Source organism: Campylobacter sputorum subsp. sputorum (assembly GCF_008245005.1).
GTDB classification, from domain to species: domain Bacteria; phylum Campylobacterota; class Campylobacteria; order Campylobacterales; family Campylobacteraceae; genus Campylobacter_F; species Campylobacter_F sputorum.
Genome location: NZ_CP043427.1, coordinates 115,344 through 173,014, shown reverse-complemented (window position 1 = coordinate 173,014; position 57,671 = coordinate 115,344). Strand labels below are relative to the sequence as shown.

Sequence of the window (57,671 nt, the reverse complement as noted above, 5' to 3'; positions counted from 1 at the left end):
CTCAAATTTGATGAAATGACAAAATCTAAAATAAACCAAATGGCAAAAATAGATCCTAAAAAAGATGAAGCAAATTTACCAAAACTTCTTGCAAATTTGGATAATAAAAATCCAAAATCTGAAATTCCTATGGATAAAATTGTTAAATCAAAAAATGAAAATGATTTAAATATAGAAAATAAAATAGATAAACAAACGCCTTTTGAAGAAATTTCCAAAGATAAAAATCTAAAGAACGAACCTAAATTTGACAAATTTCAAGAAATTTCTAAAGATAACAATTTAAATAATGAGTCTAAATTTGATAAAATTGTAAAATCAGATGAAATTATAAATAAAATGTCTCAAAAAATACCAGAAAATACTCACAAAATAGAAATTTCACAAGATAAAAACATAGACAAAAAACCACAAGAAACCAACCAAATAAAACAAAATATACAAAAAGAAGATTTGTTAAAAACAGCATTAAATCCATCTATGCAAACAAACGAAGAGCAAAATAAAAAAGACGATAATCAACAAAGTCAAAATAAAAATAGCAGTGATGAATTAAATCTTATGGTAAAAGATATAGTCAAAAACGCACAAAACCAGATGAAAAGCATAGAAGTTAAAAGAACATTTGAAAGTTTTGCAACTACGCTAAAAGATCAAATTGAAAACTATAAACCGCCTATTATGCGTGTAAATATGGTGTTAAATCCAGAAAAGCTTGGCGAAGTTGAAATCACAATCGTTAATCGCGGAAACAATCTGCATATAAATTTTAACTCAACGCCGCAAACCATGAGCTTATTTTTACAAAATCAAGCAGAATTTAAAGCAAGTCTAGTAAATATGGGTTTTAGCGAATTGCAAATGAATTTTAGTGATCAAAATCAAAACAAAAATCAAGAGCAAAACTCTAAGAAATTTAGATATACAAAAAATGATAATGAACTTCAAGATGAAGAAATGGAACACAATTTGCTAGAAATTGTAGTACCTAGATATATATAAAAAGGATCAAAAATGCCAATAGATACAAGCGGTATGTTCACACAAGATAAAGTTGCAGCCCAAAAAGCAAAAGAAACTTCCGAGAAGGCTGGATTTAGCAATCCAAAAGCAGCACTTGATAAAGATGCATTTATGAAGCTTTTACTTACTGAGCTTAAATATCAAGATCCAACAAGTCCTATGGATACAGCAAAAATGCTTGAGCAAACTAGCCAACTAGCGACACTTGAAACGCAAGAAAATACAAATAAAATGATGAAAGATTTAGCAGCGCAGATGAAAGCTATGATGAGTATGAATTCCTTTGCAGCTTTAGGAACTATGGCACATACTGCATCAGATGCTGTTGTGAAAGATAAAATGGGAAGTGATATTAATTTTTCTATATACTTTCCAGATGTAGCAAAAAGTGGAGTGTATGAAATTTATGATTCAACTGGCTCAAAACTTATCAATTCTATAAGCTTTGGCAATGCTCCAAAAGGAACTCATGAAGTTACTTGGGATGGTAAAGATGATGATGGAAATGAAGCTCCATTAGGCGCATATAGAGTAAAAGCAAAATATATAACTGAATCTGGCGAACAAAAAGAAACAAGTGTTGGAACCTATCCGGTAGAGGCAATTAGATTTAGAGACGGAAAAGCAGAAGTAAAAATAGGCGGAGAATTTATTGATATTTCAAAAATAAGCGAATTTTATAAAGGTTAGAAATGTTAAGATCTCTTTATAATGGGGTAAGTGGCATAAGAACTCATGGAGTTGGCATAGATGTAACAGCTGATAATATATCAAATATAAACAATATTGGATTTAGAGGTTCTCGTCCGGAGTTTAAAAGCATATTTTATCAAACATCCATAGAATCAGGCTATCCGTTTGGATCAAATCAAATTGGGCTTGGCTCAACTATGCAAACAACTGCACTTGATATGTCTCAAGGCAATCTGATTAACACAGAAAGAAGTTTTGATCTTGCCATAGCTGGAAATGGATATTTTGGAATCCAAGGTAGAAATGGAGATATTTTTTATACAAGAAATGGTGCTTTTGATGTAGATAAAGAGGGAAATTTAGTTACAAATAATGGCGAATTTGTAATAGGAACAGTAGCAAATTTCACACAAACAGCACTCAGTGAAACAGCCAAAGAAGCTTTTGGTCAAATTTATAATCAAACTCAAACACCTATTTTAGACGCATACACAGCAGATCAAAAAACAAGCCTAACTTTAGGCACAGAAAACACACAAAAACCTATAAAACTTCCAAAATATATGTATCTTCCACCAGTTGCAACAAGTTATGTAAATTTTAAAGGCACTCTTGATAGCAGAGATAAATTTAAAGATAGCGTAATTACGCTAACAAATAACAATGAAAAACAAAATTTAAATAACGATGGAACCGTAAATTTAAGCGGATTTATAAATGATAATAGAATAAAACCGGGCGATAATATCCAAATAACCATAAAAGATAAAAATTCAAACTCACAAACAATAAATGCATTAGTAAAAAACGATGGCAGTTGGAGTGCGGAAAACTTAGCATTAAATAACAATATAGACAAAACACTTCCGCTTGATATAAGCATAAATGCAACTATAAAAGAGCAAGAGCCAAACATAGTTAAATTTAATACAGATGTGATATCTCCAAATGGCGATAAAAATAAGCTTGAACTGGAATTTACAAAACAATATCCAAATCCAACCGAAGGACACATTTGGCAAGTAAAAGCAAGTCTTTTTTCGCCAAATAATACTCTTTTAAGCTCGTCAAACGGCGAATTAGTCTTTGATGGTAGAGGTATGCTAAAAAGCTCATCTTTAGGAAATTTGGATAATAACGGTGCTTTGCTAAATATAAATTTTGGAATTCCTGGAAATAATGGTGCATCAAATCCAATCTTTGGGGGAATGGTATCAAGAGAAGAAAAAAGCAAGATAACAGATATCCAAAAAGATGGTGCATATGAAGGTCTTTTTGAAGAATATCATGTAGGAGATAATGGCTCAGTTTATGCTAGATTTAGCAACTCAGCAAATGTAGAAGTAGCAAAAATTCCAATCTTTCATTTTCAAAATGAGCAAGGTTTACACAAAGTTGGCGGAAATTTATTTACAAAAACTTCAAATTCTGGTGAGCCAATATTTTATAAAGATTCAAAAGGAAATTTAGTTTATGGCGCACAAATAAAATCAAACTTCTTAGAGCAATCAAATGTGGATTTAGGCGAGCAATTAACTGAGTTAATAGTATTTCAAAAAGGTTTTGATGCTAGTTCAAAAAGTATCACAACAAGCAATGAAATGCTAAAAACCGCAATAGGGCTTAAAAAATAAACTTTTTTACTCCACATCAAGAGTAAAAAAGTTGCTTATGAAACCACTATTTCCAAGTCTATCATACTGGTTTATAGCAGCTTCCATATTGTTAATGCTATGATAAAGCATGGCAAGTGGAATGCGATTTTCTGGATCATTTGGATTAGTTATCCTAGCAAGTTCAAGCATAGCAATCGCATTTTCATACTGACTTGCGCCAACACTCGCAACAGCTGCATAAAATACCAAAGAAGCGTCTGTTATAGCGTAAGTATCTATTAATCTATTGTAAATCACATAAGCTTCATCAAAGTTATTAACATAAATATCTACATAAGCTAAAGTTTCAAGTAAATTTACAAATTTATCACTATTTGCTGAAACCATAACTAAATTTTTAAGATTTGAGCGTACTTTATGGATAAAACCCGAAATTTGAAGTAGTTTTATAAACTGCTCTTTTACTATATAAGGTCCATAATAAAAAGAATCTAGATTAAATTGATTATTTTGCATTGCTATTTGAGCGTTTTTGGCATAAGCTTTTATATCTAGATTATGATTTTTTGCTACGAAATTTATAAGATTTGCCATTATATCATTTGGCAAAATTGCATTTAATTCATTAGATTTTTTTATAAACAAATCTTCATTTTGTGCAAGATTTGCCGTCATTGTCTCAAAAAATACATTTAGAGCTGATCGTTTTTTGGGTATTTCAGACCAACTAATAAGTGCATTTAAATTATCTAAACCAAGATGCAAAAGTGCTGGTGAAATATCATCTGGACTTAGTTTATCATCATTTTGTATGCCTTCACTAACCTCGCTTAAGAGCTTTGGAACTTTTTCTTTTAATATATCATTGCATATTATAGCAAGTGCTCCAGAAATATGGTTGTTTGGATTTAAGTGATAACTACTTGTAAAATATTTCGCCGCATTTTTAAAATCTTGAAGTTTTGCATAACTTAGTGCTAGATTGTAATGAACTATTGCATGTTGCGGATAGGCTTTTAAAAGATCTTTAAACTCTTTATTTGCTTCTCTTAGTTTATTATCTATTGCTTTTGCTATGCTTGATGAAAGTTTGGCATTAACTTTTGAAAGAGTAGTTGAATTTCCTAGATAATCTTGAGCACCCTCTATGTTATCTAAGGATAAATTTATAGCACCTTTTCTAGCAAAATCCAAAGCCTGATTAACATCAAAAACTTGATATGGAACAAAATAAAATATCATTTCATATCTTTTTATTTTATTCTCAAACATATCTTTTTCAAAACTATTTTGAGCTATATTGATATCAAACAATTTTGTATTTAACCTAATACTAACATTATAAATTTTATTTGGCAAATTTTCATCAATGTGAGTAAGCTCTTTTAAAAGATTTGCCGCATCTTTATAAAAACCAGTTCTTATGTTTAATATCGACAAAGCAGTTGAAATTTTACTTCTATTTGGCTCACTTATTTGAGCTCTTTTCAAATAATCCTTAGCTTCACTAAATTTTCCTATTTTTGCATACAAAAGCCCTATAGTAAAATTTGAACTAAACTCATTTTGATTTTGAAGATAATAAATCGCCTCTTCTTCTTTTCCTAAAAATGTTAGAATTTTTGCCTTTAAATAGTTAAATTTACTTTTATACTGGTCATTTTGTGTATGATTAAGAACTTTTAGTGCTTCATAATAAAATCCATTATAATAATGCACTAAAGCAACATAATAGTTAAAAAGCGGAGAATCTGCTTCATTTACCAAAAAAGAGTGTGCTAAATTTAAAAAATAATCAAATGAATCATTTTTACCAAGCTCAAGCGAACAAGCAGCTGCATTTAATGCACTTACGGTTGCATTATCCATATCATTTATGGCTTTTCTAAAAGATTCTATTGCTAATTCGCAATTATTTTGCCTCATTTGCGAGACGCCAAGATTGTAATTTGATATTGATTCATTATAAGTTGATATGTCTTTATAAATTTGAAGGGCTTGCATTTTATCCCCTTTTTCATAAAGAGAGTTGGCTTTTTTTATCATATCATCTATTTTATTTGGTGCAAATTTAGCAGTATTATATATAGGCTGTTCTATCTTGTTTTCTACGATTTTAGGCTCTAATTTATCTTCAGTTTTTGAAAAAATAAAAAATAAAATAACACAAAAAATAACAACTAACAATAAAACAGAAACTACTATACCAATAATCAAAAATTTTTTTTGGTTTTTATTAACCTTTGGTGTATCTTCTTGCTTTGGCTCTTCTTTGTCTTTATCTATCTCATCAAGAGGCGTTAATTCATCGCCTGTTTCAAGAATTACGATATTTTCTTCATCAGCCATAACTACCTACATATATTTTCGTAAAACTTGCGGAATTTCTATGCTTCCATCTGACTTTTGATAATTTTCCATTATAGCAATTAGTGTTCTACCAACAGCCAAAGATGAGCCATTTAAGGTATTTACTAAAATATTTTTTTTGCCATCTTTATAACGAATTTTTGCTCTTCTTGCTTGAAAATCTCTAGTATTTGATATAGAACTTATCTCTCTATATTTGTTTTGTCCTGGAAGCCAGACTTCTAAATCAATTGTCTTTGCAGCACTAAAACCAAGATCGCCACTACAAAGCATCATATGACGATGAGGAAGACCAAGTGATGTTAAAAGATCACTCGCACAACTTATCATCTCTTCTAATACAGCATCGCTCTCATCTTGTTTTGTTATACTAACAAGCTCTACTTTTTCAAACTGATGTTGTCTTATCATACCTCTTGTGTCTCTTCCGGCTGAGCCTGCTTCTTTTCTGAAACAATGACTATAACAAGTCATTTTTATAGGCAGTTTTTCAATATCTAAAATTTCATCATTGTATAAATTTGTAACAGGAACTTCACTCGTTGGTATCAAATAAAGCTCTTCATCCCTTACTTTATATAAATCATCTTCAAATTTAGGAAGTTGCCCTGTGCCATAAAGTATCTCAGGTCTTACTAAAAATGGCACATTTACAAGCTCAAAACCTCTTGAAGTATTAAAATCTATCATATAATTTACTAGTGCTCTATTTAATTTTGCACCATCGCCTTTTAACACCGTAAAACGACTTCCGCCAAGCTTTGCTCCTCGCTCAAAATCCAACCAGCCAAGCTTCTCGCCAAGTTCAAAGTGTTCTTTTGGTTCAAAATCAAATTTTCTTGGCTCTAAAACTTTTTTTAGCTCCACATTATCATTTTCATCTTCGCCAAAAGGCACATCATCATCTATAATATTTGGTATGCTTGATGCTATTTCATCAAGTTTAAGCTCTAAATCCCTAATTAAATTCTCGCCATCTTGGACTTTTATTTTATTTTTAGCAAGTTCTTCTTTTAAAACACTTATATCTTCGCCATTTTTAGCTTTTATTCCAAGTTCCTTGCTTTTTGAATTTTGAAGCGATTGAAGAGATTCTAAATCTTGCCTTTTAACTTTAAGTTCATTGTATAAATCAAGCAAATTTTTTAACATTTGTGGATTTGTTTTTTTTGCATTGAGTTTTTTTGTAAATTCATCGAAATTTGTCTCAATGAGTTTTAAATTTATCATTTTTTCTCCTAAATATTTTGCAGATTATACCGCTTTTCATCTAAAATTCAAAAATTTATAAATTTGATATGATTAAAGTTCGCTAAGTTCTTTTGCTATCTTTAAAGATTTTTTGAAAAGTTTGCTTCGCTCTGCTTCATCAAGATTTCCAAATATTATTTGATTTCTTATAAAAGCAAGGTCAAATTGTTTAAAAATTTTATCTTGCTCTTTTAACTCTTTTGTAAATTTATCATTTATCTTTTTAATCTCATCATTTTTTTTATTCATATCATCTAACATTTTAGTAAAATCATCATTTTGCTTTACGATTTCTCCAAGTTTGCTAGCTTGATTTGGATTAACTAAACTATTTTTTACTACCATCATCTTATGCTCCTAAATTTTTATAAATTTAAAGCAAAAGACATTCCAAATTTAGCTTCCAAAACTTCCAGACGAAGTGCCTGTTTTACTACCTCCGCTAAAAAATCCGCTTTTTTTAGATGTTGAACTTTTTGAAGATGTAGCTTTTGCTTTATTAAAACTATCTACACTTCTTGAATATGTGCTTGGATTTTTATAAGCTGTTTGCCTGTGATTGTTATAAGCGGTATTGTTAAAAAGTTTACTGCCTATCCAACTTCCTATGATAGCTCCAGCTGCACTTGCAAGTATTGCCTCTCCTAGAGATAACCCGCCACTGCTAAGTTGTGCATTTTGATTAGTTAGTGGGCTAGTTCCAGCATCAATTTTGGCATTTTCTTCAGCCATCAAAACATCCATCTCTTCTTTTGTTAAAACTCTTTCTGTTCCATTTATGTCTTTTAGGACGATTCTTGTTTCTTTGCTGGGAAATTCTTCTTGAATTTTGTATTTTCCAGGCGTAATTTCTTCTATGATTACAAAGGCACCTTGTTGCGCTTCTTGTGTTAACATTTCTTCATTATTGTTATTATTTCCACACCCATTAAGACCTGTTATAAGCATAGCTCCAAGTCCGCCAACTGCTGCATAATTTGCTATTTTTCTAAATTTTTTCACTTTATTTCCTAAATTTATTTAATTTTTTTATCTCTTCTTATATACACTATGCCATTTTTTAGCTTAATTCTTTTAGATGTGTCTATTTTTGATAAAATTATATTTTTTAGTTTTTTTTCATCTTTTAAACTAAGATTATTTATCATGCAATATGTGCTAAATTTAATCCACTTTTTATCATCACTGACATCATCATTTCTACTCATATTTTGCGTAGAGCTTTCATCATACTCAGTAATTTCAACATCAATTGGAGCTAAATACTCTCCATTTTGTTTTGATATCAAAGGTTTTTCAAGAAGAGCTAAAAAATATCTTAGTTTATCATCTTTCTCTTTATAAATTTGTTTTATTTCTTCTTTATTTTGGATTAAAATTTGCTCTTTTTGTTCATAAAGCTCATCTTTTTGTTTGTGTAATTTTGCATTTTCATCTTTAAGCTCATCTATTTGATTAAGCAAATAATCTGTAAAAATATCGCTTGAAGGAACTTTTTTAGTCTGTTTTGTTGATGATTTTTTAGTTTTTTTTGAGTCCTCAGAATCAATTATGATAAATTTCTGTCCATTTTCTTCTACAAATTCTAAAGTGCCTCTTCTAATTCTATTGTAGATAGCTTCTTTTGTAATACCAAGATGAGTAGCTGCATCTGCAACACAGAGCTTTTGCATGAAGTTTCCCCATTCTATGTTAATTGGTCGCTTTTAGCGACCAACTTTGGCTTAGAGTTTTGATTCGTAGCGTCTAAGCATATAAAGACGCTTAAGCATTTTTTTGCGAGCTGAAATCTTCTGTTTTTTTCTTATTTCAGTCATAGGTTCAAAAAATCTTCTAGCTCTTACTTCGGTAACAACTAAATTTCTATCAACTTGTTTTTTGAATCTTCTATAAGCTTCATCAAAAGACTCATTTGGATGTACCTTAACTCCCGGCACTTCCATCACCACCTTTCGTAAAATTTCGAGTTTTGATTATATCTAAAAATAGTTTAAAAAAGCAAATTTATAGCCAAAATAATCTGTTTATGATAAATTCAATAGCCATTTATAACAAAACTGTATCATTACGCTCACACACAATTAATGAAACCTCCTTTTTTCAAAACCATAAGAAAATTTATTCTTATGGTTTTTTACTTAATTAAACTTTTCTTTGATATAATACTTAAATAACAAAGGAATAAAATGCAATTAACTCATTTAGATAAAAATAATAGACCAAAAATGGTAGATGTTAGCACTAAAGATATCACAACACGCATAGCAAAGGCAAGCGGAATTATAAAAATGTCTAAAGATGCATTTGAAATGATTAAAACAAACTCGGCAAAAAAAGGCCCTGTTTTGCAAACAGCGATAGTTGCAGCTATAATGGGGGCTAAACAAACTTCAAATCTCATACCAATGTGCCATCCCTTAAATATAACTGGCATAGACACACATATAGAAGAGCTTGATGGCGATTTTGGTTATAAGCTTTTTGTTAGCGTTAAACTAAATGGCAAAACAGGTGTTGAGATGGAAGCATTAACAGGTGTTAGCATCGGGCTTTTAACAATTTATGATATGATAAAAGCAGTTGATAAAAGTATGATTATAAGTGAAATTTGTTTAGAAAGCAAAAGCGGTGGAAAAAGTGGCGAATATGTGCGAAAATAGGCCTAAAATCAACTATCCGTGTTTTTGGAAATACAAGCTTATAATATCAAAAGATGAAAAAATCGAAAACATAGTAGCTTTGGTAACTAAACAAAAAGAATATAAACTTGAGTTTTCAAATTTAAGTAGCAACGGAAAATACCAAAGCCACAATCTAAGCGTTTTTGTTCTAAATGACAAAGAGAGATTAGATATATTTAACAAATTAAAAAGTAAATGCAAATTTGTTTTGTAAAGGAAAGATATGCAAAAAGATATATTTTTAAATTTTATAGATAAACACAAAAATGATGAAGATTTTGCTCTTCGCCTAAATGATAGTGTGTTTGATATGTATAAAGATGAGTTTTTAGGGGAAATTCAAAAAGAAGAAAAAATAATATGTATTTTTTCGCAGCTTTGCGAAGAATTAAAAAGCAAAAATTTACTAAACAATGAAACTTTATCGTCAATTATGGATGGTCTTTTTAGAGCTAGTGTATATGAAAAAGAGCAGTATTTTCACAAACTTATATATGAAAACGATCAGATAAAAAAGCAAATTTACGCACAAGGCAGAGATATACGAAACTCTCTTGTTGATATTTATAAAAATATAGAAAATAAATTTAAAAAAAGCGATAGTCCTTATAAAGATATGATTTTAGATGTTATTGATGAAAGACTAATAGGTGGATTGGAAATTTTAGGCATACTAAAAGAAACTTCGGAATCAGCATTTTTAACAACGATAGAAAATGGCGAAGATGTTGAAGATACAGCATATGAAATAAGTAAAAACATATCTTATCTAACAATAAAAGAAGGTAAATTTGAAAAAGAAAGAATTTTAAATATATCAAAAGTTATCATAAAAGCGGCTATTGAAGTGGCAAATGAGAGCAAAATTTACGCTAACTCGCTTATAAAAGGCGTGATAAATGGAAACAAAGATGGAATTTTTAAATCCATAGAAAAACTAAATGATGATATAAAATTTGTTCCAAAAGAGATAAATCAAAATCTTTTAGAAGCTACAAAAGAGCTTCAAAATATCGAAAATGACTTTATAGAGCTTTTAAAAAATATATCTTTAGAATGCGATGAGCCCTCAAAATCAATTATAGAAGATATATTGCAAAATAGTTTAGATAGTTATCTAGCTAAATTTATAAGACTTACAAATGATACAAAGCAGCTTATAATCTCTAAAATGGAAGATATAAAAGAAAATGAAAATATAGAAGAATTTGCTAAAAAAGCAAATGAAAAAATGCACTCTTTAAAACAAGAATTTAGTAAAAAAAGCTTGAAAATATTTAAAAATTTAGAAGCACAAAAGAAAGAATTAGATAAATTTGAGATAGAAAACGCGAAAAAAGAGATTACATCAGAAGCAAAAAAGCTTGGAAACAGAGTATATGACGGTGCGAAATCGCTTATAGAACAGACAAAAGAGAGTTTTAAAAGAAAATGAAAAAAATTATAGCTTGTATAGACAGCAGTTCGCTTAATAAAAATGTGTGTGAAAGTGCTATAAATATAGCTAAAATGTTAAATTTAAAAATTTATTTTTTAAATGTTAATGAAGTTTTGCAAGATTATGCAACATCTTTTGCAATGATGGGAGTTATGGATCCAACTCATCAATATCACATAGATTATGAGATTATAAAAGAGTTAAATGAAAGCAAAGATAGAGCAGCTGAGTTAAAAAATACTTTAGGCTTATACAATAAATTTGCACTAAATAGCGGTCTTGATTCTCAAATCATACAAGAAGAAGGCGATTTGGTTGTAAAAATACAATCTCTTTGTGACGATGAAAGCATACTTGTAATAGGAAATAGTGCGAGTTCTAATCAAATAAGCAGAAATTTATTTGACATTATAAAATATGCGAAATCTCCTATTTTCACTCTAAGCTCAAACATACAAAAAGTTGATAAAATCCTAGTAGCTTATGATGGATCTAATACAAGTGATAAAATACTTGATTTTGTTTGCAAAAACTTCAAAAATGCAGAAAAAATAATATTAAATTTAAACGAGAGCAAGGAAAAATCCGATCAAATTTTATCTAAAGCAAAAGAAACTTATAGTGATGAAAATCTCAAATTTATAAGTATTCACGGAAGTATCGATGAGATGCTTGATTTTGCAAATAAAAATGAGATAGATTTGATAGCTTGTGGGGCATTTAACTCAAATCCTATAAAAAGATTTTTCTTTGGAAGCTTTTCTGCAGAATTAATAGAAGAATCAAAATTACCAAATAGTAACAATTTCATAAAAAATATATAAGGAAAAATAATGGCTTTAGTAAGCGTAGAACAAGCAATTGATGATTTAAAACAAGGAAAAATGCTTGTGATGGTTGATGATGAAGATAGAGAAAATGAAGGAGATATAATTTTTGCAGCTACTTTTAGCGATACACAAAAAGTAAATTTTACTATAACACACGCAAAAGGGGTGCTTTGCACACCAATAAGCGAACAAATAGCAAAAAAATTTGATCTTGCACCTATGGTTAGTTCAAACACATCTTCACACGAAACAGCTTTTACTGTTACTATAGATGCAAAAGAAGCAACAACGGGCGTTAGTGCTTATGAAAGAGATATGACAATAAAACTTATGTGCTCACCCACTGCAACTGCTGATGATTTTGTGCGTCCTGGGCATATTTTTCCGCTAATTGCAAAAAACGGTGGCGTTTTAGTTAGAACTGGTCACACTGAGGGTTGTGTGGATTTATGTAAATTAGCTGGGCTTATGGAAGTTGCGATATGCTGCGAGATTGTAAAAGATGATGGAAGCATGGCTAGAAGAGATGATTTGGAGCTGTTTTGCGAAAAATTTGGACTACATATGGTTGCGATATCTGACATAGTAAAATACAGACTCCAAAATGAAACTCTAATAAACATAGAAAAATCCTCTAATGTTAAATTAGCTGGATATGAAGTTATGCAATATGAGATAAAAGATCATTTAGATAGAACTCATTTTGCTTTTGTTTTTGGAAATATTTCTAAAAGAAGCGTTGTAAAATTTGAAAAAATATCATCAAATGTAGATTTTATGACAAATAAAAAATATGACGACCTTATGAAAAGTTTAGAAATTCTTAACGAAAAAAATGGCATTTTGCTATTTTTGGATGATGGCAATGATAGTAAAAATTTAATAAAAAACTATGGTATAGGAGCTCAAATTCTAAAACATTTTGGCATAACGCAAATTGATATGATTAGTTCAAGCTCTAAAAAAGAATTTGTTGGTATAAAGGGCTTTAACCTAGATATAGTTTCATATATCAGTTAAATTTACTCTCCAAATCTAGTAAAAATTTTTTTATTTCTATGCCACCAGAATATCCGCCAATTGAGTTTTGAGAGACTATTCTGTGGCATGGGATAATGATTGGAATTTTATTTTTTGAGTTTGCATTTCCAACAGCCCTGTAAGATTTTGGCAAATTTATCATTTTCGCTATATCTCCATAAGTTGCTGTTTTGCCATATTTTATGCAAAGCAAAGCCTCATAAACACTTCTTTGAAATTGTGTTGCAACTATATGTAAATTTACACTAAATTCTCTCAAATTTCCACTAAAATATTCGTTAAGTTCTTTTATGCATTTTTTTATATGGGTATTTTTTGTATCTAAATTTATAAAATTGTTTGTGAAATTTATCTCACGAATTCCTATTTCATCAGCCATAATTTCTAAATTTCCAACAGGTGTTTTCATATAAGATTTTTGCATAACAATCCTTTTTTATAAATTTAGTAAATTTTATATTTAAATGAGTTAAAATTACTAATTAAATTTAAAAAGAAGCAAACGATGGAATTTGAAATTTGGCAATTTGGTATATTTTTTATAGCTGCATTTTTGGGTGGTTTTGTAGATGCTATAGCAGGAGGTGGCGGACTTATCTGTTTGCCAGCACTTCTAGCTATGAATGTTCCTCCACATATTGCACTTGCTACAAATAAATTGCAAGGAAGTTTTGGGACTTTTACGGCTGCTGCAAATTTTTGGGCAAAAGGTTATATCGACAAAAAAGAGATAATAACTGGGATAATTTTTACATTTATAGGTGCGTGTAGTGGAACAACACTTGTGCTTTTTATAGATGCGAAATTTTTAAACTACATAATCCCTTTTTTGCTTATTGGTATTTTTATCTATACAATTTTTTCGCCAAATTTAGGCGAGAAAGACACAAAAGCTAGAATGTCTCCAAAGCCTTTTTATATCATTTTTGGACTGATTTTAGGATTTTATGATGGCTTTTTTGGACCTGGGGCTGGATCATTTTGGACATTTGCATTAGTTGGCGTTCTTGGACTTTATATGAAAAAAGCCGTTGCACACACTAAGGTTTTAAATTTCGTCTCAAATTTCGTCTCTTTGGTTGTTTTTATATTTGGCGGACAAATTCTTTGGCTTGTTGGATTTATAATGGCATTAGGTCAAATTTTAGGCGGATATTTTGGCTCAAATTTTGTTATTAAAAAAGATGTAAAATGGATAAAGACAATATTTTTAATCATAGTTGCTTTAACCATTTTAAAAATTATTTATGGATTTATATTTTAAATCTTTTTAGCATAAGCAAAAACCCTAAATGAGTTTAGTATGGCAAGTATCGTAACTCCAACATCTGCAAATATTGCTGCCCACATAGATGCAAAACCAAAAATAGCCAAAATAAGCACAAATATCTTTATGCCTATACTAAAAATGATATTTTCGTAGGCTATATTTATAGTTTTTTTAGAAATTTGCAAGGCTGTTTTTAGTTTATTTAAACTACTATCAAGCAAAACTATATCTCCAGCTTCTATTGCGGCACTACTTCCAAACATAGATATACCCACATCAGCTCTCGCTAAAACAGGAGCATCATTTATACCATCTCCTATATAACAGATAGTTTCATTTTTTGCTTTTTTATCCATCAAGCTTTCTAAAATTTCAACTTTTTTCATCGGTGTTAGCTCTGCAAAAACATGGTCTATCCCAAGTTTTGTTGCTATAAGTTTTGCTGAGTTTTCTTTATCTCCTGTTAGCATAAATGTTTTTATTTTTTTGCTTTTGAGATATTTTATAGTTGTTATAGCATCATATCTTATCTCGTCTTTAAATGTAATGTATCCCGCAAATTCTCCATTTATTGCTATAAAAGTAGAAGTTTTATCAAGTTTTGGAAGTACAAAATCTTTTAGTAAATTTGCATTCCCAATCAAAACCCTACTTCCTTTTATATCTGCTTTTATGCCAAATCCGGGAATTTCTTCTAAATTACTAACTAAATTTTCATCTAAATTTATATCCAAATTTTTTGCATATTTTATAAGCGAAATGCCGATGGGATGAGATGAGTAAAGTTGTGATAAAGCCGCAAACTCAAGTATATCATTTTTACTAAATTTACAAACACTTACCACCTCATCAACCATAAATTCGCCCTTTGTAAGCGTTCCGGTTTTATCAAAAACAAAAGTTTTTGCCTTTGAAAGCACATCTAAAAAATTACTTCCTTTTACCAAAATTCCTTTTTTACTTGACGCTCCTATACCTCCAAAAAAACTAAGTGGTACAGATATCACAAGAGCACAAGGACAAGAAACTACTAGAAATATTAACGCTCTATAAAGCCATTCTTTAACCTCGCCAGTAAAAAATGGCGGAACAATAGTTATAAATATTGCCACAAAAACTACAATGGGCGTATAAACTCTAGCAAATTTGGTTATAAATTTTTCTTGTTTTGATTTTTTTGTTGTAGCATCTTCTACAAGCTCTAAAATTTGGGCTATAGTTGAGTTTTCAAAGTTTTTTGTAACCTTAACTTCTAAAAGCCCATTTATATTTACATATCCACTTGTTATTTCATCGCCAGTTTTAAGTTCTTTTGGAATGGGCTCTCCTGTGATAGCTGAGGTGTTTAAAGATGAATTACCGCTTATTATAATGCCATCAATTGGCACTTTTTCCCCTGGTTTTATGAGTATAATATCGCCTATATTGATAGAATTTGGATCAACTTTTTTATGCTCGCCGTTATCTAGTTTTAAATTTGCATATTCTGGCATAAGCTTCATCGCATCTTTTAGAGAATTTCTTGATTTATTTAATGAGTAGCGTTCAAAAGTTTCGCCTATCTTATAAAACAACATTACGCCAACTGCTTCTAACTGCTCTCCTATGAAAAAAGCTCCAAGAGATGCTATACTCATCAAAAAATTCTCATCTAAAAAAGATTTTTTTGTTAATGTTTTAACGCCATTTAAAAGAACATCGTATCCTACAACAATATACGAAATTGCCAAAAAACTAGTTTTTAAAATATTATTTTCTATAAAAAATGAAACAATAACTATAAAAATACAAACACAAATAAAACTTATATCTTTTTTCATCTTATAAAATTTCCATAATAGTATTTGGCTCTATTTTAGAAATGATACTTTGACATCTGTTTAAAATTTCATCTTCCATATTTTCATCATAATTTAGCTTCATTTTAGTTGTTATGAAATTTATACTAACACTTTGGACGCCATTTATTTTTGATATTTGTTCTTCCATTTTAGAAGCACAATTAGCACATTCTAAATTTTTAAGTGTGAATTTTTTACACATTTTTTACCCTTTATTCGTTTATATGAATCAAACTTTGATTTAAAATAGTGCTTATATGTTCATCTCTTAAACTATAATACACAACTTTGCCATCTCGTCTATTTTTAACAAAACCGCCTTGTTTAAGCACCCTTAACTGATGAGATATGCTTGAATTACTCATACTTAAAAGGTATGCTATATCACAAACACACATTTCATTTTGACTTAAAGCCCAAAGTATTCGCACCCTTGTGCTATCTGAAAAAATTTTAAAAAAATCCGCCAAACGCTCTAAACTATCGTCTTCTGGCATATTTTTCATTACATTTTTTACTATATCTTGATGTATTATGCTAACTTCACAAAAATCCATACGCACCTTCCTAAATTAAATAAATTTAATTATTTTATATATGAATATATGTTCATATATAAAATAATCTAGAATTATACTTTTTTTGAAAACGGTTGTCAAGTAAAAAAGATTTTAATCAAACAATACATTTTTTAGCCCAAATCTATTTTACTGCTAAAAAACATAGATATTTTACAGGCATAAAAAATTTAAAAAAATAATCTAAATTTAAAAGATATTTTATGAATTTTTTTCAAGAGCAATCATACAAAATATTTTCAATTTAATTTTTTAGATTAAGCATTAATATTTATAATATTTTAAAAAGCTTGTGTTAAAATTAAAATATTACAAATTAAAGGATAAAAAATGGACTTCTTTACTCGCTACAATGAAGAAAAAAGTAAAAGAAATGAGATGGGAATTCCCCCTTTAGCCCTAAGTGCGTCTGATACAAAAGAAATTTGTGAGCTATTAAAAAGTGGTGATGCAAAAAGCGATGAACTTATAAATCTACTAAAAAATCGCGTAAATCCGGGCGTAGATGACGCTGCTAAAATCAAAGCTGAATTTCTAAATGAGATTATAAACCACGATTTATCGATAAATGGTATAGATAAATTTCAAGCCATAGATATGCTAAAAACAATGCTTGGCGGATATAGTGTTATTGTTTTGATATCTTGTTTAGAAAATAAAGATGAAAAAGTTACTAAACAGGCTGCAAATACACTTAAAAATACAATTTTTGTTCATGATTATTTTAACGATATCTTAAAACTAGCCAAAACAAACAAATACGCCAAAGATATCTTGGAATCATGGGCAAACGCGGAGTGGTTTAAATCAAAAAATGATATACCGCAAAAAATACAAGCAGTGGTATTTAAAGTTGATGGGGAGACAAATACAGATGATTTAAGTCCAGCAAGTGAAGCTTTTAGTCGTAGCGACATACCGCTTCATGCTCTAGCAATGTTACAAAAAAAAGTCCCAGATGGTATAAAACAGATAAATAAACTTAAAGAAACTAAAAAGCAAGTAGTTTATGTTGGAGATGTTGTGGGAACAGGAAGTAGTAGAAAAAGTGCGATTAATTCTATCCAGTGGCATATAGGAACACAAATAGATGGTGTGCCAAACAAAAAAACAGGTGGAATCATCATAGGCTCAACCATTGCTCCGATATTTTTTAATACAGCACAAGATAGCGGTGCCTTGCCGATTATAGCAAATGTTGATGAGTTAAAAACAGGAGATGAGATAGAAATTTATCCTTATAAAGGCGAAATTATAAAAAATGGTAAAGTTGTAAGTAAATTTGAACTTATCCCAAATACAATAAAAGATGAGGTTAAAGCAGGTGGGCGAATACCTTTAATAATCGCAAAATCGCTATGCTACAAAGCTAGAAAAGCTTTAAATTTAAAAGATGATGAAGATATTTTTATAAAACCAACTCAACCTCAAAATGATGAAAAAAGTGGCTACACTCTTGCTCAAAAAATAGTTGGTCGTGCTTGTGGATTAAAAGGCGTAAGAGCTGGAATGTATGTAGAACCACAAACCTTAACGGTTGGCTCACAAGATACAACTGGACCGATGACAAGAGATGAGATAAAAGAGTTGGCAAGTCTTGGATTTAACGCTGATTTTGTACTTCAAAGCTTCTGTCATACAGCAGCTTATCCAAAACCAAGTGATGCACTAACACATAAAACATTACCAAATTTTATGAGTTCAAGAGGCGGTGTTGCGTTAAAACCAGGAGATGGAGTAATTCACTCGTGGTTAAATAGAATGGTTTTACCAGACACTGTAGGAACAGGCGGTGATAGCCATACGAGATTTCCTATAGGCATAAGTTTTCCTGCAGGAAGTGGACTTGTAGCATTTGCAGCAGTTTTAGGAATAATGCCTTTAAATATGCCTCAATCTGTTCTAGTTAAATTTATAGGAAAAATGCAACCTGGTATAACACTAAGAGATCTTGTAAATGCTATACCATATTATGCTATAAAACAAGGACTTTTGACAGTATCTAAAAAAAATAAAAAAAATATATTTGCAGGTAAAATTTTAGAAATACAAGGACTTGAGAATTTAAAAGTTGAACAAGCTTTTGAGTTAAGTGATGCAAGTGCTGAAAGAAGTGCTGCAGCTTGCACTGTTGCACTCAAGAAAGAGCCAGTAATTGAATATCTAAAATCAAATATAGTTTTAATAGATGCAATGATAAAAGCAGGCTATGAAAACAAAGAAACTTTAGAACGCAGAAAAGAAAATATGCAAAAATGGCTTGATAATCCAGAACTTTTAAAAGCAGACAAAGACGCAAAATATGCTCAAATCATAGAGATAAATATGAATGAAATAACTGAGCCAATTTTAGCTTGTCCAAATGATCCTGATGATGTTGCAACACTTAGTGAAATTTTAGCTGATCCAAAAAGACCAAAACATATTGATGAAGTTTTTGTTGGAAGCTGTATGACAAATATCGGTCATTACAGGGCTTTAGGGGAAATTTTAAAAGGCGAGGGGCAGATACCTACTAGACTTTGGGTTGTTCCTCCAACTAAAATGGATCAAGAAAAATTAAAAGCAGAGGGTTATTTTAGCCTTTTTGGTACAGCTGGAGCTAGAATAGAAGTTGCTGGATGTTCTCTTTGTATGGGAAATCAAGCACGAGTAAAAGATAATGCGATAGTATTTTCAACATCTACTAGAAACTTTGATAACAGAATGGGAATGGGGGCACAGGTTTATCTAGGAAGTGCGGAACTTGCAGCAATGTGTGCAATACTAGGAAGACTGCCGAGCAAAGAAGAATATCTAAATATGGTTCCAAAAAAATTAGAAGGAAAAGAACACGAAATTTACAAATATTTAAATTTCAATGAGTTAGAAAATTTTGAATTAAAATAAAGCCTTTTTCAAGGCTTTATTAAAATGGAAGGACAACTCCGCCATTTTCTTTAATTTTTACACTACTGTTTTTACCTATGTTTGAATTAATGCCACTATCTTTTTTTCTACAAATATCTCCTTTTTTAACACTTCCTTCTAAAATTTTAGCATAAGACATTTTTGAGCTTGAGCGGATGATTTCTATGCTAGCTGTTTTGTTTTCAATACTTCCAACACTCTCTTTTGTATAAGAATCCGCTATCTTTTTACCTTGTGAAAAAACATCATAAATTTCACCAATATTTAAGCTTTGAGATATGATAACTTCATTATTTACAACATCTGCAACTTTTAGGGGATAAATGGCATCTATTATCTCAAAGCTAATTTCGTTTGCGATTTTGTTTGTAGCTTTTGAAATGATTTCACCTAAAGAATTTCCACTTGCATTAATACTGAAATTTTTTGTTCCAGAAAATTTAACTTGCCTTGTAGCCATCATTAAAACCCTATATTCGATTCTTGTAGTAATTTTATTTTGAGTTTTTCCAGTTAAATTTGAAGTATTTTTTGAAATATCAAAATCAGAAATATTTGTTATTAAAATATAATCAGCACCTAATACATTTCCAAGCTTTAATGCTTCATCGTTTGCGGCTTGCTTTGAACTAACAACAGCTTCTTCCAATGCATAAACACCAGGATTACTCACTCTATCTAAAATAGTAAATTTCCTAGTGTTTGTCATAGCATTTAATATATCTTGGGTAAGCGGTCTAGTTAGTTCTTCTTTGGCAATTTTACCCTCAAAAACTAAAAAATAATCCCTATCGCTAAAAACAGGCAAAACTGCCATTTTGCGGCGATTATTTGGATCAAGTCCAGGGGTTTTGTATTGTTTTGATGAGTATACTTTTTTAATGGTAACATCTGCTTGAAACATTCCATCAAACTGCGATATGTTATCTACACTAAATCCATCAACTCTGCCATTTGTAACACGATTAATCTCAGACGAATAAGTGTCTTTTATATCACTTTGACCATTGTTAGCCACAGCTTTTGTTGAGATAAACTTAGAACTATTTACTTTTACGCCTTGAAGCTTTCCTAATGCTTCTATAATGGCATTATTTATAGCTTCTTCTCTTGTTACACCACTTCCGCTCCCAGCCATAGTTTTTGTATTGATATTTTTTATTACCTCAGCATTTAAATTTAAAAGCAAAAAAATAAAAACAATTATTAATTTTTTCATAATTTTTCCCTAAAAATCATCCAAATCATTTACCATTTTACTTTTACTTGAAACATCTTGTGACTTTTTTACGGCTTTTTGTTGTGTTTGATTTGAATTTTTACCATTTTGAATACCTAAAACTTCATTTGTATTTTTAACATTCGCATAAGAGTAAAATCTTACAACTCCAACATGTTCGACATTATTTTTATCAGATGCTGACCATCTTTTTAGTGTTCTTATGCCCTTTAGTTGCATATTTGAGGTTGCTTTTACTTCACTTGAAGCTATATCTATGATATTTTTTGCAACTTTTTCACTCTCTTGAGTATTTCCAGATGTGATTAGCTGAGTTAGTGCATGCTCTACATCTTTTCCACTTTGAGAATTTTCTTTTAAAGACAGGCTTAAAGCTACAAACTCGCTAATTGCTGCATCGGCTTGAGCGGCTGCTTGTTTTTGTGCTATATCTTTTTGCCTTTTATTTACATACTCATCTGAGCTATTTTTAATATATCCCCATCTACCATAACTCAAAATCACTGGCGCTCCATTTTCATCATAAACCAAGCGGATACCAAATTCATCTAAAAATCCATCATTTGTAGTAGGTAAAAACTCTTTTATATTTTTACCTTTGCCTTTTATGATAGAATTTCTTTTAAATTTCATATCTCTTGCGATTTGAACTGTTTTTTCGCTCATTACAGCAATAACGCCTATATCATAAGTAGAACCATCTTTTGTAACTGCGGTTTGAATCGGAACTAAGCCCGAAATTTGTCCCATAGCAGTTGTTTGGATATTTTTTACTAAATTTTCAGCCATCAAAATCTTTTTTCTCTCTTCGCTAAGACCTTTTTGAAAATCAACACCTAGATTTGTTAGCATCTCATCAAGTTTAGCACCAGCTAATTCTGAGATTTTTGTCAAAAGCTGAGCAAATATGCTCTCAGGTGGAAGTTTTTCAAATTCTTTTGCATTTGTAGAGTTATCAGTAAAAGTTTTTCTTAAAGTTTGAGCCGCTTGTTTGCCATAAGTATCTCTTATAAAATCTATTTGTAAATTTAAAAATGCCTCATTATATGCAACAGATAGTGCCTTAGCAAAATCAGCATCGTTTGTACCTACCATTGCAGTTGCTTTTGCACTAAAAAATGTTTTACCATTTATACTCTCTCCATAACTTATACCATACTCATTTGCAAACTCATCAAAAAAATCTTCAATGCTTTTTGGCGTGATATCTTGAGCGGATGCATCACTCATAGCATTTTGAGCCTCAACTTCATTTGCAGGAATCTCAGCAACGCTATTTGTTGTTACTTCATTTGCACATAAAGACATTGCAAAAATTGCACAAATAGATAGTAATTTTAAATTTTTAAACATATTTTCTCCTTATCACCAAGTTACTGTTTTATTTGAGCCAAGTTTGCCAACAACAATCTCATCTTCCCAAAATGCTAATCCGCTAGCAAGCTCTGTTAATGTAAGCTGAAAGTAGTATTCTACTAATTGATCGCCCTTGATAGTTTTTGCATTTCTTTGAATGATTTTACCGCTAAGCCCCATATCCGGTGCTATCATAGTGCCTTTTTTGGCTATTGTATTTTGATTTATCTCATCATTATCTCTTAAATCTCTAACCGAGTGACTAAGTGTTGATTCTGCGCCGCCTACTTTTATAGCCGATGTTACAACTGCTTTACCGCTTTTTAACATAGCTATTCTAATTTTTTTAATAAGCATATCAGTATCAATTCTTTGTGTTGTATCATTGATAACCTGATCAATTGCTACTACATATCTACCGCCACCTGGCTTATTTAAAGCACCGCTTGATAATAAACTTTGCGTTGCGTCCATTGCTGCTTTTTCAAAATCACCCTTATCTATACCCATAGTTACGGGTGCAACGCTTGATCCACTGCCATCGCCTATATATTGAGGTTGTTTTGTACAACCGCTCAAAAGCAAAATAGCTAACAAAGAGGTAAAAATTAAAGTTTTTTTCATATTATTTCCTTAATGTGAATATTGTTTATGATACGAATCATTGCGATTTTCATCATCATCTGTTGGTTCTTGTAGCATTATCTCAAAATCCTTTGATTTAACACTAGGAGAAATGCCATGGATATTAAGAGATCTACCCTCTTCAACCAAAGTTTTTGTCCATTTTGACATAATAGTTTTTTGCGTAAAACCATTTTCATCTTTCCAAATCACTTTATAACTTACTAACTTATTTGAACTACTTGTATTTGTAAAAGTAACATCAAATTCAATCAAATCGTCACTTCTTTTTACAACATTGACATCATCTAATCTAAGCCATTTTTGCAAAGATTTATCATCAAATATAATATGTGAACCATTTTTTACATTTATTTCATTGTTTTGCATTGCATTTTGATTGCTAGAACATCCAACAAAAAACAGTAAAAAACCAAACAAAAACCATTTAAATACTTGCATTATATCTCCTTAAAAAATTATTTTATGAATACTAAAAGAACCTTGTATAGGTGAATTTACATAAATAATAGCATTTTTATCATCAGGTATACTTAGACTTTCTATAATGCCTCCTTGTGAATTTTTTATATCAACACTTTTTCCTAAATTTATAACTCTAGCTGCTTGAAAATTTTTTGGCAAAGAAACCCAGCTTCTTACATCTGCTTTATTTGTTATTAGATTAAAAATTCCAACGCCAATCCCGGCATAAGTATTTTGATCCATAGACGCATAAGCAGCAAGTGTTTTTATGGTTGTTCTTATCAAAGATTTTGTTACTATAAATGGGAGTTTTGTTTTAAATTCCGTTTTTATAACTCTATCCATATTCGAAATTTCAGAAGAAGTTTCGCCATCTATTGTTAAATATTCATATGAATTTATGCCATCTTTTATAGTAGGCAAAGCTATACCAACATAAGGAACTTTATCTGTAACGATAAATAAAGGAATATCTAGCCTAAACTCATCTTTTGTAGCACTTTTTCCATTTTCATAAATGAGCCATATGTATTTTTTATGATTTTTACCAACAAGAAGTTCTTGTGAAAGTTTAAACTCACTTTTTAAAAAAATATTTTGTGGTTGCATAGCGAGACTTTCTTTAAACATTTCATTAGCTTTTTTATAATCCTTATCAGCTATGAAAAAAAGCCCTGCCATGTATGTAGCAAATGGATTTATAAAATCAGGATAAGTCACAAAATCAGCAAAAATACTTTTATTATATGCATCATATACTACATTTTGAGTTTCTTTATTTGTAGCTATTTTTGTAGCATTTGAATCTTCTTTTTCTAACTTAGCAATTTCTTCTTCTATCTCTTTGCTAAACTCATCTTTTGCGCGACGCTGTCTATCAAGAGCTCTATTAAACTCAACTCTAGCATCGCCAAATTTATCAATAGACATAAAATTTAAGCCCTTATAAACATTTACCATTATACTTTCATAAATATTTCCTCTATAACTATCCATATTATCATTTAAAAAAGTAGTTCCTATAGTTTTTGCAAGTTTTAAAGCACTATTTTCTAAATCTACATCACTTTTGTAAAGCTCTTCAGCTTTGTCAAAATAATAATTACTAGCATTATAATCAAGACAATTTCGTTTCATGCTTCCATTAAGCTCATACCACATTAAAAGATCTAAATTTGAATTTGATTTTTCATCTATAAAGGTATCATCGCAAGATTTTGTGTTATAAATGGTGTTGTATTGATTTAAAACATCAGAATAGCCAACAAAAGTTTCACTACAACCAACCAAAAAAAACATGTATATAAAGATAAAAAAATATTTATTCATACTATACCTTGTTTATAAATTTAATATAAACTTAGTATATCTTATATAAAATTTATGTTAAATAAAAATTACAAATTAATTTATAATCTATTTTATATTTTCATCTTTAAAGTAAATCACACAAGCTCGTTTAACACTTTTATTGCATGATCTTTAGCTTTTACATTTTTATATACTTTTATTATGTTTCCATTTTTATCTATAACAAAAGTTGATCTTACTATGCCAAGATACTCTTTACCATAGTTTTTCTTAACTTGCCAAACCCCATAAAGTTTTGCAACTTCTTTATTTGGGTCGCTAAGTAAAATATGGCTTAAATTGTGTTTTTGTATAAAATTTGCATGTGATTTTACGCTATCTGGACTAATGCCGATAATGACTGTATTTTTTTTCATAAACTCATCATAATTTTGGCTAAACTCACACGCCTCAGTTGTGCATCCTGGAGTGTTATCTTTTGGATAAAAATACAAAACTACATTTTTACCCACAAAATCTCCTAAAGAAACTTTTACACCATCAGCATTTTCTAACTCAAATTTTGGAGCTTTGTCTCCCTCTTTTAGCGTTATTTTTCTTTCTATATCATCTTTTAAAAAATCGCTCATATTAATCCTTTGACTCTAAATCTTTAGCACCAAAATAAAAACTATCTTTTGGCAAATCCTCAAAAAGAACTACAATTCTTTCTGGATTTTTTCCTAAATTTCTAACCATCACATCCATAATCTCTTTAGCCACTTTGTCTTTTGTCTCTTTATCTGGAAGCGGACTTGCTAGTTTTACATTTATTATTGGCATTTTTTCTCCTTATTTAAATTATCTTAAAAGTTGAATATTTGCTTTTGATCTTAGTTTGTCAAAATACTCATTTATAGCGTTTTTTTGCTCAATTTCAGCCATTTGGTTCAAAATTTGCTTTTTAACTCTATCAAATGCTATAACCCTTGCTCCATTTTTTGATGTTATAAAATACATTTCATACTCATTACCAGATTGCAAAATAGGAGTAAATTCATTTGATGGCGTGTTTTGAAACAAATATAACTGTTTTTGCGTCAAATCAACAGTGTTTATGCTCATTTTTTCACTCTTAATGCCTTCTTGTGTTTTTGCAAGAGATTGTTTGGCTTCATTAAGTAAATTTTTATCTTTTGAACTATATCTTATAACATCTATACTATCAAATATAGTAAATAACTCTTGATTATTATTATAATATTTTTGGGCACTTTCTTCACTAACATTTTGTCTCATAGAGTAAAATACAGAGCCATATAATTTTTCTTGTTTTATAGCATCGCTTGTTTGTTCTTTAAATTTATCATAATTTATTCCTCTTGAGGCTAAAATAGACTTAAACTCATCTAGACTAACTCCATTTTGAGCTGCGATTTGAGAAATTCTCTGCTCTACTTCATAATTTGTCGTAGTTATGTTTAAAGACTTTATTTGTGCATCTTTTAACTTTTCTTTTATAAGAACTTCTAATGCTACGCTTTGGTCGCTTTTTAGCTCTCTAGCAGCAACACTAACTTCATTTAAAGTAATTGGTTCATTTTCTACGATTGCAGCTATACCATTAATCATCTCTGCGTTTAAAAGATTAGTAAGCAAGAGAAATATAAATAATTTTTTCATGAAAAACCTTTATTTAAGCATTTACAAAATATAATACAAGAAAGATTATATCATTTTTTTATTAAATTTATATGGAGAATTATAATGATAGTTACTCGTTTTGCACCATCGCCTACTGGATATTTGCATGTAGGAGGACTTAGAACAGCACTTTATAACTATCTTTTCGCAAGAGCAAATGGCGGTAAATTTGTTTTGCGTATAGAAGACACGGACTTAAAAAGAAACTCAGTTGAAGCAGCTCATGCCATAGAAGAAGCTTTTAAATGGTGTAAGCTTGACTATGACGGAGAGATTATATATCAAAGTAGCAGATTTGATTTATACAAAGAATATGTTCAAAAACTTCTTGATGAAGGAAAAGCTTATAAATGCTATATGAGTAAGGTTGAGCTAGATGAGTTAAGAGCGTCCCAAGAAGCTAGAAAAGAACGCCCAAGATATGATGGAAGATATAGAGATTTTACAGGCACACCGCCAGCCGGGATAGAGCCGGTTATACGCATAAAAGCACCCACTAGCGGAACAATAGAATTTAGAGATGGTATAAAAGGTGATGTTAAATTTAACTGCGAAGATATGCTTGATGATTTTATCATTGCAAGAAGCGATGGAACACCTACTTACAATTTTACAGTAGTTATAGATGACGCACTCATGGGTATAACTCATGTTATAAGAGGCGATGATCATCTTTCAAATACACCAAAACAGATTGTATTGTATCAAGCTCTTGGTTTTGCAATACCTGAGTTTTTTCATGTTGCTATGATAAATGGAAGTGATGGCAAAAAACTCTCAAAAAGACACGGGGCAACCGATGTTATGGAGTATAAAGAGCTTGGTTATTTGCCTGATGCGCTTTTAAATTTCTTAGTTAGACTTGGTTGGAGCCATGGCGATGATGAGATTTTTAGCTTAGAAGTTATGAAAAAATACTTCAGTCCATACTATATCAACAAGTCAGCAAGCACTTATAATCTTAGCAAACTTGACTGGCTAAATGCTCATTACATAAAAACATTAAGTTTTGATAGATTAAACAGCGAAATGAAGCAATTTGGATTAAATTTCAAAGACATACAAAAAGGCGAACTGCTTTTAGAAAGTTTAAGATCAAGAGCAAAAACACTAATAGAGCTTAAAAACAGTGCGCTTTCTATCATCAACCGCCCAACAAGCTACGATGAAAAAGCCTTAAATAAATTTATAAATGAAAAATCTGTAAATTTGCTAGAAAAATTTGAAAATATACTAAACGACAATCTTAAAACCGCAGCAGAATTTGAAGAGATAACAAACGAGTTTTTAAAGCAAAACAACTCTACCTTAAAAGATTTAGCACAACCGCTTAGGATAGCAATAACTGGAACCAGTGTTAGCCCTTCTATATTTGAAGTGTTGGAAATATTAGGGTCAATGGAAGCAAAAGAAAGAATAAAAATGTTAATAAAATTTTTATAATAGATATTAATATTTATTATCAATAATTAAATTTATTTATGATAAAATCATAAATAAATTTAATTTTGGATTGCTTTTTGAGAAAATACTACATTTTGAATTTGATTTTAATATCAATTTTATCAATAATCTATAGTGCTTTTGGGATATTTGTATTGTTTTTTATAAACAAATATATATTAAATTTAGAAAAAGCAAATAGCGTTATTTTGCTTATATTTATAATTCTTTTATTTTCTTTTTTTATTTTTTCACATATATTTAAATTTGTCGTTGCAAATATTGGAAATAAATTTATTTATGAGCTTAGAACAAGGTTTGTTTTAAGGGTATTAAACAGCACTTTTATGACCATTATGGATACAACAAAAGCAAAAATTTTAGCTTGTGTCAGCAAAGATATAAACAATATATCAAATGGGCTTATGCGAATTTCAGATTTACTTCAAAGCGGATTACTGATATTTTTTTGTATATTTTATTTTTTTTATCTTTCAAATATCATTGCTATTTTTATAGTAATCTGGTTTCTTATTATGGGTTTTGTAGTAAATATTTTTATAAGAAAAACATACAAAAACTATAAAAAATCTAGACAAAAAGATGATGTTTTGTATAAAGATTATGAAACAATGATTGATGCTTTCAAAGAGCTAAGTATAAATAAAGCAAGATTTGATAACTTTTTTGAGAATTTTTGCAATAATGCATTATCTCAAAAAAATTCAAATATTAAAGCAGAAATTTCACAAAACATATCAAGTAACTTTTTAAACGTAATGATGCTTGGAGGAGTGGGGTTTATTATGTATTTTTCGTTGGCTCTTAACATAAGCGACTTTAAAACAGCCACAACTATATGTTTTGCTATGTTATTTTTAAGAACCCCTTTTATGATTTTTATATCTTCTATTCCTTCGATACTTCTTGCAAAAATATCGTTTAAAAAAATAAAAGATATGAAGTTAATAAATTTTAATGATATAAATTTTAATGCAAATTATAATAAATTAAAATATAACAATATAAAATTAAAAAATATAAATTTTTCATATATGGATAAAAAAATTTTAAAAAATATAAACCTAGAAATAAAGAAAGGCGAAACAGTATTTATAATAGGTAAAAATGGTTCAGGAAAATCAACACTTTTTCTTATATTGTGCGGCATTCTAAAGCCAAATAGTGGAGATATTTGGCTTGATGATATGCTTTTAAATAATGAAAATTTAAATAGATTCCAAAATACAATAAGTGCTGTTTTTAGCGATTTTTATCTATTTAAAAATATATTAAATGATAGTGGAATTGAATTTTGGAGCGATATTTTAAAAATAAAAGACAAAGTTAATATCCCACAAAAAACCATAACAACTAATAATTTGTCAACAGGGCAGAAGAAAAGAGCGGCTTTACTGGAAAATTTAGTCGCAAATAAGGACTTTTTGATGTTAGACGAATTTGCGGCAGACCAAGATCCTGAATTTAGAGAGTATTTTTATACATCGATATTGCCACTTTTAAAAAGCAAAGGCATTAGCGTATTTGCCATAAGTCATGACGATAAATACTTTAAAATGGCTGATAAAATATATAAAATGGAAAATGGAAATTTAACCAGAATAAATATATAATAATTTTGGCTATAAAAATAGCCAAAAAATAAGTTAAAATTTAGCTTTTAAATTATCAAATTTTTTAACTTGATCTTCTAAAAGTTCTTGTTTTTCATTTCTGCTTAAATAAAATTTAAAAATAGTCTCATTTTTATCATTGTAAAAATGCACACTATTTCCTAAAAGTCCCATAAATTTAGTAGTTACAAAGCCTATTTTTTTCACACTATTTTGATTTAAATGTCCGCCTAAAAACCCGCTTTTTCCGCAAAAATTTATGTATCCTTTAGCTTTTTTAATTGAACCAATGCAACATTTAAACTCTATGATAAACTCAGGGCTATTTTTACAAAACAAAAGCTCTCCCCACGAAGACATTTCATTTAAAATTTCATCTAAATGAACAGCATTAACTTCTTTAAACTCGCTTTTATCTTTTAACTTTAAAACCTCATATTCTGGTATGTTGAGAGTTGAGGCGATCGAAAGAACGCTATTTTTCTCATCTTTTAACATTTCTAAGATTTTTTCGTTTGTATCTTTCATACTTTTCCTTTCTTAATAATAAATTGATAATAAATATTATATTCAATTTTTGTTAAAATTTTGGTAAATTTATATTATTTTTAGTATTTGAATAATATAATATTAACTTTCATTATCATTATTAATTAAAAGTGAGGTATTTATGTTGGAGTTAATGAAGGCTGGCGGCATTTTTATGTGGCCGATATTTTGCTTAGCAATATTTGCTTTGGCAATTGTGCTTGAAAAAATTTATTTTTACACATTTATTAATTCGGATTTATCATATAAATTTAAATATAAATTATCAAATTTAATATCAACTAAAAGCATAGATGAGATTACTCAATATTGTCAAAATTTCAAAAATCCAGTAGCAAAAACAACTATATCTATACTTCAAAATTATCCAAATTCATTAAACGAACTTGAATACAACATAGAAGTTAGCCAAAAAACTTGGAGTGAAAAATTTGAAAAAGGCGGATGGATTTTAGGTCTTTGCGTAGGTGCAGCACCACAACTTGGACTTCTTGGAACTGTAGTTGGGATGATAAAGTCTTTTGGTGCATTGAGTATGCAAAATAACGCCACACAAGTAGCAAATGGGATAAGTGAAGCACTTTATACCACAGCATTTGGACTTTTAGTAGCAATTCCAGCACTTATGATTCACATAGCTATTAATAAAAAGAATGACAAAATTTTAGATGATATGGAAAGAATTTCTATGCTTATTTATAAAAGATTTAAAAATGAAATATGTAAGTAAATTTAAAAATAGACGCAGAAGAGAGTATTATGGTATATCCATGATAAATTTAATAGATGTAATTTTTATGCTGCTTATATTTTTTATGATAACTACAACTTTTGCTAAAACTGAAAATTTTCCTATAAATTTACCAAAAAGCAGTGAAGATTTTAGTGATAATAGGCCACAAAGCATAACGATATTTTATTTTTTAAATGGAAATATTTCCATAAATTTTGATAATAAAAATACTACTTTTTTAAATTTAGATGACTTTAAAAATAATATCAAAAGCTTAAATTTAGCAAATTTTAATGAAATTCATTTAAGTGCTGATAATGACTTGGATTATGGAAACATTATAAACTTAATATCAATATTAAAAGAAAATGATGTTTCAAAAATTAACTTAGATATAGAAAAAATTCGTTAAAAAGGAAAGTTATGTATAAAATCGGTATTTTAAGTTTGGCTACTGTAGGAGTTTTGTTTGCAAATAGTACAAAACTTGAAACAAGCGTTATATCTACAACAGGTTTTGAAGATACTTTAGAAAATGAGGTTAGAAATTTAAATATCATTACAAGAGATGATATTGAAAAAAGAAGTTATAAAAACTTAAAAGAAATTTTAAGAAATACGCCCGGTTTGTATGTCGGTAAAAAAGTATTTGGTGATACTATTGATATGCGTGGACAAGGAAATAAGGCAAATACCAATGTTCAAATTATGATAAATGGCGTTTCTATGAATACAACAGATAGTTCTCATACATCTATGCCATTTGATGCTATAAATATAGACGATATTGAGCGTATTGAGATTGTTCCTGGTGGCGGATCTGTGCTTTATGGTAGCGGAACACAAGGTGGAATTATAAATATAATTACAAAAAGCAATCGCAAAGAGTTTTATGCAAACATTGCATCAAGATACCAAAGTGCTGGGTCTATAAATGGTCGTTTTAATGTCGGCGGAATGGTTGGGGAGAATTTATTTTTAAAAGCTGGATTTTTTAAAGATGACAACAAAGGATATAGATACGGGGAGAAAAATGATGGAACCCACGGAAGCTTTGGGGCACAATATCAGATAAATGATTATCAAAATATAGGTTTAAATTTCTCTCATTATAGCGGAGAGAGAAAAACAGCTGGCGGAGTAAGCAAAAAAGAGCTTGATGAAAATAGAAGATCTACAGATGGGGATTATAAAACTACTGATATTAAACTTACAAATTTAAACTTGGATTATAATATTAAATTTAATGAAAATTGGCAGTTTAATACAACACCTTTTTACCAAAAAACTAAATTTTCATCAAAAAATAGCTCTTCTATTTTTGAAGATAAAAAAACTGGTTTAAGAAATAAAATAAAATATGATTATGATTTTGGAAATTTAATATTTGGATATGATTATATTTATAATAAAGGTAAAAATAACGGATCATTTGATTTTTTGATGCCAAGCAAACCACCAAAACCTACAATGCGTTTTGTAAATATTAGCAATGGCTCTACTAAAAAAACTACAAATTCATTTTATCTACAAAATAAATTTGACTTTACAGATACTTTTTCTTTAACCGCCGGTTATAGATATGATCATGCAAAATATGAAATAGGAAAAAACACATTTACAAAAATTGGACCAGCCAGTATGTTTAATAAAATAAAAGGCAAACAAAATGTTTTTGATTTAGAAAAAAGTGAAAATAATTATGCGTTTGAAATAATTCCAAATTTTAAATACTCAGATACTGGAAATATCTATTTTAAATTTGAAAGAGGCTTTACAAGTCCATCAGCAAACAAAATGCAAAATAAAGACAAAATTTTGGGATATTATCCAAGCAATATAAACTCAGAGACATTTAACACTTATGAACTCGGTATGAAAGATTTAATTTTTGGACAATTTTTCCAAGCAGCCATTTTTTATACTAAAAGCAAAGATGAGATTGCAACTACTGGGCAACCACCGCATTACTGGGAACAACACAATATCGGAGAGACACAAAAATGGGGTATTGAATTAGGTTTAGGGCAAACCTTTATGGATGATAGATTGAGTTTTTCTGAGAGTTTTTCATATATAGATACAGAGGTTAAAAAATCAGGAAGTAGTGATTTTATAGTAGGAGAAGTTGTTCCTAATGTACCAAAATACAAACTAACCATAAGTGCAGATTATGATATAACACAAAATTTTGGAATTTTTGCAGATAGCAGTTTTTATGGAGATCAAAAAAATGAAGATTATAAAAAAATATCTTCTTATAATGTAACTGGCGTAGGCGCAAGATATAAATACAAAAATTTAAGCGTAACTGCCGGCGTTGATAATATTTTTGATAAAGAGTATTATACATCGGTTTCAGGTAAAGATGATAAAGCAAGTTATGTAGTTGGCGATGGCAGAACTGCTTACATAGAGTTTAAATATGACTTCTAAACTTTTTGTATTAAGTTTATTTACTATTATTGTAGCTACTATTTTAGTTTGTATAGGAAGTGCGGATGTTGGCTTAAAAGACATTTTCGCACTTTTTAATGGAGATTTATGTCAAACAAAAAAGGTAATTTTACTAGAAATTAGAATCCCAAGAGTTATAATGGCATTTTTAATCGGTATGCTTTTAGCAAGTAGCGGCGTAGTAACTCAAAGCGTGTTTTTAAACCCTCTTGCAGATCCTTATATCATAGGAATCGCTTCAGCTGCAACCTTTGGTGCTGTTGTAGCGTATTTTTTAAAACTACCTGATATTTACTATGCTATATTTGCTTTTATCTGTTCGGCTGTATTATCTTTTGTAATTTTTAATCTTTATAAAAAAGCTAAAAGCTTAGCCACACTTCTGATAATTGGCATTGCATTTTCATCATTTCTAGGAGCCTTTACTTCGTTTGCTACATATCTCATAGGCGAAGAAAGTTTTAAGATAGTTGCTTGGATGATGGGGTATTTAGGCTCTGCTTCGTGGAGTAAAATTTATATGATAATTGTTCCTTTGATTATAACTTTTATATATTTTTATAGCAAAAGATATGAGTTAAATGTAATGCTAAGTGGTGATGAAGAGGCAAAAAGCTTGGGAGTAAATGTTGAAAAAGTCAAAAAAAGACTTCTAATAATCTCAGCACTAGCAGTTAGTTTTAGTGTCGCTTTTGCTGGCATGATAGGCTTTGTTGGGCTTATCATTCCTCATACTTTAAGAATGCTTTTAAGATCATCAAACAATGCTGTTTTAATACCAATGAGCGGTGTTGTTGGCGGTCTATTTTTACTAATTTGTGATGGCGTTGGTAAAAGCATTTTAGCACCAACTGAGATACCAATAGGAGTTGTAACTGCATTTTTTGGGGCACCTTTTTTTCTTTATTTGGCTTTAAAAGGTAGGCGTTTATGAGTTTAGATATAAAAAATTTAAGTTTTAAATTTGATAAATTTGAAATTTTAAAAGATATAAATTTAAACATAAAAAAGTCAAAATTTGTAGGAATTTTAGGCCCAAATGGGTGCGGGAAAAGCACACTTTTAAAAAATATATTAAAAATTTATGAACCAAATTCAGGGATTATATCCTTTGAAAATAAAAAAATGAGCGATTATACCTTAAAAGAGCTTTCAAAACTCATAGGCTTTGTGCCACAAAAATCAGCGCTTTCTATGCCGCTTTGTGTTAAAGATGTAGTTTTAATGGGAAGGTATTCGCATTTAAAAAGTAGTTTTAATGGTTATGAAAAAAGTGATTATTTGGCTGTAGATGAAATTTTAGAAAAACTTGACTTAATTCATTTTAAAAATAGAGTTGCACTCTCTTTAAGCGGGGGCGAGTTTCAACGCGTAATTTTAGCTAGAGCTTTGGTTGGTGAACCAAAAATTTTACTTTTAGATGAGCCAACTTCTGCGCTAGATCTAAACTTTAGTGTGAGTATGCTTAAAATTTGCAAAAATTTAGTTGCTGATTTGGGGATTTTAGGCATTATCGTAATACATGATTTAAATCTGGCTTCTCAAATTTGTGATGAAATTTTTATGTTAAAAGATGGAGTGATTGCGTATAAAGGAACTCCAAAAGAACTATTTAAAAAAGAAATTTTAAAAGAAATTTATGATTTAGAGTGTGAGATTTTAGAGTTTAACAATAGAGCAGTTGTAGTAACTATATAAAATTAAAGGAGGTAGAAATGAAAAAAATTTTAGTTTTATTTTTAGTAAATTTTTGTTTTGCTAAGGGCATTGTAGTTTTAAACCCAGCTTGTGTTGAGATTTTTTATATGCTAGATGCACAAAAGCATATATCAGCCATTGCTAAAACCCAAAGTAGCGATATTTGGCCAAAAGAACAAGTCGATACTTTGCCAAGTGTTGGAACATACATAAAGCCAAATTTAGAAAAAATCATAGAACTAAACCCTGATCTTGTTATAACTAGTTTTCATTCAACTGAAATACTAGATGATTTAAAGCGATTTAATATAAATTACACTGAAATCAAATCAGAAAGATTAAGCGATATTTATAAAAATATCGAAACAATTGCAAATTTAACCAACAAGAAAGATGAAGGTAAAAAGCTAGTAAGCGAGTTAAAACAGCGTTTAAATGCTCTTGATTTATCAAAAATTCAAGGTAAAAAAGCGATATTTTTTTATATGGGAACAAATTTAATGTCATTTGGAAAAGATACGCTGGTTGGAGATATTTTTGAGTTTATGAAATTAGATAATATCGCTACAAAATTAAGCGGTAAAACGCCTATAGTAACAAGTGAATATCTACTAGAACAAGATCCTGATTTTATACTATTTGTTGGCAATAGCGTTGAAGATTTAATCAGACAAAACCCGGTTTTAAAACATACAAAAGCTTATAAAAATAACAAAGTTTTAAATATAAAATCATCATCTTTGCTTAGAGGAACTCCTAGAATTGTTTATGAGATAGAAAAACTATATGAAGAATTGATAAAATGAGATTTTTTATTCTATCTTTGCTTATAAATTTAGTGCTTTTATTTGTACCAAATTTAACTCTTAGTGCAAAAAACGAAGAGGTTAGCAAAAAAATAGAAATAGTTTTAAATGAAAACAACACAGCTTTTAATGATACAAAAAAGACTGAAACTATTAAAAGTGCAGAAGTAATAAAAGAAAAAGAAATTAAAAAAACTGTAAAACCAAAACAAGGAACTTTAAAAACCAAAAAAGTGAATAAAAAAAATGATAAAAAGCCAAATTTAAAAAACAAACCATTAAAAAAGTCGCCACAAATAGATCAAACATCGTTAATTAATCAAACATCATCAATCGATCAATCATCATTAAAAGAGATACAAAAAGACAGAAGTAAGTCCGCTACTTTGGAAAATTTAAATAATTCAAAAGAAAACGACGACTTTTGTAAAGAAAATATAGGCTTTAAAGTTTTAAATACAAAAGAGGCATATGGCTTTCCCAAAAAAGCAAAAATGCTAAGACTAAAAGGAAAATTTGAAGTTGAAGTTAGCTTTAAAATAATAAATAGCGATATAAAAATCATAAATATAAAAGGCGCTAATGAAATATTTAAAACCGAAGCCAAAAAATTAACAAAAAATTTAAACATAGAGGTATTAGATAAAAGAGTCAGTGAGTGCTTAATTATAAAGCCTTTTTTGTTTATTTCAAATTAAGGAAAATTTATGTTTAACAAAAGAATAAAAGGTCATCATAGAGGTAAATTTGGAAAACCTATTATGACTGATGAAAAAGAATTTGAGAATTTTTTAAACACGCAACCAGAAGATGAGAATGCGATTTTATATTTTCACATACCATTTTGTGATAATATCTGTTCATTTTGTAATTTAAATCGTAGCAAACTTGATGGAGAACTTGAAGAATACACCGAATTTTTGATAAATAGCATAAAACACTATGCTAGGTTTCCTTACATAAAAGGTAAAAATTTTAAAAGCATTTATTTTGGAGGAGGAACCCCAACTATACTCAAAGAATCCCAGCTAGAAAGAGTTTTAACAGCTATAAACACAAATTTTCACATTGATAAAAACGCTGAGTTTAGTAGCGAGAGCACTCTTCACAACCTAAACTTAAATAAATTAAAACTAATGCAAAATTTGGGTATAAATCGTTATAGCATTGGCATTCAAACATTTAGCAATAAAGGGCGAAAACTTTTAAATAGAGTTGGAGATAAAAATAGTGCTATAAAAAAACTAAGTCAGATTAAAGAGAATTTTAGCGGTCTAGTTTGCACTGATATAATTTATAACTACCCAAATCAAAGTTTAGAAGAGGTGGTAGAAGATGCTAAAATTTTAAAAAATTTAGAAATTGATAGTTCCAGTTTTTACTCACTTCAATTTCACGAAGGCTCAGCATTTTTAAAACAAAATGATCCGAATTATTACCGCTTAGAAACAGATAAAATGCTTCATAATGCATTTTTAGAAGAAATGCTAAAAGGTGATTATGAAGTGCTTGAATACACAAAAATTAATAAAATCAACCGCGATAGATACCTATATATCAGACTTTCACACAAAGGTGTAGATATTTTGCCAATTGGAATTGGAGCTGGTGGAAGACTTGGAAATTATAGTATTTTTAATATGAAAAAAGATATAAAAATGATTTCAAAGACAAATGAAGTTGCGCTAAAATTTGCTCAATTTTCGGCACTTTTTCAATATGAAAATATAAATTTAAACATAATAAAAAGTTATTTAGATGATGAAACTTTTGAAAAAGAGTTTAAATTTTTCAAAGAGTGTGAAAATTTTGGGTATTTAAAAATAGATGAGGGATGTTTGAAATTTAATATTGATGGGATATTTTGGGGAAACACAATAGCATCAAAAGCAATAGATTTAGCAAATGAATATTTTTTAAAAATTTATGAAAACAAAGGAAAAATATGAGAAATTTAGTAATCTATGCATCAAAAACCGGTAACACAAAAAAAGTTGCAATGGCTATAGCAAATAGCCTTGGTTATGAGTTAATAAGCGTTGATGAGATTGAAAATTTAAATGGAGTTAATAACATTATCTTTGGATTTTACATAGATAAAGGTGATATGAGTGATAATGCTAAGCGTGTAGCTTTAATGATTAAAAACCGAAAAATTGGACTTTTTATGACATTAGGTGCAAGTGCTAATAGTGATCACGCAAAAGAGTGCTTTTCAAAAGCAAAAGATGAGTTTATCAAAAATGGCTGTGAGATTGGCGGAGAGTTTTTTTGTCAAGGTGCGATTGATCCTGAATTGATAGCTTGGATGAGAGCAAATTTGGGAGATAAAATTACCCCGCAAAAAGAAGAAGGCTGGAAAAATGCTGCATCTCATCCGGACAAAGAGGATTTAAAAAATGCAGTTCTAGCCTTTATGGATTTTAACTAACCAATTTATCTTTTATAGCTATGTGGATTTGTGGAGCCTGCTTGTTTTATTACCTTTAATCCCTCTAAATCAAACGCAGCACCAAATCCCTTAACATATCTGCCTTTACTTAAAAGCTCAAACTCAACTACACAAAAATCACTCATATTTCTTATAAAAGATATAGACGCATCATCTGGGTATAAATCAACAAATTTATCAAATATTTTATCTTTTATATCTTGCTCATAGTGAAATTTAGGCGTTACACAAAAAGTAGCTCTTAGTCTTGCAAAAATACTAAATGCGTCTTTTTCATCTTGTATAAACATCAAAGATACATTTTTATCTATACTAAGGCTTTTAAAATGTGGTGCTATTTTTGAAATAGTAATAAAAATTTTATTATCCTCTCTAACAAATGGAGCATAAGAACTTACGCAAGTCCCATCATTATAACTAGAAATTATAACCGTTTTTTTGCTATCTATAAATTTTATTAAAGATTCTTCAATCTTGGAAAAATCTTTTGTATTTTTTGTATTTGAACAAAGTTTAATAATAGCATCTTCGTATTCTAAAGGATCTGTAATCTTTTTTTCAAATGGAATTTGTATAACATTGTCTTGATACTCTATAAAAATACCATTTTCATCAACATCTGATAGTTTAACACCGACACTTGTTTGAGTATTGCCATATTTTTTATACAAAGCAGTGATGATATCTGAATGTTTTTCATTCATGTATTTTAAAAAATTTTCTTTCATTTTTTTCCTTTTAAAATTTTGTTTTTTTGTATTTTTTTATGTTAAATTCTATAGGTATTTCAAATCTTACAATCTGATTTTTCAAAAACTCTTTTGGCGGTTTTGGAAAAGGCGAAGCTCTATCAAAAAGCTCTAATGCTTCTTTATTTAATATATCATATTTACAAGGATTTGAAATCAACTTATCAATAACATTACCATCCTTATCTAATGTTACTTTGACTTTTATAATACCCTCTTGCTTGTCGATAAGAGCTTGATTTGGATATCGTTTAAATTTATTTAACTTGGAAAAAACCAACCCTTGCCAAGATATTTGTGTTGATTTTAAATTTGATGAACCAGGTAGAGGCGTTGTTACATTTTTGCCACTACCTTTTATGGGTGCAGTTGCCACATTGTCTTGCATACTAGAATTTACTGGCGAATTAGTATTATTTTGTGGTATTTCTTTTTTAGCAAAATTACTATTTTGCTTCTGTTTTTCCTCTTGATTTTTATTATTTTTTTTAGATACTTTCATTTCGGAGTCTTGTAAAACATTGGATTTTATCTTTTTTGGCTCTTTTTTCTTCTTATTTTTTTGTATATTTTTTTCATTTTTATTTTCTTTTTCTTCCGTTTTTTCTTCTGTTTTTTGACCTTTGATTAAATTTGGCGAAGTTTGTTTAAGCTCGCCTATTGGTAAATTTGATACTATCATTATTGATTCAAATTTATCTCCTTGCTTTGCGTTTAAAGAATCTGATAAAACAATATCTTTGTTATAAAAAACAATCCAAAATATAAAAAAATGAATACAGCAAGATACAAAAAAACCAAATATCCACAACCTAATGCTATTCATTTGCCGATTTATCAATTCCTGATGTTAAAGCTATTTTAGAATAATTCGCATTTTTTACATTTTCTATAGTTTTCATCAAAATTTCATAAGATACACTTTTATCGATATGAAAATAAACTATATCATTTTTATTGTTATTAGTTTTTTGATCAAGAAAAGATATCAAATTTTCACTATTTGCTAATTTATTTCCAACATATATTTCATGCTTATCGTTTATATAAATAATGGTAGGATCTTTTTCATCGCTAGTTGATTTACTTGCAACACTTGGCAACTCAACCTTAACAGACGCAGTCGCAAGCGGTGCAACTACCATAAAAATAATCAATAAAACAAGCATAACATCTATAAACGGGGTTACATTTATCTCACTTAACTCTTTATCTTTTTCATATGTCAACATGGCTATCCTTTTTAGAAATTTCTCTATCACTTATGATATATAAATCACTAACTAAGTATGAAATTTTTTCTGAAAATCTTGATGATAGCTTTGTAAAATAATTATAAAATAAAACAGCCGGTATAGCAGCGATAAGCCCTAGAGCTGTCGCAAAAAGTGCTTCTGCAATACCTGGAGCTACAACACTCAAACTAACATTATCACTAGCTGCTATTGAAGTAAAGCTATTCATTATCCCCCAAACTGTACCAAATAGACCTATAAATGGCGAAACTGCCCCTATGCTAGCAAGCAAAGAAATGCCATATTTTATAATACTTGTGAATTTGTTTATCTGAATTTCCAGTCTAAATTTTATACGATTTTTAAGATCTTTATCTACGACTTTGCTCTTTAAAATCTCGTCTTTTACTTCATTTATCATTAACAAAAGATAGCTTTTTTTATACAAAATTATTTCATCATCCAAACTTTGTAATTTTTTTAAAAATCTTTCATCTTTTTTAATTCTTCTAAAAGCACAAGAAAATGCGATAAATTTTACTATAAATACACACCAAGTTATAATAGAAAAAAATACTAATATATATATCACGACTTTAACTACTATGTGAGCATTTTCATACAAAGACATTATTGATAACTCTGATGAATGATTATTTTCCAAAGCATTTGAGCTTAAAATACTATCATTGGTATCAAGCATTAATCTTTCATCACAAAAACTAACATTAAAAATCAAAAAAATTGCTATAAAAATTTTAAATATTTTCATCATTAAAACCTATATGAAAAACTTGCTAAAAATGTTCTGCCACGAGCTTTATTTGGAAATAGATATATATCGTTTTCATTTTTATCTAAAATTTCTGGCTCAGCTGAATTGTAAGCATTTAAAGCATCCATGTAATTTTTATCTGTTAAGTTTTGCACTTCAAATTTAAATGTAAATTTATCATTTGGCTTGTAAATAGCATACAAATCATAAACCGTAGGTATGCTTGGAAGATCTTGCGATTTTCTCTGAGATAATGAATCATCTTCATCAACTCTTGCATCACTATCCCTATCAACTCTCTTTGCTTTTCCTGTGTATTTAGCTATCATACCTATGTTTAATTTTTTATTAAAAAATCTCGTTCCTAAATCAATAGTCGCATAATCCCTTGGAAGTTCGGTTATTTTTCCTAAACCAAACATATCATTTCCGTATGTTTCATTAATCGGTTGATTTGATTTTTGATAAGAATAGCTTGCTATTATATACAATATATTCATATCATAATTTAACTCTACCTCATAACCTTTAAAATATACCTCATCGTAGTGATTTAGATGAAGTGTCCATCTATTTGCTTTATCGTCTGCAAAAGATCGATTATATATAAAATCATCAACTTTGGTATTGTAATAAAGGGCTTTAAAGCCAAATTTATCATCTTGGGCAAATAAATCATCCTTATAACTATTAAAACCTATTTGCCAAGTTTTAGCCTCTTCTGGCTTTAAAAAAGGATTTACACCATCGCCAAAAGAATCAGCAAAAAACATCTCTTGTGGTGTTGGTGGTCTTGTTGTTTTAGAATAGCTTAAAAATGGACTAAACAGATCGTGTAAATTAAGTGAGCCGATTAAAGAATAATTAAACTCAGTGCCATCTTTGTCTATATCAACTGCTGCTTTTGGAAAACAGTTTGGATTGCGATAACACTCTGGTTTATGCCCATTTAAATTCCATCTATATAAATTTAAATTTGATGATAAAGTAAAAATATCATATTTAAACTCATTATCTAAATATAATGTTGTATTTTTTCCTTTTCCTCTTGGCTGAAAAGGTGTTGCTTCCGCAGACCAGTTAGCACTTTCTCCACCATCTTCTAGATTATTTTTATACTCATTATTTAAGTAATTTAATCCAAATTTAGATCTTGCGTCTATATCCACAATTTTATATAAAAATGTATTTGACATATCAAAAGTAAAAGCTTTATTATTTGCAACCAAATTTCCATCTTTTGTTAAATGCGGATTTGAATATATTGTGCCATCTTTACTATATTTTTGCTTACCATCATTGTATGCAAGCAATAAATCAAAATTTATAAAATCACTATAAGGATTATAGTTATAATTTAACTGATAAGAGTTGTTAGTTATATCTCTTCCAGCTAGATCATTTTTATACCCCCTGTATGTTAAAATAGCTTTATTTTCGCTATTAGGAGCAAATTCTATTTTAGAAAGATAACCTTTTGGACGCTGAGTAAGAGATTTTGGGTCAAATGGACTTATATATTCATTCTCTCCATCATCATCTTCATGGTTTAATCCGCCTATATTATCTCCGTTTCCAGTTTTATAGTTTTGAGAAATTTTCTTACCACTATATCCAAACAAAAATCCCAAACTAGCATCATCTTCTAACTCTACTTTAGAAGCTAAAGTTCCCATATAATTTGGTCCTATCTTATTTGAACCATAACTATATTTTCCATAAAATCCAAATATATTTCCATCTCTTACAACATCATCTACGCCTATAGTTCTAAAATTTGCAGAACCCATAAGCCCACCATTTCCTCCACTAAAAGTTCCTTTTTCTATATCAACACCAACTATAAAATTTTGATCTATCGGAGCTCCAAAAGAAGAAGAACCAAGCGTTCCTTGTCCTAAATGAAATTTGCCATTATCGGCTGCTGTACCAAAAAAAGTCTGAGTTACTCCATCTATAGTTGTATTAACTCTACCAAGACCTGTTACACCACGCAAATTTACTTGTAATGTTCCTTGACTTTGGTCTGTATTTGTGTAGCTTCCAGGCATTGATCTAACTATCGAATCAAGACTTTGAGTATTGTCTGATATATCGCTTCTATGACTTACAGCACCAGGAGTAACAAATGGCTTAACTTCGCTACTTATCTCAGATCCAGAAACATCCAAAGCATCAAATTTAAGCTCATTTGCATAAACATAATTTACTATAACAAAAAAGCTAAATAATTTTAAACAACCAAATAATCTCATTTAACTTCCCTTCTTTCTTTATAATCATTAAAAAATATCATAAAATCAAATTCATTATTTTTTATATCTTTGATGGTTTCATTTTCAAAACCCAAACCTACGCTTACGAAATTTTTTTTACTTTTATAATCCATTATATGCAAAGGAACTCCGCTTAATTTATTTACATGATATCTACCAGCAATTAATACTATTTTATTTTTTGAATGAACCAATATATCAGCCATTCTCCTATCTTTATATTGCTGAATTTTGATAAGTTTGTTTAAAATATCTTCATCAGATATATCATGAGTAGGTTTTATGAAATCCCCTATTTTATCTTTAACCTCTTTTTTTGTTGATAAATTACCCATTAATGCCATAGCTCCTTTGTATATTGTTGAAATTTCATTTTTATTTAAATTTGCACCCAAAATATTTGTATTTGGCAGATAAAATATAGTCTGCATAAGTGTTTTATAATAGCTGTATTGCCACTTATCATCCCACATTAATGATTTTTTTAACATACTCTTTGAAATATTTTCAAAATTGTGTTTAGCTTCGTCTAAAATATCTTGATGAGATGAGCTAAACATTTCTAATGCGATATCTAAATTTAAATTATTGCTAAGATCTTGTATGATTTTTGATTGCATTATGTGGTGATATGTATTTATATGCTCTTCGCCAAGAAGAATAATATCGTATTTTAAAAGCCTATTTATAAAATCATCATATGTGATTTCCTCGTGATTTTTTAATGAAACAATCTTAAAATCATTAAACTCACTTGGTAAAATTTCTACTTTTTTAGCACAACCTTCTATAAATACACACAATATAAAAATACAGATGTAAGACATTAGTCTTATTAACATACTACATATAGCCTTTAATAATGATAATAATAATGATATAAAATATCAAATCGTGATTATATATGAATATTTATTAAATATAACTTAATATTTAGTAACAAAAAATAAATGCAATCAAGAGCTTAAAAAATTATAATTTATATTTTATGTTATAAATTTATAGCATAAAAATATAGTTTTTCTAATGGACATAATTTAAATGCAAAACAATTAAGTAACTACTTTCTAAAAACTTGTTTGTTTTAAATATTTTTTGAAAAATAAATCTATAAAAATTGCTATAAATATCAAAAATGCGAGAATTGCTTTTATTATAAATAGCTAAATAAGGCAGTAATCCAAAAAACCACCAGCCTTATCATCGTTTCACTTATATAAATACAAAACACTAAATGGTGTTATTGTTATATCTCGCTATACACTCTCATTTAATCTTTTTTGACAAAACTAAAAATAAAGTTAATGTGCTTATCATAAATCACTATCAAGTATTTCGGCTTCATCATAAAGCTCTTTTGGTAAGCTTTTTGTCGTTTTTGCACCCTGTGTTTTTAACTTTTCTATATAACTTGACATTCCGCCTCGTCCGCTTAGGGTTTTATGAATTTCATCTTTACTATTTTGAAGCGAGTTTAATCTAGTATCTAGGGTTTGAAATTTTTCACATACAAGCACAAATTTATCATAAATTTGACCAGCAAGTTTTAAGATATTTTCAGCTTTTTTGTCGCTTTGTAAATTTAACCAACATATATATATTGTTTTTAATGCCATTAGTAAGGTAAGCGGCGTTGTTATAAAAATGCCCTTTTCATACGCATAAGTATAAAGATTATTATCCTGGGTAAGTCCAACCCTCAAAATATTATCATAAGGTATAAACATAAAAATATACGGATATGCCTTGGTATCATAATCTTTATACTCTTTGCTATCAAGCGTATTTATGTGATTTCTAAGATCATTTGCAAGTTTTTTAGCATATATAATTTTTTCTTTTTCATCGCTGCTTTCGCAGTAATTACTATAATTTACAAGCGAAAATTTAGCATCAATTATAGCTTTTTTATCACTATCAAAATCCACAACCAAATCAAGAAATTTCTGATTGCCATTTTCATCTTTGTATCCAACTTGAGTGTGATAATTATGCCCTTTTACAAGCCCACTTGCATCTAAAATTTTTTCAAGCTGTAATTCGCCTAAATTTCCTAGCATTTTTTTATCGCCTTTTAATGCATTTGCAAGTGCGTCAGCTTGAGTGCCAAGTTTTAGTGCTTCTTTTTGGAAATTTTCAAATATGCTCTTAAAATTCGTGTCAGTTTGAATCATCTTTTCGCGATACTCTTTAATATTATCATTTAAAGGTTTTATAAGTTCATCAAATTTCTTTTTAGAATCTTCGCTTAGTTCTTTTATATTTGCATTTTTTATATTTTCAAAATTTGCTTTTATGCCTTGTTCTAGAAAATTTTTCATATTCTCAACTTGTGATTTAAAGCTAAGCTCTAGTTTTTCTTTGTCGTTTTTCATACTTTCTTTAAGTTCATTTATCTCATCTATCTTAGTTTTTATGGATAAATTTAAGGCTGAATTCTCGCTATTTAATTCCATAACCTTGTCTTGCAAAGATGAAATTTTTGAGTTTAAGTTTGTATTTTGCAACATATTCTCATCTATCTTATCTTGCAAATTTATACAATTTGTTTCGCTTACTGCCAAATTTTTTTGCAACTCATCATTTAAAACTTCTTGTTTTTGTAAATTTTTCTTTAAATCATCTATAATTTGCATTCTTTCATCTATATTTTCTTTGGCATTATTTATCTCATTTTCTAGTCTTATTTGCATATTTTTAAATTTGATAAAATACATTACACAAAAAACTAACGACAATATTAACAGCCCAAATACGCACAAAATCACAACTTCATACTCTTCTTTACTCATTAACATCCCTTGATTCAATTTATATGCAATTATAACAACTTTATCCATTTATTTATTTAAATTGTATATAATAACGATATTAGTTATTATAAATATAATATTTTAAATAGTAATAATTATTATTTAAGAATTTATATGTTATAATTCCTAAAATTAAATGAGAAGGAGACAATATGTCAAAAGTTATCGAGCAATTAAATCAAATACAAGCGGATGCAAATATCCTCTACATACAGTTTCACAACTATCATTGGAATGTAAAAGGATTGCAGTTTTTATCAATTCATAACTATACAGAAGAAGCTTATAAAGAAATGAGCGAACTTTTTGATGATTCAGCTGAAAGAGCTATCCAACTTGGTGGAAAAGCTATAGTTTGTCCAAAAACTTTAATGGAGACATCAAAAGTTGAACCTTTAAAATCAGATACTTTCTGCCCAAAAGATGTAGTAGCTGGTATGATAAAATCTTATGAGTATTTACTAAAAGAATTTAAAAAGTTAAGAGAAGTAGCTGATGAGAAAGATGATTCTACAACAGTAGCATTTGCAGAAGATCACATAGCTGGTATAGAAAAAAGAATTTGGATGCTAAATGCTATGTTAGGTTAATTTAAGGGGCAAAAGCCCCTTTTTTACAAACTCGCACTAAATTGCCAAAACGGTATTATTTCACATTTTATCCCCTCTATCTCTAACAAACCTTGATTTGACATAGAAATAACTATAAGTTTTATTATGTTTAAATATTTAAGTTTATTTATAAGTTTTTTAAATTTTAAAAATATCAAATCACTTTGTCTAAAAGGTATGCATAATATTCCTAAATTTAAATCAGGTATAAAAAAATCAATATCATTTTCATAAAAAAACTCTTTTTTAAGTTTCAAAAGCTCACAATAAACTATATTTGAAAAAATAGTTTGAAAATTTTTATTAACATTAAGAGCAGAAATCATCGCAAAATCGCTCATATAAATTTTCTTTGCACCATTTGGCTGATTTATTTTAGGAAGTAAATTTATATATTTTTCATTTTCAAATTTAAAAATAGTCTCATAAACCCTATCTTTTGATATTTTCATACTCTCTTTTAAAAATTTATAAATGCCATTTGCGCTAAAAGTTTTATTTGTAAGCTCACAGCACTGTTTTAAAATTTCTATCTGAGTTTTGTCTAAATTAGATTTCAAAATATTTTGCAAAAATATAGTTATATCATTGATATCGTAAAATACACTACCAGTGCCATTTCCGTAATTTATAAAACTACTAAACATAGTTCTAATGTCAAATTTTTTCTTATAAAAAAGCATAAATTCTTCAAAATCAAGATTATTTACATAAATTTCATCATAATTTTTGAATTTAAGTTCGTTACTTTTGGTCGCACAACCTACTTTTAAATTTACAAAATCAAGATCAAAATCAATTTTTACACCATCTAAAGCAATGGCTTTTAGTCCTTTATGCGTAAGTATAAAATTGCTTAAATTTTCTTTGATATATTTTTCATCACATCTAATATCATCAAAATTTACATATAAAATTTCATCATCATTTCCATTTCTTAAAAGCCACTCTTTTAAAAGGGTTGTTTTACCGGAATTTATAGCACCTTTTAAAATAAATTTATCACTATCAATACTAATTTTTCTATCATAAAATTTAGATATTTTAGGAGGATTTTGATAAAACATATCCAAGATATCCAAATTTAATCCTTTTTGTTTTTTAATTCTTCAAACACATGAATGAACGAATAAACCTCATCTACACTATCTATATGAGTAGAATACCACATTATGTGTTTTAGTTCATTTGTCGTATTTACAACACCGCTTAAAATAACTTTGCATTGTATCACATTTACTCTTATTGTTGAGCCTTTAACCACATTATCTGCATAAAATTCTTTTTTTAATTTAAGTAAAATTGAGTTATTTTCATAAATACCACAAGAATTGGCATTTTTTGGTATCAAAAAAGTTCTTATCTTATTTACCCCAGAAACACTTTTTGCGATATCAATAGCTTTTTGTTCATCGCTTGGTTCATCTATTTCCCCTATCAACAAAACTTCGCCATAAAAACTTTCTACATCTATGTCATAATTACTTAGAGTTTTATGGGCTAAAATTTGTGATTGGATATTTGTTTTTATGATTTTATCTTTTGTTTGTATATAGATATCTCTGCTATCTTGAGATGAAGAATATAGATCAAAAACACTAAGTATATTTAAAGCAGGCGGCAAAGTTGAACAAGCACAAATAAAAAAAGGCACCAAAAATAAAATCATATATCTCATAATTTGCCCCAAAAACCATTTATTAACTTTACTAAAATCAAACTAAAATTTATATAAAATCTGATATAATTCCAATTTATGGAAGGTAAAGCATTCTGGTGAATCTCGCGGACTTCAAATCCGAGGACGGGGCAGTTGACTGTTTCGTGGGGAGTTCGATTCTCTCACCTTCTCGCCAACTTTGATTTAAATAATATTTAGTAAAGTAAATTTAAGATAAAATAGCTCACTGTATTAATCAAAAATAAATTTGAAAGTGAAAAATGGTTTTATCAACAAAAGCTATTAGAAATGTCTATTTAAACAACATAATATATGCAATTGTGGTTTTGTTATTTTTTGCTTTTAGTGTTATCTTTAAAATTAACGAAATATCTAAAGAGATTAGTTTTTCTTTAGAAAAAAGCGACTCTTTGATTACTTTTTTTATCCAAAATACCGCAAAAGATATACAAAATTCAAAATTAAATGATATTAATACAAGTTTTTTATTTCAGAAAATGCCATATTTAAGAGCTGTATACAATCTAGACAAACAAGGAAATGTACTTAATATCGACAAATCAATCAATGAAGCTGAATATGTTACAAATTTCTCAGGGTATATTTTGCAAAATCTAAATCAAGAATCTCTTTTTCACATAAGCAAACCCAAAATATATAAAAATAAAGATGAGTCCATATTTTTTATAATAAAAAATATGGACGGATATCTTGCCGGAGAGTTTGATTTAGAAAAATTATATGAATATTTTAATGAAAATAAAATTTTAAATAAAAACACTATTTTATTAAATTCAAGTGGAAATGCTGTCTTTAAAGAAGATATCAAAACAATGAATCATCGCAGCATTTATGAATATTTAGGCAGTTTAACAAAAATAAACTCATTTGGCATAAATTTAAATACAAAAAAAGATTTAATAGTCTATAAAATTACAAAAAATCCAAAATATCAATTTATTTTACTATACAATTTTAATTTATTTAATGCATTATCCCCATCTCTTTTTGTGATTATTCTTATGATAAGTTTTTTTATACTTATGCTTCTAACTATGAAACTTACTATAAAATCTCTTGAGATAAATTTGCTCTTGCCTATAAAAAATCTTAAAAATATTATAAAAAACATTAGAAATTTTAATATAAAAAAAGAAGATATCATAAGTTACAAATCTAAAAATGAAGACTTTAATGAAGTTTTAGACGACATATCATATATATATAAAAAATATAAAGATATAAGACATTTTTTAAAAGACGCATACTATAAAGATAATTATATATTTAACAAAAGCTCTTTGATTATACTAATGATAAATGCCTATGATGGAAGCATAGTTGATGCTAGCAAGGGTGCCGTTAAGTTTTACAAATATACAAAAGAAGCTCTTTTAAACAAAACTATCTTTGATATAGATATAACTCCTGAAAATAACTTTGAACTAGAAAATCTTAGATATCCATATAAAAAAATACACATTTTTAAAGCAAAACATATACTTTGTGATATGAGTATAAAAGATGTTTTAGTTGAGACAAGTTATACAAAAATACAAAATAAAATGTATCAAATAGTAATCGCAAGAGACATAACATACGAAACAAATTTGATAAAAGGCATAAAACAAGAACATCAAATTTTAGATATATCGCCATTTACCGTGTTTTATTTTAGTGATAGAGTCCTTAAAAAAGTTGATTTCGTTTCATATACTGTAAGTAGAATTTTGGGCTATGAGCAAGAAGAGATAATGAATGAAAATTTTGATATTTACACAATATTACATCCAGATGATGTAGGTAAAATCATAAGTATTTTTAAAACAAATATGAGATTAACTCATATAAATGGCGTAAATACTCATTTTGAACAACATTGTAGAGTTCTGCATAAAAACGGAACATACACTTGGTTTAATCTATTTTTTAGAATCATAAAAAACAAAAAACAATCTATACAAACTATCATATATGCTATTAATTATGCAGATATTTTAAAACAAAAAAATAGTTTTGAATACCAAATACAAAAATACAAAAATCTACTATTGTCTTGCAACATAATAACTTTTGAAATAAATTTAAAAACAAATATGATTTCATTTAGCGAAAATCTATCTACAAAATTTGATTTAGATACAAAAGATAAAGTTATAAGTATAAATATTAATTCATTTAAAAAGCTCATTAATGAAGATGATTTTAAAAAACTAGATTATTCTATAAGCGAACATGCAAACCATAAAAAAGAGTTTTTTAAAGAAGAGATTAGAGTTATAGGAAAAGATGGCAAAGAAATTTGGGTTTTATTAAGAGGTAAAATTATCACAAGAGATCAAAATAAAGAGCCTTTGATTATTTATGGCGGACTTATGGATATAGATTTTCAAAAGAAATTTACAAATTTGGCAATCTTACACAAAGAAGTATTTTTAAATTCCTCTCAAGGTATGATTATAGCAGATGAGAAAAGCACTATAATAGAAACAAACAAAGCTTTTGATAATTTTTTTGGATATCAAAATATAATAGGACAAAATTTAAAAATTTTAAAATCTGCTAAAAACGATATCAAAAAATACAAAAAAGTGCTAGATTATATAAGGCATACTGATTATTATAGGGATATTTTATGGATAAAAGCTGCCGATAATAGTTCTATTTTATCTATATTTAGCGTAACCAAGATAAAAGATGAGGTCGGAAATATAAAAAATTATGTTATAAGTTTTCATGCTATAAGTGAAAATACCAAATAGTAAATTCAGCCTTTTATTTGTTAATTAATAGTATCATAACATTTTAAAATGGAGATAATATGAGTGATATGAAATCTAAAATTTATGAACACGAGATACCAAAAGGAAGCAGACTATACTTTGGAAAAAGTGCCTCATTAAAAAGAAAAATAGAGCATATTGCCAGCAATCTTTTAAGCAAAGAAGGTTTTAGCGAGATACTAACTCCATATTTTTCATATCATCAAGATCTTAGTGTTGAAAACTCATCGCTTATACGCTTTAGCGACATCCAAAACAATGAAATAAGTCTTAGAGCTGATAGCACCATAGATGTTGCAAGAATAGTCCAAAGAAGACTAAAAGATACTAAACAAAATAGATGGTTTTATATACAGCCTGTTTTTAAATATCCAAGCATAGAAATTTATCAAATAGGTGCTGAGATTTTTGGGCAAAATGATTTAAATATAGGTGTAGAAATAGCCATTAATTTATTTAAAGAATTTGATCTTAAGCCGTTTTTACAGATAAGTAATATGGAAATTCCAAAACTTGTTTGTTCTCTTTTAAATTTAGATATAAGTGTTTTTGAAAAAGCCGAAGTTGAGAAAATTTACTCACAAAAACAGCCATGGCTAGAAAAACTTTGTTTGCTAAGCAAAGCTGAAAATATAACTAATCTTATAAAAGAAATTCCAAATGAATTAAAAGAGCCTTTAGAAGAAATAAAAGAGCTCGCCCTTGGCTCAAAATATGAAAATATATGCATAGCACCACTTTATTTTTCTTCTATGAGATATTATGATAAACTATTTTTTAGATTTTTACACAATAATAAATATTTAAGTAGTGGCGGAAGTTATGAGATAGGTGGCATAAAGTCTTGTGGTTTTTGTATTTTTACAGATGCGATGATTGAAAATTTAATTGAAACAAAAGGATTATAAATTGAATAAAGCTGATTTAATAGTAGGCGTCCAATGGGGCGATGAGGGAAAAGGTAAAATTGTAGATATGCTTTCACAAAACTATGATGTAGTTTGTAGAGCAAATGGTGGGCATAATGCTGGACATACAATATGGGTTGATGGAGTTAAATACTCAATGCACCTAATACCAAGCGGTATTTTACATGAAAATATTATCAACATTATAGGTGCTGGTGTTGTTGTAAATCCAAAAGCACTCATAGAAGAAATGACTCAGTTTTCAAATTTAGAAAATAGGTTTTTTATAAGTGAGAGATCTCATCTTAATCTAACTCATCACTCTTTGATAGATAGAGCAAAAGAAAACCTAAAAGGCGATAAAGCTATAGGAACTACAGGTAAAGGCATAGGACCTGCGTATTCTGATAAAATAAGCAGAAGCGGACATAGAGCACTTGAACTAAAAGATCCTAAAAAACTAGCAAAAGATTTATATACTGAATTTAAAGAAAACGCATATTTTTATGATGCACTAAATATAAATTTACCTAGCGAAGATGAAATTTTAAAAGAAATGGAAGAATATAGCAAAGCACTTTCGCCTTATATAATTGATACAACAAAATTACTTTGGAATTTGATGGATCAAAATAAAAAAGTTCTCATCGAAGGAGCACAAGGAACTATGCTTGATATAGATCATGGAACATATCCTTATGTTACAAGCTCAAATACCATAAGCTCCGGCTCTTGCAGTGGTTTGGGGCTAAATCCAAAAACATTAGGTAAAGTTATAGGTATCATTAAAGCTTACACAACAAGAGTTGGCAATGGCTCATTTCCAACCGAAGATTTAAGTAATAGTGGCGAAACAATGTGTGAAGTTGGTAAAGAATATGGAACAACAACAGGCAGAAAAAGAAGATGTGGTTGGTTTGACGCTGTGTCTGTAAAATACGCATCAAGGTTAAATGGTGTAGATGAATACGCTCTAATGAAACTAGATGTTTTAGACGGATTTGAAAAGATTAAAATTTGTAAAGCATATAAATATAAAGGCAAGATAATAGACTATGTTCCATCTGATTTGCAAAATGTAGAGCCTATTTATGAAGAAGTCGATGGCTGGAAAAGTGTTGCTGGAGTTAGAAAATATGATGATTTAGAGCAAAATGCGAAAAACTATATCAAACGCATAGAAGAACTTTGCGGTGTTAAAATAGGCATAATATCAACTAGTCCAGATAGGAACGATACTATAATATTATGAGAGATACTAAATTTAGCCAAATTTTAAAAGTAAAAAAACAAGCATTAGAGAAAATCGAAATAGATCTTACCAAAAGACGAAATAAACTCTCGGTGTTAAAAAACGAAATAAATGATCTGATAAAACAAATTTCAGATCATGAATTTCCCAAAAAAGGCAATAGCATAGAACTTAATTCAAATTTAGCTATATTAAACACATATAAAAATCAAAAACAAAATTTAAGCGAAAAGATAAATTTAACAAATAAAGAAATTATGCACTTTGAACATCTTTACAAAAAAGCTTATTTGGATTATGAAAAGATAAAATATCTTGAAGAAGAAGAAATCAAAAAATCCATACTAAAAGCCAAAAAACAAGAACAAATAATGCTAGATGAGATAGCAACTCAAAGATTTGCATACTCAAAAGAAAATCTATGAAAAAGATAATAATTTTATTAATATTCACATTTTTAAACCTACAAGCACAAAATAGCAATTCAATTGATTGCACAGCACTATTTGAAGCTAGAAAATCAGAGCTAATCAAAGAACTTGAAAAAATAGACGAAGCAAAACAAGCCCTAGAAGCTTACAGGGCATCTTTAAATTCTCTTAACGAACAAAAAAAATCTTTACTAGATAAACAAGAAGCTGATATTAACGCAACTATGGCAAAAGTAGAAAATACAAAAAAAGAGATACAAGTAATTGTCCAAAAAAATGAAGAAATTTTAAAAGAATTAAAAAGCATGACAACAAACAAAGTTTCTGAGGCATATTCAAAGATGAAAGATCAAGCAGCAGCTGATGTTTTAACACAAATGGGTGCTATAAAAGCAGCAACTATAATGTATGCTCTTCCACCTAAAAAAATTTCAACCGTTATAGCAAAAATGGATCCCAAAATTGCATCAGAAATAACACTAATTTTACAAAAAGGACCGCCATTTGAAAATAATCAAACCATTTTATATAATGAAAAATAACTAGATATGAAATACTTTTATTCATCTTTTGTAATTACTGCCATTGGTCTTATTTTATCTTATTATATAGGCGGATTTAGCGCTATTTATATCTGTTTTTTACTTGGTGTTTTAGAAATTAGTCTTAGTTTTGATAATGCTGTTGTAAATGCAAAAGTGCTAAAAAATATGTCCCCTATTTGGCAACAAAGATTTATAGTTTGGGGAATTCCTATAGCTGTTTTTGGAATGAGATTTATTTTTCCAATTCTAATAGTATCTATTGCTGCTAAAATAGGAATGATTGAAACATTTATGCTGGCACTAAATAATCCTGATAAATACCATGAAATACTCTCAAATCATAAAAACGAAATTTATATCTTTGGTGGTGGATTTTTACTTATGGTTTTTAATGAGTTTTTCTTTGATGATACTAAAGACACTCACTGGATTAAACATCTAGAAAACAACCCGATAACCAAATTTACATCTAGTATCCAGAGCATAAGCGTGATTATAGCCATCGCAGTTGGAATTCTTATAACTTGGATTACAGCAAATTCAACATATGCTATTGCTTATTTTAGTGCTATTTTGTTGCATATTATTATAAGTAGTTTTAATGAAAAATTTAGTTCAGGCGGTATCAGAAGCGGACTTATGGGATTTTTATATCTTGAAACTCTAGATGCTAGTTTTAGTTTTGATGGAGTAATCGGAGCTTTTGCACTAAGTGAAAATATATTTATCATAATGATTGGGCTTGGCATAGGAGCTATGTTTGTAAGAAGTATAACGATATATTTGGTTAAGAAAAAAACACTTGATTCATTTATATACCTTGAACACGGTGCACACTATGCTATACTTTGTCTGGCACTCATAATGTTTTTTAAAGTTTTTCGCGAAGTAAGTGAAATTGTAACTGGAACTATCGGCTTTGCATTTATACTAGCTGCGTTTATTGGTTCTGTGATTTATAATAAAAAAAATATATGATTTGCGGTATAGATGAAGCCGGTAGAGGTGCATTAGCCGGCGAACTTGTGATCGCGGCTTGTGTTTTAAAAGCGGACATTGCAGGACTTAACGATTCAAAAAAATTAACCCCCAAAAAAAGAGAAGAGTTGTTTAAAAAAATTATTAAAAACAGCGAATATCTTATAGTGTATTTTAGTGCTAAATTTATTGATGATTTGGGACTTAGCGAGTGTTTAAAAAAAGCTTTAATAGTGTTTAGAGATAAATTTAAAGATTGTGATATCATTTATGATGGAAATTTAAATTATGGGGTTGGTGGCATAAAAACTATGATAAAAGCCGATCTTAAGATAAAAGAAGTTTCAGCTGCAAGCATTTTAGCAAAAGTTAGCAGAGATAGACAAATGATACTTTTTGATAAAATTTATCCAAATTACGGATATAAAAAACATAAAGGGTATGGCACAAACTCGCATTTACAAGCTATATCAAAATACGGAGAGTGTGAAATAAGTAGAAAAACATTTAAAATAAAGAAATTTATACAACCGACTCTATTTTAAATTTATAAATTTTAACATTTTTTTACCTAATTTAAGCTACAATACATTTAAAAAAGGCTTAATAATGCGTATCAAAGAACCACATACACCTTATATATCAAGAAAAATATCACTAGATCTTTTAAATTCAAAAATGGTAACTATAAATGGCGGAACCGAGCGTATAGAACAGATTGCAACGCAGATATTAAATGCAGACATTGCAAAAGAAAGGGCACTAGAAGAGAGAGTTAATGAACTTTTAGCACAAAATGAAAGTGAAATGGATGAAAGAAATATAGACAGAAAAAGTATGTTTTGGCTCGTGAAGAAAAAACTTGCAGATGAGTATGATGTTACTTTATCTTACGATGATAGATATAGCAATGTTTCAAGGGAAATTTTAGAAACATTATGGAAAAAAGACGTTATTGATTATAATGTTTCTGAAAATAAGATAAAAAATATTATTTATAGTTCTATTGAAACTTATATAAAAAGTTATGACGATGTAGAAAATGAAGTTTTAAAAAAGATAGAAAATTATAAAAAGAAGCTAATACCGGGAACCGATGAGTATGACTTGGTATTTGAAAAATTATACAAAGAAGAGCTAAGTAAAAAAGGATTTTATTAATGGATGCATATATCTATCTTGAAAATGGCGTCTACTTAAAAGCAAAAGCATTTGGAAAAAGCGGAACTGTTTGTGGAGAAATGGTTTTTAACACTTCTATGAGCGGTTATGAAGAGATAATGAGCGATCCAAGTTATGCTGGTCAATTCATAGTTTTTACAATGCCAGAAATTGGCATAGTTGGTATAAATGAAGATGATATGGAGAGTTCAAAAATTTATGCAAGTGGCGTTATTATGCGCAAATTTAACAACACACCATCAAATTTCAGATCACAAAAAACACTAGAAAATTTTTTTGAAGAACAAGGTAAGATAGGAGTTTATGACATAGATACAAGATATCTTACTAGCATTTTAAGAGATAATGGAAGTTTAAATGCTATTATTTCTACAACTATAAGCGATAAAGAAGAGCTAAAAAAAGAACTTTTATCATCAGCAAAGATAGATGAAATTAACTATGTAAAGCTAGTTAGCACAAAAAACTCATATTCTCATAACCAAGCTGCTTGGAATCATGATAAAAAAAGCTTTAATGTCTTAAATTCAAAAGGTAAAAAAGTAGCAGTTATCGACTATGGCTGTAAAAAAAATATACTAAATGAGCTTTGTGAAGTTGGTATAGAAGTAGAAATTTATCCACATGATGTAAAAGCTAAAATTTTGATAGATAAATTTAAAAAAGGCGAAATTCAAGGCGTATTTTTAAGCAACGGACCAGGTGAACCAAGAATGCTAAAAGATGAAATAGCTCAAATCAAAGAGCTTATAAAAGCAAATATTCCTATGTTTGGAATTTGCCTTGGACACCAACTTTTAAGCAATGCTCACGGGTATGAAACTTATAAACTTAAATTTGGACAACACGGTGCAAATCATCCTGTTATAAATTTACAAACAAAAAGTATAGAGATTACAACACAAAATCATAACTATAATGTTCCTGAAAGCATTAGCGAGATTGCCGAAATTACACATAGAAATCTTTTTGATGGAACTATAGAGGGCGTAAGATACAATAACGGAAAAATCTTCTCGGTTCAACACCACCCTGAGGCTAGTAGCGGACCAAACGAAAGCAAATATATATTTAAAGAGTTTTTGGATATTTTATGAGTGCTTATGAACTCATAAATATCGCTATAATATCCTTTACTGCAAGTTTTGGGCATTGTCTTGGAATGTGCGGGGGATTTGTTATAGCTTACAATATGAAGTTAAATAATATCGATGAGTCAAAAAGACCATTGTATGTTTTTACTTATCATTTTTATAGAATTTTAGCTTATGTCCTGCTTGGTGCGTGTTTTGGAGCATTTGGCTCACTTTTTGCACTTTCTTTAAAAACTAGAGCATATTTGTATTTTGCTCTTGGAATGTTTTTGGTTTTAATAGGTGTAAGTTTATTAAAAAGAGGAAAACTGCTTAAAATGCTAGAAAATGATAAAATTTTTATA

The 57,671-nt window shown here is 28.9% G+C and carries 60 protein-coding genes and 1 tRNA gene (2 of these 61 cut by a window edge); 33 read left to right on the top strand and 28 right to left on the bottom strand.

The window, feature by feature from the left end; all coding sequences use genetic code 11:
* The 3 genes in view from fliK to CSPT_RS00885 are tightly spaced (at most 12 nt apart) and all read left to right on the top strand, a layout consistent with a single transcriptional unit that may run on beyond the window.
* On the top strand, positions 1-1,002 hold the 3' portion of the coding sequence (gene fliK, locus CSPT_RS00895) for a flagellar hook-length control protein FliK (RefSeq protein ID WP_089181878.1). It extends 519 nt beyond the left edge of the window; the window shows 1,002 of its 1,521 coding nt (coding positions 520-1,521); its start codon lies beyond the left edge, outside the window; its stop codon occupies positions 1,000-1,002.
* A gap of 12 nt (positions 1,003-1,014) precedes the next feature.
* Entirely contained in the window at positions 1,015-1,713 is a 699-nt protein-coding gene (locus CSPT_RS00890) for a flagellar hook capping FlgD N-terminal domain-containing protein (protein ID WP_089181877.1), read from the top strand.
* Positions 1,714-1,715: 2 nt separating this feature from the next.
* Entirely contained in the window at positions 1,716-3,350 is a 1,635-nt protein-coding gene (locus tag CSPT_RS00885; RefSeq protein WP_089181876.1) for a flagellar hook protein FlgE, read from the top strand.
* A 6-nt stretch (positions 3,351-3,356) separates the two neighbouring features.
* Here the strand turns inward: CSPT_RS00885 and CSPT_RS00880 are convergent, their stop codons facing one another.
* The 6 genes from CSPT_RS00880 to rpsU all read right to left on the bottom strand — a co-directional run bounded on the left by CSPT_RS00880 (position 3,357) and on the right by rpsU (position 8,890).
* Positions 3,357-5,681 carry a tetratricopeptide repeat protein gene (locus CSPT_RS00880; protein WP_089181875.1) on the bottom strand — a complete coding sequence of 775 codons (2,325 nt, stop codon included), beginning with the start codon at positions 5,679-5,681 and terminating at the stop codon, positions 3,357-3,359.
* 6 nt (positions 5,682-5,687) lie between these two features.
* Positions 5,688-6,932, bottom strand: a complete 1,245-nt coding sequence (gene serS, locus CSPT_RS00875) for a serine--tRNA ligase (protein ID WP_089181874.1) — start codon at positions 6,930-6,932, stop codon at positions 5,688-5,690.
* Between the two features lie 72 nt (positions 6,933-7,004).
* Complete coding sequence (locus CSPT_RS00870; protein ID WP_089181873.1) at positions 7,005-7,301, bottom strand: hypothetical protein; 297 nt, start codon at positions 7,299-7,301, stop codon at positions 7,005-7,007.
* A gap of 48 nt (positions 7,302-7,349) precedes the next feature.
* Complete coding sequence (locus CSPT_RS00865) at positions 7,350-7,955, bottom strand: UPF0323 family lipoprotein (protein WP_089181872.1); 606 nt, start codon at positions 7,953-7,955, stop codon at positions 7,350-7,352.
* Positions 7,956-7,969: 14 nt separating this feature from the next.
* Positions 7,970-8,626, bottom strand: coding sequence for a hypothetical protein (locus CSPT_RS00860; protein WP_089181871.1), 657 nt, complete (start codon positions 8,624-8,626; stop codon positions 7,970-7,972).
* Between the two features lie 51 nt (positions 8,627-8,677).
* Positions 8,678-8,890: a 30S ribosomal protein S21 gene (rpsU, locus tag CSPT_RS00855; protein ID WP_033917069.1), complete on the bottom strand. Its 213-nt coding sequence runs from the start codon at positions 8,888-8,890 to the stop codon at positions 8,678-8,680.
* Between the two features lie 249 nt (positions 8,891-9,139).
* Between rpsU and moaC the strand changes: the two genes are divergently transcribed.
* From moaC to CSPT_RS00830, 5 genes are read left to right on the top strand one after another with little or no spacing between them, the layout of a single operon-like run.
* Positions 9,140-9,613 carry a cyclic pyranopterin monophosphate synthase MoaC gene (gene moaC / locus CSPT_RS00850; protein ID WP_089181870.1) on the top strand — a complete coding sequence of 158 codons (474 nt, stop codon included), beginning with the start codon at positions 9,140-9,142 and terminating at the stop codon, positions 9,611-9,613.
* Complete coding sequence (locus tag CSPT_RS00845; RefSeq protein ID WP_089183277.1) at positions 9,591-9,848, top strand: HP0495 family protein; 258 nt, start codon at positions 9,591-9,593, stop codon at positions 9,846-9,848. Before moaC ends, CSPT_RS00845 begins: the two co-directional genes overlap by 23 nt.
* A 9-nt stretch (positions 9,849-9,857) precedes the next feature.
* Positions 9,858-11,069, top strand: coding sequence for a hypothetical protein (locus CSPT_RS00840; RefSeq protein WP_089181869.1), 1,212 nt, complete (start codon positions 9,858-9,860; stop codon positions 11,067-11,069).
* Positions 11,066-11,896, top strand: coding sequence for a universal stress protein (locus CSPT_RS00835; RefSeq protein ID WP_089181868.1), 831 nt, complete (start codon positions 11,066-11,068; stop codon positions 11,894-11,896). The genes CSPT_RS00840 and CSPT_RS00835 overlap by 4 nt, the downstream gene beginning before the upstream one ends.
* 9 nt (positions 11,897-11,905) lie before the next feature.
* A complete protein-coding gene (locus tag CSPT_RS00830) occupies positions 11,906-12,922 on the top strand; it encodes a bifunctional 3,4-dihydroxy-2-butanone 4-phosphate synthase/GTP cyclohydrolase II (protein WP_089181867.1) in 1,017 nt (338 codons plus the stop codon).
* Here CSPT_RS00830 and CSPT_RS00825 read toward each other — a convergent pair.
* On the bottom strand, positions 12,915-13,367 hold the full coding sequence (locus CSPT_RS00825; RefSeq protein ID WP_089181866.1) for a methylated-DNA--[protein]-cysteine S-methyltransferase: 453 nt from the start codon (positions 13,365-13,367) through the stop codon (positions 12,915-12,917). The genes CSPT_RS00830 and CSPT_RS00825 overlap by 8 nt on opposite strands.
* Before the next feature lie 81 nt (positions 13,368-13,448).
* Here CSPT_RS00825 and CSPT_RS00820 point away from each other — a divergent pair, with 81 nt between their 5' ends.
* Positions 13,449-14,207 (top strand): TSUP family transporter, encoded by a 759-nt coding sequence (locus tag CSPT_RS00820; protein WP_089181865.1) that lies wholly within the window; start codon positions 13,449-13,451, stop codon positions 14,205-14,207.
* Here the strand turns inward: CSPT_RS00820 and CSPT_RS00815 are convergent.
* The 3 genes from CSPT_RS00815 to CSPT_RS00805 are packed head-to-tail and all read right to left on the bottom strand — an operon-like array spanning position 14,204 to position 16,611.
* Complete coding sequence (locus CSPT_RS00815; protein ID WP_089181864.1) at positions 14,204-16,033, bottom strand: heavy metal translocating P-type ATPase; 1,830 nt, start codon at positions 16,031-16,033, stop codon at positions 14,204-14,206. The genes CSPT_RS00820 and CSPT_RS00815 overlap by 4 nt on opposite strands.
* A 1-nt stretch (position 16,034) precedes the next feature.
* Complete coding sequence (locus tag CSPT_RS00810; RefSeq protein WP_089181863.1) at positions 16,035-16,256, bottom strand: cation transporter; 222 nt, start codon at positions 16,254-16,256, stop codon at positions 16,035-16,037.
* A 10-nt stretch (positions 16,257-16,266) separates the two neighbouring features.
* Entirely contained in the window at positions 16,267-16,611 is a 345-nt protein-coding gene (locus tag CSPT_RS00805) for an ArsR/SmtB family transcription factor (protein ID WP_089181862.1), read from the bottom strand.
* 351 nt (positions 16,612-16,962) lie between these two features.
* Here CSPT_RS00805 and CSPT_RS00800 point away from each other — a divergent pair, with 351 nt between their 5' ends.
* Positions 16,963-19,521 (top strand): bifunctional aconitate hydratase 2/2-methylisocitrate dehydratase, encoded by a 2,559-nt coding sequence (locus CSPT_RS00800; RefSeq protein ID WP_089181861.1) that lies wholly within the window; start codon positions 16,963-16,965, stop codon positions 19,519-19,521.
* Positions 19,522-19,540: 19 nt separating this feature from the next.
* Here CSPT_RS00800 and CSPT_RS00795 read toward each other — a convergent pair whose 3' ends face one another.
* From CSPT_RS00795 to CSPT_RS00760, 8 genes are all read right to left on the bottom strand, one after another.
* On the bottom strand, positions 19,541-20,761 hold the full coding sequence (locus CSPT_RS00795; protein WP_089181860.1) for a CsgG/HfaB family protein: 1,221 nt from the start codon (positions 20,759-20,761) through the stop codon (positions 19,541-19,543).
* Between the two features lie 9 nt (positions 20,762-20,770).
* Positions 20,771-22,135 carry a DUF6844 domain-containing protein gene (locus CSPT_RS00790; RefSeq protein WP_089181859.1) on the bottom strand — a complete coding sequence of 455 codons (1,365 nt, stop codon included), beginning with the start codon at positions 22,133-22,135 and terminating at the stop codon, positions 20,771-20,773.
* Positions 22,136-22,147: 12 nt separating this feature from the next.
* A complete protein-coding gene (lpoB, locus tag CSPT_RS00785) occupies positions 22,148-22,762 on the bottom strand; it encodes a penicillin-binding protein activator LpoB (RefSeq protein ID WP_089181858.1) in 615 nt (204 codons plus the stop codon).
* A 9-nt stretch (positions 22,763-22,771) separates the two neighbouring features.
* A complete protein-coding gene (locus CSPT_RS00780; protein ID WP_089181857.1) occupies positions 22,772-23,224 on the bottom strand; it encodes a DUF1425 domain-containing protein in 453 nt (150 codons plus the stop codon).
* A 9-nt stretch (positions 23,225-23,233) separates the two neighbouring features.
* Positions 23,234-24,577: a COG3014 family protein gene (locus tag CSPT_RS00775; protein ID WP_089181856.1), complete on the bottom strand. Its 1,344-nt coding sequence runs from the start codon at positions 24,575-24,577 to the stop codon at positions 23,234-23,236.
* 116 nt (positions 24,578-24,693) lie between these two features.
* Complete coding sequence (gene bcp / locus CSPT_RS00770; protein WP_235610089.1) at positions 24,694-25,152, bottom strand: thioredoxin-dependent thiol peroxidase; 459 nt, start codon at positions 25,150-25,152, stop codon at positions 24,694-24,696.
* A 37-nt stretch (positions 25,153-25,189) separates the two neighbouring features.
* Entirely contained in the window at positions 25,190-25,381 is a 192-nt protein-coding gene (locus tag CSPT_RS00765; protein WP_089181854.1) for a tautomerase family protein, read from the bottom strand.
* Positions 25,382-25,399: 18 nt separating this feature from the next.
* Positions 25,400-26,221 carry a SurA N-terminal domain-containing protein gene (locus CSPT_RS00760; protein WP_089181853.1) on the bottom strand — a complete coding sequence of 274 codons (822 nt, stop codon included), beginning with the start codon at positions 26,219-26,221 and terminating at the stop codon, positions 25,400-25,402.
* Between the two features lie 84 nt (positions 26,222-26,305).
* On the opposite strand from CSPT_RS00760, the gene gltX reads away from it, so the two are divergent.
* A complete protein-coding gene (gltX, locus tag CSPT_RS00755) occupies positions 26,306-27,685 on the top strand; it encodes a glutamate--tRNA ligase (protein ID WP_089181852.1) in 1,380 nt (459 codons plus the stop codon).
* Between the two features lie 65 nt (positions 27,686-27,750).
* Entirely contained in the window at positions 27,751-29,319 is a 1,569-nt protein-coding gene (locus CSPT_RS00750) for an ATP-binding cassette domain-containing protein (protein ID WP_089181851.1), read from the top strand.
* A 33-nt stretch (positions 29,320-29,352) separates the two neighbouring features.
* Here CSPT_RS00750 and hutX read toward each other — a convergent pair whose 3' ends face one another.
* Positions 29,353-29,847 (bottom strand): heme utilization cystosolic carrier protein HutX, encoded by a 495-nt coding sequence (gene hutX, locus CSPT_RS00745; protein ID WP_089181850.1) that lies wholly within the window; start codon positions 29,845-29,847, stop codon positions 29,353-29,355.
* Positions 29,848-29,989: 142 nt separating this feature from the next.
* On the opposite strand from hutX, the gene CSPT_RS00740 reads away from it, so the two are divergent.
* From CSPT_RS00740 to CSPT_RS00700, 9 genes are read left to right on the top strand one after another with little or no spacing between them, the layout of a single operon-like run.
* Entirely contained in the window at positions 29,990-30,598 is a 609-nt protein-coding gene (locus CSPT_RS00740) for a MotA/TolQ/ExbB proton channel family protein (protein ID WP_089181849.1), read from the top strand.
* Positions 30,582-31,013, top strand: coding sequence for an ExbD/TolR family protein (locus CSPT_RS00735; protein ID WP_161492204.1), 432 nt, complete (start codon positions 30,582-30,584; stop codon positions 31,011-31,013). The genes CSPT_RS00740 and CSPT_RS00735 overlap by 17 nt, the downstream gene beginning before the upstream one ends.
* Positions 31,014-31,024: 11 nt before the next feature.
* The gene (locus tag CSPT_RS00730) at positions 31,025-33,037 is read left to right on the top strand and encodes a TonB-dependent receptor (RefSeq protein ID WP_089181847.1); all 2,013 of its coding nucleotides are present in this window, start codon (positions 31,025-31,027) and stop codon (positions 33,035-33,037) included.
* The gene (locus tag CSPT_RS00725) at positions 33,027-33,992 is read left to right on the top strand and encodes a FecCD family ABC transporter permease (protein ID WP_089181846.1); all 966 of its coding nucleotides are present in this window, start codon (positions 33,027-33,029) and stop codon (positions 33,990-33,992) included. Before CSPT_RS00730 ends, CSPT_RS00725 begins: the two co-directional genes overlap by 11 nt.
* Positions 33,989-34,756 carry an ABC transporter ATP-binding protein gene (locus CSPT_RS00720; protein ID WP_089181845.1) on the top strand — a complete coding sequence of 256 codons (768 nt, stop codon included), beginning with the start codon at positions 33,989-33,991 and terminating at the stop codon, positions 34,754-34,756. Before CSPT_RS00725 ends, CSPT_RS00720 begins: the two co-directional genes overlap by 4 nt.
* Positions 34,757-34,773: 17 nt before the next feature.
* A complete protein-coding gene (locus CSPT_RS00715) occupies positions 34,774-35,562 on the top strand; it encodes an ABC transporter substrate-binding protein (protein WP_033917027.1) in 789 nt (262 codons plus the stop codon).
* Complete coding sequence (locus tag CSPT_RS00710) at positions 35,559-36,260, top strand: hypothetical protein (RefSeq protein WP_089181844.1); 702 nt, start codon at positions 35,559-35,561, stop codon at positions 36,258-36,260. The genes CSPT_RS00715 and CSPT_RS00710 overlap by 4 nt, the downstream gene beginning before the upstream one ends.
* A 9-nt stretch (positions 36,261-36,269) precedes the next feature.
* Positions 36,270-37,511, top strand: a complete 1,242-nt coding sequence (locus tag CSPT_RS00705) for a radical SAM protein (RefSeq protein ID WP_089181843.1) — start codon at positions 36,270-36,272, stop codon at positions 37,509-37,511.
* Positions 37,508-37,993 carry a flavodoxin family protein gene (locus CSPT_RS00700; protein ID WP_033917030.1) on the top strand — a complete coding sequence of 162 codons (486 nt, stop codon included), beginning with the start codon at positions 37,508-37,510 and terminating at the stop codon, positions 37,991-37,993. Before CSPT_RS00705 ends, CSPT_RS00700 begins: the two co-directional genes overlap by 4 nt.
* A gap of 5 nt (positions 37,994-37,998) precedes the next feature.
* On the opposite strand, the gene CSPT_RS00695 is transcribed toward CSPT_RS00700, so the two are convergent.
* The 7 genes from CSPT_RS00695 to CSPT_RS00665 form a co-directional block, all read right to left on the bottom strand.
* Positions 37,999-38,742 carry a DUF2470 domain-containing protein gene (locus tag CSPT_RS00695; protein WP_089181842.1) on the bottom strand — a complete coding sequence of 248 codons (744 nt, stop codon included), beginning with the start codon at positions 38,740-38,742 and terminating at the stop codon, positions 37,999-38,001.
* Positions 38,743-38,752: 10 nt separating this feature from the next.
* A complete protein-coding gene (locus CSPT_RS00690) occupies positions 38,753-39,589 on the bottom strand; it encodes an energy transducer TonB family protein (protein ID WP_089181841.1) in 837 nt (278 codons plus the stop codon).
* Entirely contained in the window at positions 39,582-39,995 is a 414-nt protein-coding gene (locus CSPT_RS00685) for a biopolymer transporter ExbD (RefSeq protein ID WP_089181840.1), read from the bottom strand. The genes CSPT_RS00690 and CSPT_RS00685 overlap by 8 nt, the downstream gene beginning before the upstream one ends.
* Positions 39,982-40,770 (bottom strand): MotA/TolQ/ExbB proton channel family protein, encoded by a 789-nt coding sequence (locus CSPT_RS00680; RefSeq protein ID WP_235610071.1) that lies wholly within the window; start codon positions 40,768-40,770, stop codon positions 39,982-39,984. The genes CSPT_RS00685 and CSPT_RS00680 overlap by 14 nt, the downstream gene beginning before the upstream one ends.
* A gap of 2 nt (positions 40,771-40,772) precedes the next feature.
* Complete coding sequence (locus CSPT_RS00675; RefSeq protein ID WP_089181839.1) at positions 40,773-43,028, bottom strand: TonB-dependent receptor domain-containing protein; 2,256 nt, start codon at positions 43,026-43,028, stop codon at positions 40,773-40,775.
* Positions 43,025-43,891 (bottom strand): ChaN family lipoprotein, encoded by an 867-nt coding sequence (locus CSPT_RS00670; protein ID WP_089181838.1) that lies wholly within the window; start codon positions 43,889-43,891, stop codon positions 43,025-43,027. The genes CSPT_RS00675 and CSPT_RS00670 overlap by 4 nt, the downstream gene beginning before the upstream one ends.
* A gap of 471 nt (positions 43,892-44,362) precedes the next feature.
* Positions 44,363-45,841, bottom strand: a complete 1,479-nt coding sequence (locus CSPT_RS00665; protein ID WP_161492060.1) for a DNA recombination protein RmuC — start codon at positions 45,839-45,841, stop codon at positions 44,363-44,365.
* A gap of 173 nt (positions 45,842-46,014) precedes the next feature.
* On the opposite strand from CSPT_RS00665, the gene CSPT_RS00660 reads away from it, so the two are divergent.
* Positions 46,015-46,452: a Dps family protein gene (locus CSPT_RS00660; protein WP_089181836.1), complete on the top strand. Its 438-nt coding sequence runs from the start codon at positions 46,015-46,017 to the stop codon at positions 46,450-46,452.
* A gap of 23 nt (positions 46,453-46,475) precedes the next feature.
* Here the strand turns inward: CSPT_RS00660 and CSPT_RS00655 are convergent, their stop codons facing one another.
* Both CSPT_RS00655 and CSPT_RS00650 read right to left on the bottom strand, forming a co-directional pair.
* Complete coding sequence (locus tag CSPT_RS00655) at positions 46,476-47,555, bottom strand: ATP-binding protein (protein ID WP_089181835.1); 1,080 nt, start codon at positions 47,553-47,555, stop codon at positions 46,476-46,478.
* A 2-nt stretch (positions 47,556-47,557) separates the two neighbouring features.
* Positions 47,558-48,151 carry a BON domain-containing protein gene (locus CSPT_RS00650; protein WP_089181834.1) on the bottom strand — a complete coding sequence of 198 codons (594 nt, stop codon included), beginning with the start codon at positions 48,149-48,151 and terminating at the stop codon, positions 47,558-47,560.
* An 80-nt stretch (positions 48,152-48,231) separates the two neighbouring features.
* Between CSPT_RS00650 and CSPT_RS00645 the strand changes: the two genes are divergently transcribed.
* The 11 genes from CSPT_RS00645 to CSPT_RS00595 all read left to right on the top strand — a co-directional run.
* A tRNA-Sec gene (locus tag CSPT_RS00645) sits at positions 48,232-48,329 on the top strand.
* Positions 48,330-48,414: 85 nt separating this feature from the next.
* Positions 48,415-50,916: a PAS domain S-box protein gene (locus CSPT_RS00640; RefSeq protein ID WP_089181833.1), complete on the top strand. Its 2,502-nt coding sequence runs from the start codon at positions 48,415-48,417 to the stop codon at positions 50,914-50,916.
* 59 nt (positions 50,917-50,975) lie between these two features.
* Positions 50,976-51,845, top strand: coding sequence for an ATP phosphoribosyltransferase regulatory subunit (locus CSPT_RS00635; RefSeq protein WP_089181832.1), 870 nt, complete (start codon positions 50,976-50,978; stop codon positions 51,843-51,845).
* 1 nt (position 51,846) lies between these two features.
* The gene (locus CSPT_RS00630) at positions 51,847-53,097 is read left to right on the top strand and encodes an adenylosuccinate synthase (protein WP_089181831.1); all 1,251 of its coding nucleotides are present in this window, start codon (positions 51,847-51,849) and stop codon (positions 53,095-53,097) included.
* Positions 53,094-53,522: a flagellar export protein FliJ gene (locus CSPT_RS00625; RefSeq protein ID WP_089181830.1), complete on the top strand. Its 429-nt coding sequence runs from the start codon at positions 53,094-53,096 to the stop codon at positions 53,520-53,522. Before CSPT_RS00630 ends, CSPT_RS00625 begins: the two co-directional genes overlap by 4 nt.
* Complete coding sequence (locus CSPT_RS00620; protein WP_115636356.1) at positions 53,519-54,070, top strand: MotE family protein; 552 nt, start codon at positions 53,519-53,521, stop codon at positions 54,068-54,070. Before CSPT_RS00625 ends, CSPT_RS00620 begins: the two co-directional genes overlap by 4 nt.
* 6 nt (positions 54,071-54,076) lie before the next feature.
* Positions 54,077-55,051, top strand: a complete 975-nt coding sequence (locus tag CSPT_RS00615; RefSeq protein WP_089181829.1) for a DUF475 domain-containing protein — start codon at positions 54,077-54,079, stop codon at positions 55,049-55,051.
* Complete coding sequence (rnhB, locus tag CSPT_RS00610; protein ID WP_089181828.1) at positions 55,048-55,596, top strand: ribonuclease HII; 549 nt, start codon at positions 55,048-55,050, stop codon at positions 55,594-55,596. Before CSPT_RS00615 ends, rnhB begins: the two co-directional genes overlap by 4 nt.
* Positions 55,597-55,660: 64 nt before the next feature.
* The gene (locus CSPT_RS00605; RefSeq protein WP_089181827.1) at positions 55,661-56,212 is read left to right on the top strand and encodes a DUF507 family protein; all 552 of its coding nucleotides are present in this window, start codon (positions 55,661-55,663) and stop codon (positions 56,210-56,212) included.
* Positions 56,212-57,330: a glutamine-hydrolyzing carbamoyl-phosphate synthase small subunit gene (gene carA / locus CSPT_RS00600; RefSeq protein WP_089181826.1), complete on the top strand. Its 1,119-nt coding sequence runs from the start codon at positions 56,212-56,214 to the stop codon at positions 57,328-57,330. The genes CSPT_RS00605 and carA overlap by 1 nt, the downstream gene beginning before the upstream one ends.
* A protein-coding gene (locus CSPT_RS00595; RefSeq protein WP_089181825.1) for a sulfite exporter TauE/SafE family protein crosses the window boundary here: on the top strand, positions 57,327-57,671 show its 5' portion. The gene runs 327 nt beyond the window's last position; only the first 345 of its 672 coding nucleotides appear in the window; it begins with the start codon at positions 57,327-57,329; its stop codon lies beyond the right edge, outside the window. Before carA ends, CSPT_RS00595 begins: the two co-directional genes overlap by 4 nt.

Bases quoted from the DNA above. Each gene is read 5' to 3' on its own strand.
- CSPT_RS00890 (WP_089181877.1), top strand. From the start codon at position 1,015: ATGCCAATAGATACAAGCGGTATGTTCACACAAGATAAAGTTGCAGCC.
- CSPT_RS00885 (WP_089181876.1), top strand. From the start codon at position 1,716: ATGTTAAGATCTCTTTATAATGGGGTAAGTGGCATAAGAACTCATGGA.
- CSPT_RS00880 (WP_089181875.1), bottom strand. From the start codon at position 5,681: ATGGCTGATGAAGAAAATATCGTAATTCTTGAAACAGGCGATGAATTA.
- serS (WP_089181874.1), bottom strand. From the start codon at position 6,932: ATGATAAATTTAAAACTCATTGAGACAAATTTCGATGAATTTACAAAA.
- CSPT_RS00870 (WP_089181873.1), bottom strand. From the start codon at position 7,301: ATGATGGTAGTAAAAAATAGTTTAGTTAATCCAAATCAAGCTAGCAAA.
- CSPT_RS00860 (WP_089181871.1), bottom strand. From the start codon at position 8,626: ATGCAAAAGCTCTGTGTTGCAGATGCAGCTACTCATCTTGGTATTACA.
- moaC (WP_089181870.1), top strand. From the start codon at position 9,140: ATGCAATTAACTCATTTAGATAAAAATAATAGACCAAAAATGGTAGAT.
- CSPT_RS00840 (WP_089181869.1), top strand. From the start codon at position 9,858: ATGCAAAAAGATATATTTTTAAATTTTATAGATAAACACAAAAATGAT.
- CSPT_RS00835 (WP_089181868.1), top strand. From the start codon at position 11,066: ATGAAAAAAATTATAGCTTGTATAGACAGCAGTTCGCTTAATAAAAAT.
- CSPT_RS00830 (WP_089181867.1), top strand. From the start codon at position 11,906: ATGGCTTTAGTAAGCGTAGAACAAGCAATTGATGATTTAAAACAAGGA.
- CSPT_RS00825 (WP_089181866.1), bottom strand. From the start codon at position 13,367: ATGCAAAAATCTTATATGAAAACACCTGTTGGAAATTTAGAAATTATG.
- CSPT_RS00820 (WP_089181865.1), top strand. From the start codon at position 13,449: ATGGAATTTGAAATTTGGCAATTTGGTATATTTTTTATAGCTGCATTT.
- CSPT_RS00815 (WP_089181864.1), bottom strand. From the start codon at position 16,033: ATGAAAAAAGATATAAGTTTTATTTGTGTTTGTATTTTTATAGTTATT.
- CSPT_RS00810 (WP_089181863.1), bottom strand. From the start codon at position 16,256: ATGTGTAAAAAATTCACACTTAAAAATTTAGAATGTGCTAATTGTGCT.
- CSPT_RS00805 (WP_089181862.1), bottom strand. From the start codon at position 16,611: ATGGATTTTTGTGAAGTTAGCATAATACATCAAGATATAGTAAAAAAT.
- CSPT_RS00800 (WP_089181861.1), top strand. From the start codon at position 16,963: ATGGACTTCTTTACTCGCTACAATGAAGAAAAAAGTAAAAGAAATGAG.
- CSPT_RS00795 (WP_089181860.1), bottom strand. From the start codon at position 20,761: ATGAAAAAATTAATAATTGTTTTTATTTTTTTGCTTTTAAATTTAAAT.
- CSPT_RS00790 (WP_089181859.1), bottom strand. From the start codon at position 22,135: ATGTTTAAAAATTTAAAATTACTATCTATTTGTGCAATTTTTGCAATG.
- lpoB (WP_089181858.1), bottom strand. From the start codon at position 22,762: ATGAAAAAAACTTTAATTTTTACCTCTTTGTTAGCTATTTTGCTTTTG.
- CSPT_RS00780 (WP_089181857.1), bottom strand. From the start codon at position 23,224: ATGCAAGTATTTAAATGGTTTTTGTTTGGTTTTTTACTGTTTTTTGTT.
- CSPT_RS00775 (WP_089181856.1), bottom strand. From the start codon at position 24,577: ATGAATAAATATTTTTTTATCTTTATATACATGTTTTTTTTGGTTGGT.
- CSPT_RS00765 (WP_089181854.1), bottom strand. From the start codon at position 25,381: ATGCCAATAATAAATGTAAAACTAGCAAGTCCGCTTCCAGATAAAGAG.
- CSPT_RS00760 (WP_089181853.1), bottom strand. From the start codon at position 26,221: ATGAAAAAATTATTTATATTTCTCTTGCTTACTAATCTTTTAAACGCA.
- gltX (WP_089181852.1), top strand. From the start codon at position 26,306: ATGATAGTTACTCGTTTTGCACCATCGCCTACTGGATATTTGCATGTA.
- hutX (WP_089181850.1), bottom strand. From the start codon at position 29,847: ATGAAAGATACAAACGAAAAAATCTTAGAAATGTTAAAAGATGAGAAA.
- CSPT_RS00740 (WP_089181849.1), top strand. From the start codon at position 29,990: ATGTTGGAGTTAATGAAGGCTGGCGGCATTTTTATGTGGCCGATATTT.
- CSPT_RS00735 (WP_161492204.1), top strand. From the start codon at position 30,582: ATGAAATATGTAAGTAAATTTAAAAATAGACGCAGAAGAGAGTATTAT.
- CSPT_RS00730 (WP_089181847.1), top strand. From the start codon at position 31,025: ATGTATAAAATCGGTATTTTAAGTTTGGCTACTGTAGGAGTTTTGTTT.
- CSPT_RS00725 (WP_089181846.1), top strand. From the start codon at position 33,027: ATGACTTCTAAACTTTTTGTATTAAGTTTATTTACTATTATTGTAGCT.
- CSPT_RS00720 (WP_089181845.1), top strand. From the start codon at position 33,989: ATGAGTTTAGATATAAAAAATTTAAGTTTTAAATTTGATAAATTTGAA.
- CSPT_RS00715 (WP_033917027.1), top strand. From the start codon at position 34,774: ATGAAAAAAATTTTAGTTTTATTTTTAGTAAATTTTTGTTTTGCTAAG.
- CSPT_RS00710 (WP_089181844.1), top strand. From the start codon at position 35,559: ATGAGATTTTTTATTCTATCTTTGCTTATAAATTTAGTGCTTTTATTT.
- CSPT_RS00705 (WP_089181843.1), top strand. From the start codon at position 36,270: ATGTTTAACAAAAGAATAAAAGGTCATCATAGAGGTAAATTTGGAAAA.
- CSPT_RS00700 (WP_033917030.1), top strand. From the start codon at position 37,508: ATGAGAAATTTAGTAATCTATGCATCAAAAACCGGTAACACAAAAAAA.
- CSPT_RS00695 (WP_089181842.1), bottom strand. From the start codon at position 38,742: ATGAAAGAAAATTTTTTAAAATACATGAATGAAAAACATTCAGATATC.
- CSPT_RS00690 (WP_089181841.1), bottom strand. From the start codon at position 39,589: ATGAATAGCATTAGGTTGTGGATATTTGGTTTTTTTGTATCTTGCTGT.
- CSPT_RS00685 (WP_089181840.1), bottom strand. From the start codon at position 39,995: ATGTTGACATATGAAAAAGATAAAGAGTTAAGTGAGATAAATGTAACC.
- CSPT_RS00680 (WP_235610071.1), bottom strand. From the start codon at position 40,770: ATGAAAATATTTAAAATTTTTATAGCAATTTTTTTGATTTTTAATGTT.
- CSPT_RS00675 (WP_089181839.1), bottom strand. From the start codon at position 43,028: ATGAGATTATTTGGTTGTTTAAAATTATTTAGCTTTTTTGTTATAGTA.
- CSPT_RS00670 (WP_089181838.1), bottom strand. From the start codon at position 43,891: ATGTTAATAAGACTAATGTCTTACATCTGTATTTTTATATTGTGTGTA.
- CSPT_RS00665 (WP_161492060.1), bottom strand. From the start codon at position 45,841: ATGAGTAAAGAAGAGTATGAAGTTGTGATTTTGTGCGTATTTGGGCTG.
- CSPT_RS00660 (WP_089181836.1), top strand. From the start codon at position 46,015: ATGTCAAAAGTTATCGAGCAATTAAATCAAATACAAGCGGATGCAAAT.
- CSPT_RS00650 (WP_089181834.1), bottom strand. From the start codon at position 48,151: ATGAGATATATGATTTTATTTTTGGTGCCTTTTTTTATTTGTGCTTGT.
- CSPT_RS00640 (WP_089181833.1), top strand. From the start codon at position 48,415: ATGGTTTTATCAACAAAAGCTATTAGAAATGTCTATTTAAACAACATA.
- CSPT_RS00635 (WP_089181832.1), top strand. From the start codon at position 50,976: ATGAGTGATATGAAATCTAAAATTTATGAACACGAGATACCAAAAGGA.
- CSPT_RS00625 (WP_089181830.1), top strand. From the start codon at position 53,094: ATGAGAGATACTAAATTTAGCCAAATTTTAAAAGTAAAAAAACAAGCA.
- CSPT_RS00620 (WP_115636356.1), top strand. From the start codon at position 53,519: ATGAAAAAGATAATAATTTTATTAATATTCACATTTTTAAACCTACAA.
- CSPT_RS00615 (WP_089181829.1), top strand. From the start codon at position 54,077: ATGAAATACTTTTATTCATCTTTTGTAATTACTGCCATTGGTCTTATT.
- rnhB (WP_089181828.1), top strand. From the start codon at position 55,048: ATGATTTGCGGTATAGATGAAGCCGGTAGAGGTGCATTAGCCGGCGAA.
- CSPT_RS00605 (WP_089181827.1), top strand. From the start codon at position 55,661: ATGCGTATCAAAGAACCACATACACCTTATATATCAAGAAAAATATCA.
- carA (WP_089181826.1), top strand. From the start codon at position 56,212: ATGGATGCATATATCTATCTTGAAAATGGCGTCTACTTAAAAGCAAAA.